This is a genomic window from Paenibacillus sp. P32E (assembly GCF_001909085.1).
GTDB lineage: Bacteria > Bacillota > Bacilli > Paenibacillales > Paenibacillaceae > Paenibacillus_AQ > Paenibacillus_AQ helianthi.
In genome coordinates this window covers 55,209-112,879 of sequence record NZ_LVYY01000012.1, presented here as the reverse complement: position 1 = coordinate 112,879, position 57,671 = coordinate 55,209, and the positions used below count along the sequence as shown (strand labels likewise).

Sequence of the window (57,671 nt, the reverse complement as noted above, 5' to 3'; positions counted from 1 at the left end):
ATAAGTTCGGGGTGGATTGGACAGATCCCAAACAAGTTGCTTTTGCTAGAACTAAGAGAATGGAATACCTACAGAATATGGAGCAAAAGAAAATAAAACTTGAGAATGAAGTTGCTAAACTTCAGAGCGAAGGAATGTCAATTGAAGACATAGCAAAGATGAAGGTTGAACAACGTAATTCTGACAGAATGCAATCATATATTGACTCTAATAACTATGACGGCCTAGCTGCCATGAAAGAGCGGAATACTCAACAATATGGTAGACCAGAAGGGCCTACTCCGGAGCAGCTTTTTGCAAAGTATGGTTCATGGGACGAAGTTATATATAGTAGTGTAAGGACTAGTCCAGCAATGGATGTACTGACAGGACTATACAAACAATAGGAGGTATAAATTTATGTTTGAAGAGAAGCATTATCAAAATACTAAGTGGTTCTTAAGTGGAGATTTAAAATTACGTCAACAAGATTTTGCAGATGGCAGAATGGGTGTTTGGGTTTCGATTCGTAAATTCAACGTTTGTTTCACAATGATCATGTATGATTTTATAGAATGGTGCCGGGAGTTGGATATAGTACTGGAGGTTGATATGACCTGGAATAATCATAGAGGTTTTTTGATTGAGAGTAAGGATCAGACGTTGGTCCGGTCAGAAATAAAAAGATTCGTAAACATAAGCAATATAGAACCTAGCAATGATGATGAGGAATTTTCAGACGATGAGTGGTATTCATAATAAAACGTGAAATGTTTCATTCAATTTCCAGTTTGTTTGAAAATACAACCCTGCGGGTTATGGTTCCTATTAGAAATGTGGCAGAGAAATTGGGTGCAAAAGTTACATGGAATACCACGACCCGTACGGCAGGATTTACACTTGCTGACCATTCTGTGGATATCCAAGTTGGAGCGGACAAGGTTTATGTTAATGGGGCAACAAAAATAATAGACGCCAATGCAGTTGAGAAAAATGGGAGTGTCTACGTTCCTCTCCGCTTTGTTTCTCTTGGACTCGGTGTTCCTTTAGAATAGGGTCAGATAGGGAATTGGGCTTAGATCGGATTTAAGGGGACTTCAGACTGGGTTAATGGAGAGAACATATGGAATACCTCAAGATACAATCTATACCCTTGGGAAGAATTCAAAGTTAATGTCAGCAAAAATTTCACATCTCCCCACAGTACTGCTATTAGTGGGCTAGGCACAGGTACAGTTTCATTTAGCATTAAAGTCGTAGGTGACTTGACAACAAATAAGACAGGAAATATAGGTGAAGACGTGACTTCGCAGGGAGCGCCTGTAGATCCTGGAGTTATCAGCTATCGGTACTATTTACCGAGTATGTTAACTATTGAGCTGGAACCGGAGGGCGGTGAGGCTATAATTAAACATTACACAACTACGGGGCAATTGTTGAACGGAATAAGCGGTTCTACAGACGGAGAGGAAGTATTAATAAAAAACAGCGCTTACTCGTTTACACATACATCCGGAAATAATACTTATGAGTACCATGGTTTCAAAAAAAGCACAGTCTCTGCTCCTACCGGTGGTTCGATTCAAGCGGGTGACCCGTATGGATTTACATATGATGGGAGCTACCCGGTGTATTATTTGTCATTCTACTTCAGAAAATTTATACGCCAATGCCTTGGGTAAAAACTATTTGTTTGAGCATACCTTTGCCAATATGACAGGTCAAATTCGTTATAAATGCAGCGTAAAAGTTACATATGCGACGAAATGGGAGGAAGTACAGCCGGATCTTACGGGACCGAGCGGCACAAAGATTTCCCAACCACCGCAACCTAAGAAGGAAAAATTTTACAAAACATATACCTTTGAATTGACACCAAGGGAATATCGTACTGGCAAATAGATCAGTTATCCGACTATCGAATCGATCATGCACGCATGGAGAACTATGCGCTACCGGGAGAAGCAGTCACACTTTACCCTAATAACTATGATCCTCCAGTGGTCGAGCTTGCCAACAGCACAGAGGTGGAAGATCATGTTGTTCCCCAAGAGACAGGAAGCATATTGAAATGAAACTAACAAAAATCAGGAGGTACATAATGAAAAAATTAATACTTAACAGCCTAGTCGTCGTTTCTCTGGTAGGAATTAGTTTACTCGCGCAGGTCCGTCCAGCGGTGGCAGCACAGCAAACTGGTGTATTTACAGACATTAAAGGGCATTGGGCCAAAGCAGCTATCGAAACGGCGGTGAAAAATGGTTACTTCAAAGGGTATGCCGATGGTACATTCAAACCTAATGGGACGGTAACCCGTGCAGAGTTTGCAGCGTTATTGTCACGTGTATCGAAGGTGCAGGCCGAGACGGAGCAAACGAATGTTTTCCCGGATCTGGCGGGACACTGGAGTGAGGCTGAGGTCAATCGGGCGGTTTCCCTGGGTTACATTAATGCAAGTGATTATCCGAATGGATTTAAGCCGAGTACACCCATCACGCGTATGGAAATTGCCAAATGGATGACCTCTGGACTCGCGGCAACTGACACAGATTATAAGCAAGCCTTACAGGATACAGTCACAACATTGCTTCCGGTTAAAGAGTACTTTAAACAGGGCATTTCTCAGTCCCAAGCTCCGTATATTGCGGTTTCCCTGGGCACGAAGCTGATGAGCGGCTATCCTGATGGGTCATTCGGATTAACCAAGCAGGCAACTCGTGCCGAAGCCTCTGCTATTTTGCTGCGTCTATATAATGTCAGCCAGCAGCAGGCGAGCAGCTTTGTTGGATTAAATGAATTGAGGGAAGTTGGGACCAAGAGAACAAATCTAGATATAATTAGTCCGTTTACAACTGCGATGAACTCTTCCTTCAATGACGTTGCGGGCAAAAAACGGACATTTAGTAACAACGCTGGCGCGTTTGAACTTAATCATTTCATTGTAGTGGATACACAGGATTTTAATAACCCCAAAGGAATTTATGCTCCGCTGTTTGTTGAAGGAAATGAAGACTCTCTTGATAGACCAGGAATATATAGAGCGTACATGGAAGTTACGATTTATCCAAAGACAGAGCACTTTACAGTAGATCATTATTACAATGGTGCTGAATCCATAACGTTCGGAGCAAACACATCAACTTATACTTTGGAGGATAAGTATGGGTATTTGACTATACCATATACTAAATCCGAAAGATTCTTTTCTAGTTATAGAGATGGAAGAGGAGTTACATTATGGACATTAGGTTTCCTTAATATTGATAGAACAAGTTATGGAAGCATGGAGACAGATGATGGATCCTTTGTGAAAATTAAACTAAAAGATGAATAGATGGGGTGATATGAGTAAGTGGGGGATAAGCTTGCTGTTATTAGTGTTATTATTTATCAAATTTCCAAGCTCTTCCTACGCAACCGGATCTCAGAACTATCCGGATGGTGTTGTTACTCCTGACGGCCCCGCACAAATGCAGACTTTTAAAATAAACGTAACAGGATCAAAAGAAGCAAAACCAAAGGTTATATGGGTCCAATCAGATGGCCCGCTTTGGAAAGCTACTTGGGAGGGTGGATCTGCGGAAACTGGTACGGAGCTTAACGAACAGAATGAAGCGGTACCGAAGAAGAAACGTACAGATTTCATTTTGAATATGAAAGTCTATGCACCTGAGTCCATGAAGGATTCTAAAAATACTGCTTATCCCAGTGATGATATCAAGAATTTTGCAATTTCAAAAATGAGATGGGTAAATGTTAACTCTTACGAGCCTGCCGAAGCTTCGAAAGATCCGGAGTTTCAAGTAGGTACGATGATCGCGAACATAATGGTGAATACGGGGTATGAAAAAAAATATAATTCAAGAGATGAATATGCCGGTACAGGTAAATATATGGCAGAATACCATATTCCGATGATGGTGGATTACGAAGGGTATGTGGTTGAAAAGAAACAAATGCGTGTGCTCCAAAACGCTACACTACAAGTTAACGAGATTAAGAATCTGCAAGCCCAAGTTCGAACAATGGCTACTAGTATGTCTGACTTTAATGACAATTGGTTCGATGTAACATCGGCACCAGGGAATACGACATGGAGCTCGGATAATAAAGCAGTAGCTAGCGTGGACCAGTATGGAAAGGTTAAGGCAATCGCAGAAGGAACTGCCCATATTACGGCAGAGTGGGAAAAAAAGCCATACTTTTTATATGGCACAGCTACCATAACTGTAGGGGGAACAGGAGGAGGTTCAGGTGAATGTACCTACACCATTCAGCCGCCTGAAAAAATTGCAACTCCGCAAACGTCATTTATGGAACCAAATGCGAACGGGGTGATTCTTGGGGATGACACTGCGAATGGAATCCATTTTGATGCGCCGACGGGGATTCCCACCTCAGAGAATTTATACGCCAATGCCTTGGGTAAAAACTATTTGTTTGAGCATACCTTTGCCAATATGACAGGTCAAATTCGTTATAAATGCAGCGTAAAAGTTACATATGCGACGAAATGGAAGGAAGCACAGCCGGATCTTACGGGACCAGATGGAAAAAAAACTTCCCAACCACCAAAACCTAAAACGGGGAAATTTGACAAAACCTATAAATTTGAATTGACACCAAGGGAATATGCATACTGGCAAATAGATCAGTTATCCGTCTACCGAATCGATCATGCACGCATGGAGAACTATGCGCTACCGGGAGGAGCGGTCACACTTCCCCCTAATAACTATGTTCCGCCAGGAGTCAAGCTTGCCAACAGCACAAATGTGGAAGATCATGTGATTCCCCAAGAGACAGGAACCATAACATTTACACCGGAAGTGGTAGACGGTGTGGATCACGAGCCAGATGAAAGCGATGTTAATGATGAGGCGGATATTAAGAGTCTTGCGGAAAAGCAAACCAAAGATCCTGAGGTGCAAAATGACCGTCTAGGATTTAACGGGGAAACAATTATGGATGATACCGTCACTACCAAGACCGGACCTCCCCCGGGAAGGATTCCCGATCCGGAAATCATCGGAGACAAGGTGCTTTACGAAGGTCAGTTGCTGATCAACAGCAGTCTACTCAATCGGCCGAATACAATCAGCACTGGCACGATTTATTATACGATGTTGGCGGAGAATGTGCAGGGACACGGGAACAAGGAGTATTCCATATCCCCAATTAATTCCGTAACGGTGCATACACCTGTAGTCAACTATTCGCTATTGCCCGACGATAACCGCCCGTTCGACCAGCGGATGGTTCCGGATATGACACGGACAGTGCTGATTCTGGATCGGCCCTTCACCGTACACTTTACGGAGAGCGGCCAGCATCTCAATATCCCTGGGTATGGCAACCGGGATTATGCCAAATACACGAAGAACAAACGCATCCAGTTTCCGTTTGGCGTATTTCAAGACGGCCAGTATTACCCAGAAAATACCTGGATTTACATTCCTGTCGGGACACCGTCCATGACTTTTACCATGCCGACCTGGGTCAATGAAGGCGATTATACCATCAATACGCAGTCCTGGGCTATTAATGCTCCGTCAGAAGGCACAGATCTTTGCGAGGTGAACCTGAACGGGGACTTAACGAATTACTGCGCATCGGAGAGTTTCAATGTTGGTGTGGTTGGCCGGCTGTTTAATTTTCGGATTTGGGACATCGGGGATTTCCGTTTTGAAAAGGTATTCCGCACCGGAGTTGGGACATTGGAGCATAGCACTGCGATGTATTATACAGGTGGTAATGACGAGAATGGTAATCCAACGGCCATAAGCGGGCAACCACAGTGGCAGTTGCCAATTCGCAAGGGTTCTCATCCTAACGAACAATTGACGGTACCGCATAACGGATACTCTTTCCAGTTTGATTTCCGGACCATGGGGAACCTGTGGCAGCCGGGCGAGGGCATCCGGATTGAACCGAGCTTCTATTTTATCCCAAAGAGTGGGGGATCGCCGACACCCGTTGATCTGTACTATGATATCTCCGGCTCAAACAACAAAATGATTGGCGTTGGCTCCTCCAAGGACAATCTGAGTTATACCCGAACCTATCGCTTGGCGGATGACCTGCGGAATATATCGAGTGGCGAATTATCGACGGCGGCCAGCTATGAGTACAATTATATACTGAATGAGCAGGAGCGGGAGAAGACCCCTTGGCTGAAGTTCTACAAGCAGTATGTAAAGCGCAAAACCAAACTTGCCACGGGCTATGACCTGGAGGTTCTGCCCTATAAATCGCGGACCTTAGTCGGTCCGACTGATATTCCGAACGGAGTAGACCCCATTGCGGCTGTTCGAAGTGTTCAGCACTGGTACGGAGAATACAATCTGCCGATTTCTCCTTACATCCTGCCTAAGGGAACCAATATAGTCACTCTGGCGAATCAGTACGGAGGCGCACTGGATGGACATGAGCAGGAGTTCATTACCGGTGGTTATATTGTGGTGAAATTCGGAATTTATACGGTAAAAAATGGGGATGTAGACACGCGAATTCTAGGTTACAAGGCTCCCATTGCCAACATGTGGGCGATTGAAGGCCAGATGACGGGAGAAACGGATGAACGGGGTCAGACCTTTTCTTTTTCTTCCGGGGACATTATCCTGTTCGAATCGGACTACTCTGTGCGAAATGATTATCAGGGGCAGGGAAGATAGGGGATTTGTAGAAAATTCCTTAGGAGTTTAATTTATCTTTAAAAGGATTTATATATAAACTTATTAGTGCTTTAGACCGATAAATATATAGTGGGAACTGGATCTATAATAATGAACTTAAAAAAACTGATAGGGATGAAAGAATATTTTTTTAAGTTCATTTTTATATAAAAATCAATTACTTAAGGAGAGGTTAATAATGGCACAAACCACCAAAGTTACATTGAATTATGATGGATTAGTTGGACAGGGAAAGATACTTAAAGGGTATGGAGATGAAGTGGATAGATTAATCAAAAAAATAAAGACTACAATGACTAATCTCAACAGTGTATGGGATGACGCGGCAGCACAGGACTTTACGCAGAAGGTTGTAAAATTGGAACCGACGTTTCGACAATTCCAGGAATCACTTGAAAAGCTTGGATTGCACATGGAAAAGGTTTCTGAAAGTTATAAGACACTTTCAGATCAAGTTAAAAATTCGCAACAATTCTAGCATATTTTTAAGTCAAACAAACTTCACGAGCCCCACTACATAAGATTGCCATTAGCTATGCAGAAAGTTGCATAGCTAATTTTAATTAGAAGCAAGCAGGGGGAAGCACATGGCGTCAACGAAGCTAGTATTTAGCGTAGATGAAGTCCAGCGCCTGCAAACAAAGATCGGACAGGTAAGCCAGGACACGAATCTATTGTATTTGCAACTGAAAGGCCAGGCCAACAACTGGAGCGGTATTCCGTTGGGACAAAACCTGGTGCAGGCCCAGGTGCTCATCAATGAACTGATGGTGGAAGCAGAAAAACTGGAGGATCTCATTCGGAGCGCGGTCCAAGGTGTCCAAAGCGTTCAGGAAGAGAACAAGCGGCAAGCCAGCCAACTCACCCAGCCGTTCAGCCTCTTTGCAGGCATGTTGGGAAGTTTTGGGGGGAACGGAAGCCAAGGGAGGTATTCGATTCCAACCTTTGCTCAGAAAGCAGCGACGAAATTGATATCCTCCATTGCTGCCCTAACAGGCCGGGATGAACTGGATAGCGATCCGATGGTAAGGAATCTTCGGGACATCCTTCAAAAGTCCGGTCTAGGGACCGTAGAAGGGATCGCAGCGCAAAGCAAGCTAAATGATATCAACGAAGCACGGAATCTGATCGCGAAGGCGCAGACAGCCTACGAGGTATACGAAGCTTTTGGAAATCAAACACAAATGGATGCGATGCACAAGCTGGCGGAAGACGCACGCAAGAAGCTGGAGTCCCTGGGCGTAGATAAGGCTCAATATGAGGCAGGGAAAGATTTAAGCGTGTATTTCAAGCAATCGGCGTTGAAGGCATGTGACTACGATCCGTCGAGTACGACCAGCAGTGTGCCTCTGTTGGAAACGGAAGAATATTCACTTCTGCTGCAGATGTTGAGGATGGAAGGGACGAAGGGGGATTGGGCGAAACAGCAATTGGCGCTGATGAAGCCGCAGGCCACGATAGGATCGTCTGACCCGACTAAGCAGGTGTCGTATGAAGAGATTTTAAACCGGGACAACCCTGAGGTAATGAAACGGCTGAAAGAGACGTATTGGTCTACCCTGTCGACAGAGGAGCAGGACCGGATCTACGCAGAGACCAAAGCGTATTACGAAAAGCAAGAGAAGGAAGTGGCAGATAAAAACCGTCTGCTGCGAAGTGGTGTTGGAAACCAGATGCTTGCCAATATTCTGGAAGGCGGAAGCAATATCCTGGTGAATGCAATCGATACGGCATCGTATGGGATGGCAGGGACAATTACGGATTGGACCATGGGACCGAAACCGGCAGGCTATGTTGACCCGACGGATAATCCTTACGGGAAAAAGGCCGGGCAGTTCCTGGGAACGGTGGTCAGTATAGGTCTGCCTGTAAAGTATTTAAATGCAATAAAAACCGGGGGAGCGGTGGGTAGATTTTCGCCAACCTTATTAAGATCGATGGTAGCTGGAGCGGTTAGCGGGACCGTGGGTGAAGCGTTTGACGCGTTCAATGATTTCAGGGATGATGGAAAGCAAAGCTTGGGTGAGCGAATAGCGGCTGTGGGATTCAATACCGTTATTGCTGGTGCGGGAGATTTGGCGATTACTGCGGGAAGTAAAGTGGCTGCCAGTACGATGAGATTTGTGCGAGGGAAGCTGCTGGATATCAAGGTGGAAAAGGTTGAGGTGGCAGGAAAAACCAAAGCGGAAATCGAAGCTAAAGCAAAGGAGATAGGGGAGACCCGTATTGAGGGCACGCCTAAAGCTGACTTAAACAAAATTAGGCAAACTGCGCCGGACTACTATAAAGAATTGATAGACAATTATGGGGATAAGGGAAGATACTTCGCTAGGTCTCCAGAAGAGTACGAGAGTTTGGCAAAAGATCCAGCAAAAAACTTTAAAATAAATGAGAAATCAAAAATTGAGAGACTAGCAGGCTTAGAGTTAGAGGCGAGAGGGGACTTACCTGGTCCTATAGTTAGAGATACTAATCCAGCAGGTGCAGAATTTATTGATGCAACAGGTGTAAAGTGGGACGTTAAAGGATGGTATTCAAAATTTGCACCAAAGGGTTATACACTGGAAAAGGCAATTGCTGATATAGAAGAATCCCTTTCAAAAGGTGAGAATGTTATCATCGATTCATCAAAAATGTTCCCAGAACATATAAACGAAGTACGCGAAGCAATAAAAGAATTAGGTTTAAGTGATAAATTGCTTTGGTGGCCATAAAATATGCGAAAGGAAGTATTGCATGGAGGATAGTATGTTTTTACAACATCATAAATGGGCAGAGTCAGATGGTAATATTGGAGAGAAATTAGAAATTGTGAAAGAAGAATTAAAACAACTAAATCTTGCAGGGATGAATCTGAGTTGTTCAGAGATTGTAGAGTCAAATATGAACAATTCGTTTTTGACAAATAATGATATGAGTGATTGCTATTTTTTAAGTACATCATTCGAAGAAACGAATTTCTCGGAATGTATACTGAGTAAAACAGTATTTGATTACGCTTCGTTAAAACATTCAATTATAACAAATTGTGTAGGTATAAAATCGTCTTTTGAAGATGCAGATCTTAGCTTTGCTAACATATCTGGATCTGACTTGAGGCGAGCATCATTTCGAAGAGCAAATCTAAGCTACACAAAGTTCTCTAATGTTGATTTAACAAACGCTCTACTCGATGGGGCGCTTCTTTATGGGGCAAGTTTTGAAGAAATAAAGGGGATTGATCAAGTGTCTGCCAAACATATTTTTGTTGGAACTGAAGAGAAGCCAACAAGGTTGGACGGTTATGATATCCAAAAGTGGTTAATGGAGCAGAGGAGAGGATAATACCTTCATCAGCGAAATGAAAATTTATTAGATTCCTTGCGCAAGAAACAAGATAAATAGGATTTGTTAAGAATTTTATGTAAGCCCATTTACTTTCCCAATAACAAGATCGTACAAAACAACCAACAAACCAAACACTAACTGATTCAAACACTTGATAAACTTTTAAAAGCTCTTTTCCACTTGAACTATGAGTAGGAATGAGCTTTTTTTGCGTGCCCAAAATCAAAGGAGGATGAAACGAATGGCATAGCGTGAGCAGGTAGTAGCGGAAGGAATAGAGGAACAAGTTGTTGAGGGGACGATGCGTTCGATCGCCCAAGCAGAAGCAGATTATGAACAGATTAAGGTTGAGATTCAGAACTATTGCCAATAGGCGAAGGACATGCGGGAGTAGGCAGCAATGTTGATACGGTCGGGGCGGACGGATTTGCAGGCAGGGGCATAAATACGGCAGTTAATTACCCAAGCTGAACGACTTGAAATGCTAGCCAATCGGAAAAACGAACACTCAAGACTAGAAGTACTTCAACGCATAGAAGATTTACAGCGTGAAGCATCTGCATTGAGGAAAAGTGTACAGCACAATCAAACTATATTAACCCGTCAGCATAAGGAGCTGAAGGAAGCAAGAGAATAAGTGGTGACAATGGTTCAACGGGCAGAAGAGCGAGTGCAGGAAACAGAGCAGCTTTTAGCTTACGAGATGGCGAAGCTGGCAGAACTGGAGGGCTAAGTATATGAAACATTCAATTCGTGTACAGGTCAAACAGTGAAAGAGCCCGACAGAAAATAGAGTTCTTAGGTTTATAGGCTCAACCGAAATAGAGGACAGAGAACGGGACGTTATTCGTGCTACTGGCTGGCAGCTAGAAAATTACAAAAAAAACCTTGTGTTCCTCTGGGCGCATGAGTATACGGTTTCCCAATTGGACGGGCGCTAGATGTGCGTGTAGAGAATAAACAACTGGCATTCGACATTGAATTTCTGGTAAAAGGGCTGTACCCCTTAGCGGACACCGTCTATGTGCTATATAAAGGCGGTTTCATGAAAGCGACTTCGGTTGGCTTCCAAGGCAAGGAGCTTGAACCACACGACAAAGCGGCAGTATCCTGTACAAGAAGCAAGAACTGTTAGAGCTGTCTGCTGTTGTCTATTCAATCATCTGTTGGACTTGATAGAAGAGGAACTGGAACCACACGGCATTGCATTCATTAGTGTGACGGAGCGAATGGATATCTCGACTCCGCAAGGGAAGATTTTCTTGAAAATTCTTGGTGGTTTTGCTGAGTTTGAACGTGCAACCATCAATGAACGTACCCGAAACGGACGAATCACTACGGCTCCAAAGAATCAATACGCTGGCGGATTTATTCCTTATGTCTACAGGCTGTGGAACGGAAACATTGAACTGGATAGACAGCAAGGTAGCACCGTTAAATACATCTTTCAGGAATATGTAGAAGGAACGAACCCTTATCGCATAGCCAAGTTGCTAAACAACCCTGGTATCCATACCAAGACAGGAATGCTTGGACAGTCGTACAGGTACAAAGCATTTTGAACAATGAGACGTACATAGGGTTCAAGATGTACAACGGGCAAAAAGAGCAGAATGGCATTATGCAGAAAGATGTGTTCCCTTGTATCATTAGCCGCCAGTTGTGGAACAAGGCAAGGCAGATCAGCTAATCATTACGTAGACATTGGGAGGCTGGACAAATGAGCGAATTCAAAGAGCGAATGATGATGTGTTCAGTAGAGTACGACGAAATGATTGACATGGCTCAAGCCATGAGGGACAAGGAATGGTTGAGGAACTGGTTACGGAGCAAAAGCGGTTACGTGAACTGGAGATTGAAATGCGTCGTGAGTCAGGCATACTCGACTAGGATACGAGCATACTCTACGGCAGACCCACGAGCACAGGGCGAGACGACGTTCTAATGTAGGATTACCACAAATGACACCGATGAAGGGAGATACAAACGAGAGTGAACCTTCTCATAGGATTAAACGTTATTGACTCCAAACTAAGCATGTATCATAATCTTCGTACAGTATTCTTATTCGATTGTGTTCAGAGATACTGCTAATTTGCCCAAACTTTGAATGCTTAGAAATCACACACTTCAAGCACTTGGAAAACACTGTTATTGGTGATTTCAAGTGCTTTTTTGCATTTAACAGGCTGAAGCGGACAGCGTCCGATAATTACTTAATTAGAGTGTTACATTTTACAATCGAATAAAGCAAAAAAGCGTATGAGAACGGGAGTGTAGCATGTGATGAAAGCAAGCATATCTATCGACAAACAAATGGAATTTTTTGGAGAATATAAAGGGACTTCCTCCTCTTGTGTGTTTTGGTTTGGTCACCAAAAAATTTCTCCAAGTTGGGGTGAAATCCTTTTGTATATCCAAAATTCCTTTGTAACAAGGGCTTAGATTATTGCAAAATGCTCATATAAGAAATATTACAAAGCGAAATTTAAAAAATATCCATTTGTTGTAAAATGGTAGATAGAGATATGTATCAAAAGTGGGTTCTAAAAAATGAAGTGGAATTAAGCATCCAGGTGTCGTATGAAGAGATTTTAAACCGGGACAACCCTGAGGTAATGAAACGGCTGAAAGAGACGTATTGGTCTACCCTGTCGACAGAGGAGCAGGACCGGATCTATGCAGAGACCAAAGCGTATTACGAAAAGCAGGAGAAGGAAGTGGCAGACAAAAACCGTCTGCTGCGAAGTGGTGTTGGAAACCAGACGCTTGCCAATATTCTAGAAGGTGGAAGTAATATCCTGGTGAATGCAATCGATACGGCATCGTATGGAATGGCAGGGACAATTACGGATTGGACTATGGGACCGAAACCGGTAGGCTATGTTGACCCGACGGATAATCCGTATGGAAAGAATGCAGGACAATTGGCGGGAAACCTCATCAGCATAGGCCTACCGTTGAAGTATTTGAACAGTGTGAAAACCGGGGGCGCAGTGGGGAAATTCTCCACCACGTTATTGAAGTCGATGGTAGCGGGAGCCATCAGCGGGACCGTGGGCGAAGCGATGGACGCGTTCAATGATTTCAGGGATGATGGAAAGCAAAGCCTGGGTGAGCGCATAGCGGCTGTGGGATTCAATACCGTTATTGCTGGTGCGGGAGATCTAATGATTACTGCGGGCAGCAAAGTAGCTGCCAGTGCGATGAGATTTGTGCGAGGGAAGCTGCCGGATATCAAGGTGGAAAAAACTGAGGGAGCAGGAAAAACCAAAGCGGAAATCGAAACTAAAGCAAAGGAGATAGAGGAGACCCGTATTGAGGGGACGGGTGAATTCAATGATCCAATAAAAACGAAAACGAATAAAGGCGTAGAAGTTGAATTTGATAATCCGTACGGTAGTAAAATAAAGTGGGTTGAACAAAACCCTAAGAATATTCCAAATGCAATCGAAAGTGCAATGAGTAATAGCAATATTGGTAAAGCTATTGAGGGTAAAGTTGGAAATTACGTTCAGCAAAAGGTAGAAGTAACAGGGTTCGGTTTAAAACTAGACAATATATCTACTGGTAAACCAGCAGGAGATATTGATGTCATGACACACAATCAAATTATAGAGATTAAGAAGTCAATGTCTGCTGTTAAAATGGATCAAATCGATAAGTATGTTAATCCAAGTAATTCTCAATTCTTTAATTTTGAGGGTAAAGAGATTGTATTGTATATTGATGAGATTATTGAAATCTCAAATCCTCAAACAGCTAAAATAATTCAAGAACTTAATAGTAAGGGTGTAAAAGTTGTGAATTCGCTCGAAGAGTTAGGAGGAGTTTTGAAGTAATGGGGATGTCATCCTTTTTATTATTTAATCGTGGAGAAAGTACTCCAGCAAATGATTTATTGAGGGACATTAATAAAATTTGTATAGAGGAGAATCTTTTCTTTGATAGCGATGAAGAAACTTACGATAGTGAAGGGACACTAAAATACACGCGAGTATATATAAGTGACTTGCCATTTAGGGAGAATTATTCAAGAACTCTTAGTTTTAGTGTGTATGATGAACCGTATGAATATCAATTAGTTAGTTTTAAATGGGATGATACTAAAAATGAATATTTTAAAGCAGTAGTATCTGACGATTTTGATGATAATGAAGATCTATTATTACGATTTTCCCACGCCATACTTAAGATCTATCCGACAGCAAAAATATGGGTAGAGGAAGAATGGTTTTATACTCTAGAGGACTTAGATAATATTACTAACATGCCGTACGTGAGTGATTGGTGCTATAAAGATCCAAGGGAAATAGCTCGAGATTAGTTGTGGTGGCTGATGATTTGAGATTCAATGGAGTTACCCAGTGTCGAATCCTGTTGAACAAACTGGATATATTTCCTGGCGTAAACCCGCAGGACGTATACTGGACGATTGGTCAATTGGTGACGAGGAGGAATGGCTTGATTAAGGCATTGATCTTGCTTAAACCAAGCTTAAACCAATTACACATGAAACTCAGTTACCACTATCCGAGCTATAAGAGGTTCGAAGATCACGAGGCAGGGAAGAATCGTTAGTTGTTTCATATGCAATATCAGGATAAAGTTGATTTCAATGATACACACCTCATTCAACTTATTTGCGTACGATGTAAAAGAGTCTGACCGTAGCAATAACGCACTAGATTCTTAGTGTATTCTTTCTTGCCTTTGGAACGAAGGTCAGTTGATATGAGATGTGCAGGTAATGCCTACCATCTCTAATTCCAGTAGATGTCCGTAAACTCGACTGCTATGCAAGCCCCCCACTCCCCCACAAGTTCATTAAAATTTTTTATATTTAGTGCGTACAATCACAAACCGTCTTCCCTGCTGGCGTTAAGGTATAGAGGTAAAAGAAACCTAGACCAACAACAACCCAAGGGAGGGCCCAGCATGACGGCCAAACAATTGAACAATACAATGACGGATACATCTGTTCAATTCACCGGTGAAGCAATGGTAAGAGATATCGTCCTTCAATTCCCCAAAGCAGCAGATTACTTCAAGGCACAGCGGATTGACTTTTGCTGCGGAGGCGCGAAGCCTTTGGCAGAGGCGGTAGCCGAAAAAGGGCTTGATACAGAGGCAGTCCTTCAGGATCTGAACAAGCTGTATGCCGACCATCCGGTGCTGGAAGAAGATACGGCCTGGAACGAAGCATCGTCAGAAGAGCTGGTTGATTACATTATCAACAAGCATCACAACTATTTGCGCGAGGAGCTGCCGCTCATCGCCCAGAATGTAACAAAGGTTTTCCGCGTCCATGGTGAGGATTCTCCGCACTTGGCTGAGGTGTACCGCTTGTTCCATACGCTGCGTGAGGAATTGCTGGAGCACACGGCCAAGGAAGAGGAAAGTGAATTCCCGAAAATGCTGGCCTATGATAAAAATCCGAGCGCTGAAGGGTTGGCTGAGCTGCGCGGACTGCTAAGTACGCTGCAGGAGGAGCATGACGGGGCAGGAGATATTTTACGCGAGCTGCGGAGAGTTACAGGGGATTTCACCCCGCCGGAGCATGCTTGCACCACTTACCGTCTGACGTATGCCCGTCTTGAAGAGCTGGAGGGCATGACCTTTGAGCATGTCCATCTGGAGAACAACATCCTTTTCCTGCGTTACCAATAGAAGATTAGCGGTTTTCACTAGTCCCTTAGGGGACTTTTTTTATGCTGGGACAAGGAGTATTTGAGAACGGCACCCGTTTACGTTATTCTTAAAAAAGACAATGTACATAATCAAGACATGTCTGAACAGCAGCGGAAGGCTGGAGTCAGGCGGGAGAAGGCGGTGCCGGGAATGTCCGCGAAGTGGGTGTGGCGTATTTTACTGGGAATAATGATAATTGCAACCTTGAGCGGCTGCTCATCGGTGCTTGGCACTCCAACAGATGGGAACGATGCCGCGGCTGGAAATGCCGGACCGGGCTTTTCAGTTCGGGTCGGTGACAGCGAGCTCGCTGGAAGCGCGGGCAGGCAGCTAAGTGAAGCCTATACAGATGGGGTGACGCTCATCGAGCTGCTCAAGAACAGTGGCGTAGCCACGTTTGCGGATGAGGGGTACAAGATCCTGGCAGTCAACAAAGTATCTTTGAGTCCCGAGTGGAGTTGGGAGATTCAATTGAATGGCAAAAAAAATACGGATTGGAACAGCCGCGTTGACCGCGGGGACACCATCGTGGCTGAAGCCGTACCTGCAGCAAGCGGGGCAGAACTGCAGCCGGTCATTTTCACTGTTAACGGGGGTAGTGAGCAGCCGCAAATGACGCATTCTTACGTACTGCCGTATACCGAGGACCTGTCCGTACGGGGGGTATTGAAGACCAGCGGAATGGTGCAACTCTCCGAGGATAATAAGACGATAATCAGTATAATGGATTACAAGCCGCTCAGTAATGAGGCATGGATGCTGAAGGTCAATGGCAAGCAACTGCTGGACACCGGGATCGATATGAAGCTTAGACCACAGGATACTCTGGAGGTTGTGCTTGTGTTGCTCTAAATGAAGTACTATTTCGCCACATTCCTTAGGCTTACGTCAAGGAATATGGCGTTTTTTTGTGTCCCAAAAGAGTTAAGGAAGCGTGATTAAAATTATGTGAAATGCTTCACAATTGGTGTGACTGCAATCACAAATCCGCTTTAAATTTTAACAGTATAATTTCACTATCAGATCATGTTGTGTTGAAGTTCAGACGCATGAAGGAGGGTCATGACAGTGACAGTGGAGAGAGAAAAGCTAGTACTCATAGGTAACGGAATGGCAGGAGTAGGCACAATTGAGCAGATTTTGAAGCTTGGCGGCGCTTATGATATTACTGTGTTCGGAAGTGAGCCGCATCCTAATTACAATCGCATTATGCTGTCCTACGTTCTGGAAGGCAGCAAAACAATCGAAGACATTATCCTCAATGACCGCCAGTGGTATGCGGATCATCATATTACTTTGCATACAGGAACCACAGTTATCCGTATTGATGAAGCATCTCGGCAGATCATCACAGATAATGGGCTGTCGGTTGCCTATGACAAAGCGATCATTGCTACAGGCTCGAACTCGTTCATTCTGCCAGTACCGGGAAGCGACAAGGAGGGGGTAGTTGGCTTCCGTGATATCGCAGATTGTGATGCCATGCTTGCAGCAGCCAAGCAGTACCGCACGGCAGCAGTTATCGGGGGCGGACTCCTGGGACTGGAAGCGGCCAAAGGACTTGTGAATCTCGGCATGGACGTTACGGTTGTGCATCTGCTGGAAGATCTGATGGAGCGCCAGCTGGATCATACAGCTTCCTCCATGCTTCAGGCAGAACTGGCCCGCCAGGGCGTGAAGTTTGCCATGGGCAAGCAGACCGTTGAGCTGACCGGGGATGAACGTGTGAACGGACTTCGTTTCAGTGACGGATCGGAGCTGGCGGCGGATTTTGTAGTGATGGCTGTGGGAATTAAGCCGAATATACAGCTCGCCAGAGAAAGCGGCATTGCGGTAAACCGCGGGATTGTTGTCGATGACTATCTGCAAACCTCGATGCCAGATGTATATTCCGTAGGTGAATGTACAGAACACAGAGGAACTTGCTATGGTCTGGTTGCACCATTGTTCGAGCAAGGAATGGTGCTTGCCAAACATTTGTGCAACGTGCCGACTCAGCCTTATGAAGGTTCGGTTGTAGCCACCAAGCTAAAAATCTCTGGAGTAGATGTCTTCTCTGCCGGTGAGTTCACAGAAACCTCAGAGCACACCGTCATCTCAGCCAAAGATGAATGGAAGCGGACCTACAAGAAGATTCTGCTTAATAATAATATTATTGTCGGGGCAGTCCTCTTCGGCGATGTCACGGAATCGGCCAGTCTGCAGAAGCTGGTGAAGCAGGGTGCGGAAATGACCGAGGAGATTTATAGCGAAGTTATGGGCACGGGCTGCTGTGGCGGAGGCGGAGCGAAAAAAAGCTTATCGGTGGAAACGATGGCCGATGAAGAAATTGTCTGCGGCTGCAACGGTGTGACCAAGAAAGCCATTGTTGATGCCGTTACGGAGAATGGCTTCACCACCGTAGATGAGATCAAAGCCTGCACCGGGGCTACCCGTTCTTGCGGGGGCTGTAAGCCGGTCGTGGAGCAGATCCTGCAATTTGTCCTTGGGGACAGCTTCCAGCAAAGCGCCAAGCAGGGGATCTGCAGCTGCACCACTCTAAGCAGAGATGAGATCGTAGCGGAAATTACCTCCAAAGGCCTGAAAACGACCAAAGAGGTCATGAATGTCCTGGACTGGAAACAAGCTGAGGGCTGCTCCAAATGTCGTCCGGCGGTGAACTATTATCTCGGTATGATCTATCCGGACACTCATGAGGATGAGAAGGAGTCGCGCTTCGTCAACGAACGGATGAGTGCGAATATTCAGAAGGATGGTACTTTTACGGTTGTACCTCGTATGTATGGCGGAGTCACGACACCGGAGGATTTGAAACGGATCGCCGACGTCTCCTTGAAATATGATGTTAAGGTTGTAAAGGTGACCGGCGGGCAGCGTCTGGACCTGATCGGTATCCGGAAAGAAGATGTGCCTAAGGTGTGGGAGGAGCTGGATATGCCATCCGGCTATGCCTACGCGAAATCACTGCGCACTGTGAAGACCTGTGTAGGTTCGCAGTTCTGCCGTTTTGGCACACAGGACTCCATGGGTATGGGAGCGCTGCTTGAACGCAAATACGAGCGGCTTGATTTTCCGGCCAAGTTCAAAATGGCAGTCAACGGCTGCCCGCGCAACTGTGCGGAATCTTGCACAAAAGATATCGGCATCGTCGGCAATGACGGCGGCTGGGAGATTTTCATTGGCGGTAACGGCGGGATCAAGCCGCGGATCGCGGATGCCTTCTGCAAGGTGAAAACCGATGAAGAACTGATTGAGGTCTGCTCCGCAGTTATGCAGTATTACCGTGAAACAGGGAACTACCTGGAACGGACCTCCGAGTGGGTGGAACGCATGGGACTTGAGCAGATTCAGCAGGTGATTCTGGAGAACGATGAGCAACGCAAGGAGCTTGCTGCACGGATTGATTTTGCCCTGGCACAGGTTTCTGATCCATGGAAAAAAATGCTGGATGACCAAGAGACACGTACCGCACTGTTTGAGCAGGCAAAAGTCTAACCTATACCGACTATGAGAGGAGAGAGCTCAATGCAAACCACTACACAAGAATATGCTGTAGGCACGGTGGAAGAATTCCTGCTGCAGATTGGCCGGGTTGTCACCACCGGTGAGATTGAACTAGCCATTTTCCGTACCTCGGATGGGGCCGTCTATGCCCTGGAGAATCGCAGTCCGCATCCCAAAGGCGGTCCGCTGGCTGAGGGGATTGTCTCCGGCTACTATCTGTACGATCCGCTGTATGACTGGAAAATCGATCTGCGCAGCGGCGAAGTTCAGGCCCCGGACCACGGGAAGGTAAAGGTCTATCCGGTTATACTGGACGGCGGTATGGTAAAGGTCAGCCTGTAGAAAGTCTGGATGAATAAACAATTTTAAGGGAGAATGGCGGGGTGGACGTGTGTTTACGCAAAGTGTAGAGAACATCGTGGAGACAGCAGTGGCCAAACGTGACAAGATGAATGAAAGTCTGCCGAAATACTTTCTTGCCGCACTGCTGGCCGGAGCCTATGTAGGTATTGGTATTATTCTGATCTTTTCACTCGGGGCGCCACTGGCGGCGGTTAAATCTCCTTTTCAGCCGCTGATTATGGGGATGTCCTTCGGGATTGCCCTGACGCTGGTAGTCTTCGCCGGCTCGGAGCTGTTCACCGGGAACAATATGTTTTTTACCGTAAGTACACTTGCGGGAAGAACCAGCGTATGGGATACAGCGAAGAATTGGGTCCTCGTATTTATCGGGAATGTTGCCGGTGCAGTGGTTCTGGCATTGCTGATCCGGGGCACAGGATTATTTACAGCGGCTCCGGCGGAACATCTGATTTTTACCGCAGCCGCCAAAAAAATGAGCCTGCCGTTCTCTGAGCTGTTCTTCCGCGGTATTCTCTGTAACTGGCTGGTCTGCCTGGCACTGTGGATGTCCTCCCGCGCCAAAAGCGAGACTGCCAAGCTGGTGCTGATCTGGTGGTGTCTGTTCGCCTTCATCGCGAGCGGCTATGAGCACAGTGTAGCGAATATGACGCTGCTAAGCGTAGCGGTGCTGCTGCCAAACCATCCTGAGACGGTTACTATAGCCGGATGGCTGCACAACATGATTCCGGTCACCTTAGGCAATATTATCGGCGGTGGCGTGTTTGTTGGCATGGCGTACTGGATGATCTCCCCGGTGCGGGCAGCACGGACTGGTGTTATCAATAAGACGAAAAAGCAAGTCAGCTAGTCCTTGCAGAGCCCTGTGGTCAATTGACTGCAGGGCTTTTTTGCATAATGCGTGCCCAGAGGCACGCATTATTTATATGGTGAAAGTCCAACCAAAGGAGGTGCCAAACCACCTTTGTACGGTTGCCTTGTTGCAAATGGGCAGAATACGCTAATCCTTGAAGGAATATACGCTTAACTTTACGAATAAATCAAAGATAGAAATTTATAGGAGGAATACAATGGGGTTTATTCTTATTTCGCTAATAGCAATAGGTATATGCCTGGCTGGCTTAGTTTTATATTATTTTGTTCTCCCGAGTAAGGACTTCAGTTCAACCAATGCGATTCCGAATTCGTATGTTATCCAATCCTCGAATAGGATGGACATTCAGCATAATTATGAATGCGCTGCATTTTCAAGCGCATACATCATGAGACATTTTGGGATGGAGTCGGATGGCAACAAGCTCTATAAAGATTACCCTAGAAAGTTATATGATGGAACAATTACGCCTAAGGGCATTCTCTTGTTCTTTAAGAAGCTTGGGTATGACGCTTTTTTTTGCTCAGGGAATGTTGATACCTTAAAGAAACAATACGTATATCGTGATACGCAAGAAGTGGATAGATCACTGATGCCGGGTGCAGTCTTATGTTAAGCTGTGAAATTGAAAAGAACCTGGGGGTGAATCCGTGATGAAGAGCTTTAATCATTTTGGGGTATACGGAATTTGTGTGAATGACGGGAAACTGCTGGTCATACGTAAAGGAAGAGGCCCTTATACCGGAAGGTTTGATTTGCCTGGGGGCAGACTGGAGGAGAATGAGTCCCTGCTGGGAGGATTGGTAAGGGAGTTTATGGAGGAGACTGGGCTTACAGTGACGGTGGAACACAATCTGGGGACGTTGGATTGGTTTGTCCGCTATCAGGAGGATACCTATACCCACATGCACCATATAGCCGCTCTCTATACCGTGGGAATTGCCAGTGATGCAGTAGCTTCAGGGATTAAGGAGTTTGCTGAACAGGATTCGCTGGGAACGGAGTGGGTGGAGTTGCCGGCAATTACACTGAATTCGGCTTCGCCAGTGACGGTAGCGGCGGCTGCATGGGTGAGAGAAGGCTGTTTGCCAACGGAGGTTGGATTTTTTGATGACTGGGAGGTGAAAAGTCTGCCTTCAACATGAAAAAAAGACGCCGGACAAGGCGCCTTTGACCACTCTATTAATTGATGCAGCATTTCCGGGTCATATATGTTTCATTGAGGTGAATAGAGGGTATTAGTATTAGGAAATTAAATGCGGCAAATTTCGTTAGGACACAATTCACAGTGGCAGATGTCTTGAAGCATCGTAAGATCCTTGATGACGATCATGCCATTCTCATATTCCACTGCATCTTTTTTACGCAGATCGCTCAGCATCCGGTTGACGCTCTCACGGGTTGCGCCTATCATGTTGGAGAGATCCGTATGCGTAATTTTTTTGTTGATCAGAATGCTGTCCCCGGTCTTCTCACCGTAAGTATTGCCCAGTCGAATCAGCGTGGAGCAGAGAGCACCAGGCTTGCCGTACATCATCAGATCACGGAATTTCGTCTGTGTGAGACGGTGATGGATACCCATCCATTTCATAAAGTCGATGGCAAAATCACAATGCTGGCAGATCAGAATCTCCAGATCCTTCTGCTCGATAACGCCAACTTCACTTTCTTCAATCACTTCGGCGGTGAAGCTGTGCTTGGTGCTGAAGAAGGGGTCTGCCTGACCTACCATATCGCCGGCCTGATACATATACAGAATGAGTTCTTTGCCTTCGTCAGTTGATTTGGTTAGTTTCACACGTCCACGTTTGATATAAAACAATTTATCCGAGAAGTCGCCTTCCCAGAACAAATGAGAGCCCTCAGGTACCATACGCTCTTTCATTGTAACCAGAAGCCGGTTAAAGTTCTGTTCGGAGAAACAGTTTGTATTGCCGTGGGCTTCGATAACATTATAATGTTCCTTTATCATAATCGACATCCCCTTTATTCCCTCAGTTTTTCAGTAAATTTTAAATTAATTATACATTGAAATCCCTCTTTATGGGTGGAAATTTTCGTGAAAAAGTGTCGAATTTTTAACATTGTGATAATTTTCACTTCAAAGGTGTGAGATTTAATATGATTTTAACCTGAACAAGGAATTGAAGTCTTAAATAAGCACTATATTATAGTAGCGGTCCCCTATTATGCACAGATAATGGGAGAAGCTGCTATTTTTCTTTTTTTGTAAGCTTGATTTTTTCAGCTTTTCTGATCATAACGCAATCTGCAGGTTTTTTTCAACTCCGTAATAATGCACATAACTCTGTTATCGGCTGTCATTGGCCTTTCTTCCCCTCAGAGCTACGCTGGATGTGAGGGTCTAGCGGTTTCTTCACGGAACTGGTGGACACAACCCGGAGAAGGAGAATTCAAACAATGGCAAAGGTAGCAGACAAATATCTGAAGGTCGACCCATGGGCCGTCATCGAGGAAGGCTTCGACCCGCAGCGGAACCGGACCTCGGAGTCGATTTTTTCGGTAGGGAACGAGTATATGGGGGTACGCGGTTACGCCGAGGAGGGCTATAGCGGGGATTCCCTGCTGGGCAGTTATTTCAGCGGCCTGCATGAGCAGCAGGAGATTGGTATCCATTACAAGGGAATGATCCGTTCGTTGCGCTATATGGTTAATGCGGTGGACTGGCTGCATACGCGCCTTATGGTAGATGGTGAACAGCTGGATCTGGCCCGCAGCAAAATTACGGACTACAGCCGCAGGCTGGATTTTCGCACAGGTACTTATCGCCGGGAGTTGATCTGGCTGCTGGACAGCGGCAAGAGATTACGGCTTACGTTTATCAGATTGGTTAGTATGACGCATGCTCATCTGGGCCTCCAGCAGGTTAGGTTTGAGCCGCTGAATTTCTCGGGTGATGTGGAGATTTGTACCGGGCTTGATTTTGGTATCATCCATGAGGAACGCGGTCAGAGTATGTGGAGAAGTCTGCGCAGCGGAGTAGAAGGTAATGTGAGTGCAATTATGGCCAGTACCTTGAACACGGGCAATAAGCTGTTTTCCGGCTTTGTCCTGCACTCTTCCCAAGAACTGCACACTGAAAAGGTAGAACGTGACCGCTATATCGGGCAGGCGTTTAAGCTGCAATTAACACAAGGGGGAATGGCTTCTTATACGAAGCTTGCTGTCCATTGTATAGATATTGATGCTTCCCGTAAGGAAGACGAACTCTGGCGCGAAGGGCTCGGGCTGGCAGCGGGTGCCTCGGAACTAAATGAAGCAGAGGTATTTGCTGCTCAATCCGCTTACTGGACTGAAATATGGGAGACCAGTGACATCCTGATTGAAGGTGATCCGGAGAACCAGCAGGGGATCCGCTTCTGTATTTTTCAACTGTATCAGACGTATCATGGCGAACATCCCGGTTATAATATCGGAGCCAAAGGGCTGACAGGCGAAGCCTATCGGGGGCTGGCTTTCTGGGATACGGAGTCGTACTGCCTACCTTTCTATATATTCAACAACCCTAAGGCGGCCAAAAGCCTGCTGGAATTCCGCTACAAAACACTTCCGGAAGCAATGGACCGCGCGCGGGAGGTCGATTGTGAAGGGGCCTGTTATCCGATTGCCACGATCAATGGGACGGAAAGCTGCGACCTGTGGCAGCATTCCAACCTCCAGCTTCATGTTGGTACGGCTGTTTCCTACGGTATTTGGCATTATGTGAAGAATACAGGTGACAGAGCATTTTTGTACAGTAAAGGCGCTGAAATGCTGATTCAGATCAGCCGTTTCTATGCTACGCGCGGACAGTGGGGGCAGCGCAGCGGGGAATATGGCTATTTTGGCGTGATGGGGCCTGATGAATTCCAGCTGATGGTAAATAATAACTGCTACATTAATCTCATGGCGAAGAAATTATTCGAGTTTACGCTGGAGACGATTGCCGAAATGGAGACACTGGTGCCGGACACCTATACTGAACTATTGAAGAAAACGGGACTCATGCTGGAGGAATTAGCCGATTGGGGAAACAAGGCCAGACATATGAGGATACCTCATGACCAAGTCACGGGTGTGTATGAGGAGCATGACGGGTATTTTGATATGCCGCACATCGATATTCATTCGATTCCGGTAACCGATTTTCCGCTGTATTCGAACTGGTCCTATGACCGGTTATACCGCTATGACATGATTAAGCAGCCAGATGTGCTGATGTTTATGTTCTTATATAATGGGGAGTTCTCCCGGGAAGCCAAGCTGGCCAATTACGAATATTATGAGCCGAGATGCATCCATGAATCCTCGCTATCACCTTCGATCCACTCCATTCTGGCCACCGAGATCGGCAAATATGAGGAAGCCTATCATTTCTTTGAGTTCGCAACCCGGCTGGATCTGGACAACTATAACCGGAATACACGGGAAGGTCTGCACACCACTTCCATTGCCGCGGCCTGGATGAATATTGTGTATGGTTTTGGTGGCATGCGGTCGGACGGGGAGTGTCTTTCTTTCCGGCCAACCTTACCGAAGCGCTGGACCTCTTACCACTTCCGGGTAATGTATGCGGGTGTGCTGCTGAGAATTGAAGTGGACAGAAATCATGTATGCTTCACAGCGCTACGCGGTGGAAGTGTAAACATCATGGTTTATGGACAGCAAATCATAGTAGATGCTACAGGAACGAAGCTTCCGCTAGGCGGGGGAATGATGACATGATGAACTGGACGGCTTCCTATTGAGCTTCGGTAAGGGCCGGATCATCCCGGATTTGCTGAATCTGCTGATTTCATCGTGACAGGATTGCATGAACTGTAAGACCTTGATAGACTTGTTGAAGGGAAAGAAAGCGATTTCCTGAATGAATCTATCCTATTGAAAGAAAGCTTGAGGGATGAAGATGGAAACATTATTGTTATGGCCGGAGGGGGCACCCGGAGCACTGGGAACAAGTGATGAGGATTGTCCGGGAATTACACCTTATCTGGTGGAGGGTAAAGAGAATGCCGCTGTGATCGTCTGTCCGGGCGGCGCCTACGCCATGCGGGCGGATCATGAAGGCGGACCGGTTGCAGAATGGCTGAACACCCTGGGAATATCAGCCTTTGTGCTGCGTTACCGGGTAGCGCCTTATGGTTATCCCCATGCACTGCATGATGCTCAGCGTGCGCTCCGCACGATCCGTTACCGTGCAGATGAGTTTGGAATTGATCCCGGCAGATTAGGTATCCTGGGATTTTCGGCAGGCGGACATTTAGCTTCTGCTGCTGGTGTTCTATTCGATGCCGGGGATGAAGCTGCTTCAGAGCCTCTGGAGCGCCAGTCCAGCCGCCCGGATCTGCTAATCCTCTGTTATCCGGTAATATCCATGGCAGAAGGTGTGACCCACCAGGGCTCAAAAGAAAATCAGCTGGGAAGTAATCCGGATCCGGAGCTGGCTGAACGGCTCAGCAGTGAGCTTCAGGTAACGGCAGCAACACCGCCTGCCTTTCTGTGGCATACCTCGGATGATGGGGCTGTGCCGGTGGAGAACAGCCTGCAATTCGCCGCTGCGTTAAGCCGCCATCATATTCCGTTTGATCTTCATGTATACGCACATGGCGAGCATGGACTTGGCCTGGCTGACGATGAGTCTCATACCCGAGGTTGGACAGAGGCATGCGCCTCTTGGCTTGCCTTGAATGGATATTGCAAGTAGCAGGATAAGAAGCCTTTCATGAGCCGTTCGGTTCTATGGGAGGCTTCTTCTGTTTCTACATCTCCCTATTAATTAACAGATATCAACTATACCGCTGGAAGAAGATTCAATATAATGGGAAAAGATAGTTTGCAAATGACGAACGGATTTGACAGGGTTTATTTTGCCTTTTTTGCTGCTGTGTTCTATCCTCATGTATTAATAATGAGATTGTACTACTCCATTAGAAAGGAGAGAATGAATGATTGAAATGCTTGCTGCAAGAATAGCTGGATCGCTAAAACGCTCTGTACCGGATCATCCATCATCTGTTGAAGTTTTTACATTTGCCATTTCCATGATGCTCAATCTGTTTTTTATTGTTGCAGCGACACTGGGTATATCTCTGCATACCGGACGGACTGGAGAGATAGCCACTATTCTGATCTCATTTGCACTTCTTCGCCAGTTGACCGGAGGCTTGCATCTGAAATCCAATCTGCAATGCGTAGTAGTATCCACCATTCTTTTTACAGGCATTTCCCTGATTGCGGTGGGACAGATGTGGAACATTACGGCAACAATGGCAGCGATCCTTATCATCGTTTTTATAGCTCCAGTCGGTATTAGTCAGCAGTCAACAATTCCCTCCAAATATTATCCTTACATGAAACTGGCTGCGATTCTGCTTGTCGCCTCCAACTTTCTATTTTTGTCTCCGGCTCTGTCATTAAGCTTTTTGGCCCAGAGCATTACACTGGTGCTGGGAAAAGTAGTGAGATCATAAATCTGGCTGCAAATGTAGATCCGTCAACGGTTTCGGTAACGGATAACTGCACGATTGCCTATCATCGTTACAGACTTGTTGAACAAGAACTGACCCGAATGAATCCAAACAACATCGTTGCCATATGATCATGCTAGGGGACTGTCTGATGACAGTTCCCCTTTTTTGTTCCCTGCCGCGCCCAACCCCACAATTTTTTCGGTTTTCTGGGTTTGAGAAATGTGGTGATGTAGACGCGGAGTGGAGGTTTGGAGCTGGAGAAACGCCAGTGGTCGCCTTTATCCCCGGATTTCTACAACCAGTGGTGTAGTTTCAATCAGGGAATCGGGGGATAACAGCGACCGTAAGCCCAAACGCTCCGCGCAGCTTCGCCCCTATCACCACTGCTTCCCCCTGCAAACCGGGAAAATTGCATATAAATGAACATCATTTCCTTTGAAATAAACCTGTGTAAGCGCTTATCTGTTTGATATATTATTGAAACTGGAGGTGTATCCAGATGTTGTCTGCTTTTATCAAGCCAATCGTTAGGCTTAACGTCAAGCAGCAGCTGATCCTGCTGTTTCTAATTATGATCTCGCCCATCCTGATCCTTAACAGCTACGGTAATTACAAGGCTGAGGAAATCCTGAAGCGTCATGTGACGAATGCTTATGTGGAACTGAACAAACAGAATTTTGCGATTATTAACAGAGATATAGATACGGTGAACAAAATCACCACCACGATCATCCAGAATCCGATTCTGCAGCAGCTGCATGTGAGCGGCGACGAACCTGTACTGGACCGGGTGGAGCGCTATGAAACGATAGAAAAGCTGCTCGGCAGCTATTCGCAGGGAGCTGAGCGCGGCGATGGAATTTATTACTCGCTGTACGTGTATGACCCCGATAATTATTATTTTTTTGCCCCTAATTTTCCACAGGTGAAGAAGGCAGGGGTCTATTTTTTCTCCAAGGGAGAGAAGCCATACTGGTTTGACCAGGTGGTTCAGCAGAAGGGTCAGGGCTATTTAATGTTCACGGAGAAGCTGAGTCCGCAGGCAGAGAATCTGAAGACGCTGACTTACGTCCGTGCGGTCAATAACATTTACAGGGGGGCGGGTACCGTCGGCGTGCTGGTTGTCACTAAGATGGAATCCAAAATCGGCGAGTCCCTGAAATCCATTTCGTTGCCCGAAGGTGAAATCTATTTAACCGATATGAACAACCGTGTGCTGGCTTCTACCACCAATGCCACAGGGGAAGTTATCGGCCTGCCGGAGGGGGCTGATCCCGGTGATCCCGAAGGAACGGAGGACATGATCACGGATGACTTTATCTATGTGGTGAACAACAATCATGCCTTCGCCCAGAAGCTGATCTACAAGGTTCCGGTACAAGCGCTGCTCCAGCAGCAGAAGGAAATGAAGCGGGTGATTCAATACATAACGGTTGCCTACGCGCTCTTTGGATTGATTATCATCACTTATTTCTGGCGCTCTCTAATGACTCCTCTTCAGAAGCTGGCTTTTTTTGTTCGCAAATACGAGCCGGGCAACCGTGTGCCGGAGACGCCGCAAAGAGGGACGAATGATGAAGTCAGTGTGCTCATTGCTTCCACCTATGATATGGCCCGCAGGCTGAACAGTCTTATTATGTACAAATACCAGATGGAGCTGAAGCAGAAGGAATCACAGCTGCAGCTGCTTTATCAGCAGATCAATCCGCATTTGCTGTATAACACTCTGGAGAGCATCTATTGGAAAAGCTCGCTGGAAGGCAATGTGGAATCTGCGGAAATGATCAAGGAGCTGTCCAAGCTGATGAAGATCAGCTTAAGCCGGGGCCGGGAACTGATTACGCTGGAGGAGGAGCTGGAGCATGCCAGCGCCTACATCAAGCTGCAGCAGCACCGGTATGATTATGTGTTCACCGTCATCTGGAACATTGCCCCGGAGACCAAGGTCAATCTCATTCCCAAAATCACCCTTCAGCCCCTCATCGAAAATGCGATCATCCACGGAGTCAAAAATATGGATGAGGACGGAGAGATCATCATCACCTCGATTCTACAAGAGGATACCATTCTAATTACTATAGAAGATAATGGTTACAAACAGGTGGATTACAAGGCCATTGAGCAGGTGCTGAATGATGAGAGCCCCCATCCGGTCAGCGGATATGGCATCCGTAACATCAATCAGCGTGTGCATCTGCATTTTGGCCCGCATTATGGGATCAGCTATGCGCCTCGCAAGTGTGGAGGGACCGTCGTAACGGTTAAACTTCCGAAATCGGAGAATCAGGAATGAAAGGTGGACTCCTATATGTTCAATATTTTGGTTGTAGACGATGAACCGCTAATTTGCAAAGGGCTCAGCAGTCTGCTGGCCTCCTCGGGGCTGGAGATCGATCGTATTTATACCGCGAACAGCGGTTTTGAAGCGCTGGACTGTATCCGCATGGAGGAGGTGGATCTGCTGGTGACCGATATCCAGATGGGAGCAATGAGCGGGATTGAGCTGATGCAGCATGCGAAGCTGGCCAAACCGTGGGTGCAGACGATCATCATTTCTGCGCATGAGACGTTTCAATATGCTCAGATGGCTGTCCGCCTGGGGGCGAAGGATTATTTGATCAAGCCGCTGAACAGCGAGCATTTTCTGGATTCCGTTCGGAGTGTGCTACTCAAAATGGATAAGCCTTCGCCGGAGCTTGCGACCTTCATGGCTGGAATCGGGGAGAGTTTTCGTCTGGAGGAGCCGCTGCCCGAATACAGCAAGCTGCTGAATACGCTGATTCAAGAGCCAAGCTCAGTACTAGGCGATGAGGAGACGCTTCGGAAGCTGGATGAACTGAAGCTGCGGGGTCCTTTTTTCTCCGTAATCAAGGTTAAGCTGCCACTGCCAGAGGAGAATAAAATGCAGCAGTACACCTCCCGCGACCGGGAGCTACTGCGTTATGCCGCACTTAATATTGCCAAGGAGCTGCTTGATCAGGAATGGAGCACCGTAGCCTTTTATTCTCCTGAGGAAGAGATCACCGTCGTTATCCAGTGGGATGAGAGAAATTATGAGGAGTCGGCAACAGGCCAGATCAACCGGCTGGATGTGCTTGGGCGCAGTCTGCATTTGAATATCCACAAGTATCTGCACCTGAACGCCGTGATCGGCATCAGCCAGATCCTCAAAGGGCTGTCATTTATGGATGTGCTGAACCGTCAGGCCGCAAAGGCTATTCAGTGGAACAAGGAACACTCGGATCATTTTGTATTTTATTATGGAGATTTCAACTGGAGCAGCTATGCCGCCGACCCGTCACCCGAGGACATCTATACGCACAGTAACCTGATTGTGCAGAAGGCCAAGGCGTATATCGACGAGAATTATGCCCAGAAAGGCTTAACGATCCATGAGGTAGCCAAAAAAAACCACGTAAGCCCCAACTACCTAAGCTATCTTTTCAAAAAAAACACAGGCCATAACCTATGGGAATACGTGATCAAGCTGCGGATGGAGGAGAGCCGGGAGATGATTCTGAGTACGGATTTGCGTCGTTACGAGATCGCGGAGCGGGTCGGGTATGAATCGCCGGAGCATTTCAGCAAGATATTTAAAAAATATTATGGTATCAGTCCCAGCGAACTGAAGAAGTAAGAACGCTTACGATTGCGGTAGATATAGACATGTTCAGTCTCCGGCTCCTTTTTTACAATTAATGCAGACAGTACTTGATGAAGTACTGACAGACGAAAGGAATGAGGGAGCCAGATGAACCACACTGCTGCAATCCGCGAGACGATACCGGTGAAGCCTGAGCGTAAACCGTACAAACAGAACCGGTGGAAAAAAAACTTTTGGGGATATATGTTTCTTGTGCCCGCCATCGTTATTTTTATTTTGTTCATGTGGGTTCCCATATTTAAAGGCTTTATGTACAGCTTCTATTCCGTGGACTTCGTGAAGGGCAATACCTTTGTTGGCTTCGACAATTATTCCAGAGCGCTTACGGACCCGGATGTGCTGATTGCCTTGAAGAACACCCTCTATTACATGGTGCTCTGTCTCGTGATCGGTTTTTGGGTACCGATTGCCTTTGCGGTCGCTATTTCCGAGCTGCGGAAGTTCGGAGGCTTGGTGCGTGTGGCGGCCTATCTGCCATTTGTGCTGCCGGCTGTAGTGTTGTACGGCTTGTGGAGATGGCTGTATGATCCGGTCGGACCGATTAACGCTTTACTGGGCACCATGGGAGCGGACCAAATCCCGTTTCTGACGGACAGCAGGTGGTCCATGATCTCACTTGTCTTTATGGAAACCTGGCAGCAGTTCGGGTCGGGGATGCTGATCTATCTGGCCGCTGTGCTTAGTATTCCTCGTGACTGGTATGAAGCCGCTGAAATTGACGGTGCTGGCGTGTGGGCACGTATCCGTCATATTACATTGCCGTCTTTGCGTAACCTCATTATCCTAATGCTGATCCTGCAGATTATTGCCACCTCGCAAGGATACCAGTCTCAGCTTGCTTTGCTTGATGGAGGGCCGAACAATACGACACTAACCTATGCGCTGCTGATTGTGAAGTATGCTTTTACCCGGCTCGATTATGGAACGGCGACGGCGCTCGGCATGCTGATGTTTGTGGTCCTGGGCGGTTTGGGCATTCTGCAGTTCAGGCTGAACAAGGAGGACAACTAGCATGAAGAGCGCGGACAGAGGCATCCTCTCCGAACATGATTTGAAAAAAACAAGCAATAAATTCGTTTACGGAATTATGGTCTTCTTCATCCTGGTCATGGTCTTCACCATGCTCTATCCGATCCTGATGACGATGTTCAATGGGCTCAAATCCAACGCTGAGGTCAATTCATTCCCGCCGCATTTTTTTCCGCAGGAGTGGCATTTCAGCAATTTGAAGGATGCGTTGAATTATATTGATCTGCTGATGTTCCTCAGGAACACATTGTATATTTTCGTGGGGAATATGGTCGTGACGCTGATTGTGCTGGGCTTGGCGTCCTTCAGCATTTCACGGATGAACGTGCCGTACCGCAAGGTCTTCTACTTCTTCTTCCTGATGACTTTGTTTATCCCGGCGACCAGCTACATGATTCCGAACTTTGTGAATCTCAAGGAGCTTGGACTGCTGAACCAATATGCGGCGTTCTGGTTGCCAGCGGGGGCTAACACGTTCTACTTTCTGCTCCTGAAGAACTTTTTTGACGGAATTCATCCGGAGATTTTTGAAGCTGCGCGGATAGACGGGGCCTCGGAGCCCCGCAGCTTTTTTTCGATTGCGGTCCCGCTGTCCATTCCCATATTTGCCACACTGGCGATCTTCATCTTCTCTACCGCCTGGAATGACTGGTTCTGGCCGTCCCTTGTCATGCACTCTGAGGATAAATACACACTCGCCACAGCGATTTATAAATATGTTATCGCCGTTAAGGCGCTCAATACCAATATCAAGTTCGCAATTCTTTTTCTGGTCTCTCTGCCGCCGATTCTGGTGTTCCTGGTGTTCCAGAAATTCATTATGCGCGGTGTGTCTTTGTCGGCAGTCAAGGGGTAGGAGAGGACGGGGCCTAGCTGCTTAGATCGTATACCTGCACCTGAAAGGAATATAAATACACCTCGTTTGGTAACGAATTCTCTCTTAAGATGAATCTGTAAGCTAACTATGAATGGAAAAGGGGAGTTTCAATGCGTAAATTTTCCAGCGTCCTGGCCTGTCTGCTTGTGACAGGATCGTTGTTATCTGCCTGCGGCGGCAATAATAACAACAATAGCGCCAAGGGAACCAATGGTGGAGAAGCATCACCGGCGGCAACAGACAAAGCCGCAGACAACAGCAGCGCAGCTACCAACGCACCGGCAGATGATATTACCCAGCGAAAAGTCACCATTAAGATCCACTATCCTACACCGGACCTGACAGAGGTACGGGCCCAGGAGGATGACAAGATCAAGAGGTTCCAGGCGGAATATCCGAATGTAGAGATCGTCAAGGACGACTGGCAGTACAACGTAAGCGAAATCGGGGTGAAAATGGCAGCGAACGAAGCTCCGACCTTCTTCAATACGTATGCAACAGAAGCCAAATTTCTGGTTGAAAAGGGCTGGGTTGCAGACATAACCGATCTCTGGAATAAATACGAGTACAAAGATCAGATCAATCCCGTGCTGCAGAACCAGTTCATTATTGACGGCAAGGTCTACGGCATCACCCAGAAAGGCTATGTCACCACTACGATGATCAATAAGAAGATGCTCGACGGCAAGGGCGTGGCTGTTCCGGCCATGGACTGGACCTGGGATGACATGCTGAATACCGCCAAAGGAGTGGCTGACCCTAAAAAAGGCATCTCTGGTATTGCTCCAATGGGCAAAGGTAATGAAGCAGGCTGGAACTGGACCAACTTCCTGTTCGAAGCCGGCGGAGAAATCCAGAAGATTGACGGTGGCAAGGTTGTGGCTACCTTTAACTCTGATGCGGGTGTGAAGGCGCTGGACTTCTATAAGAAACTGAGATGGGAAGCAAACGCTATTCCTCAGGACTGGGCACTGGGCTGGGGTGACGCTGTTGGCGCATTTCAGCAGGGGCGAACAGCGATGGTTATGGCCGGTTCGGACGGTGTGATTGAGCAAGCCCTGAACCAGGGAGGGTTGAAACCGGAGGATGTGCTTACTTATCCAATGCCTGCTGCGGAAAAGGGCGGTAAGCATACGGGCGTGCTCGGCGGCGACTATCTGGTCATCAACCCGAACGCTACCAAAGATGAGCAGGAGATGGCTTTCCGCTACATTACTTTCGATTACTTCTCTGACAAAGGTCTTGAGGCACTGGATGCCATTCTGCAGCAACGCAAAGCTGACGGCAAATACTTTATCCCGCCGCTTCTGGACTACTATGCCGCTGATTCTGATTTTGGCAAAAAAACCAAAGCAGTCTATGACAAGTACGATATTGTCTATCAATATAACCCGGATATTATGGCATTGCTGGATGGAAAGCCTGAAGCACAATATAATACGCAGGACTATTATGCAACCATGTCCAATGTGATCCAGGAGCTCTTCTCCAAAAAAGGCACAGATTCCAAAACCCAGCTTGACGCTGCAGCCAAGACCGTACAGGAGAAATTCTTTGATACGATTAAGGTAGAGTAGCGCAGGGGGAATAAGGGGATATATGTAAATAGTACTATCACTAAAAGGCCGGGAGACTTCCTGGTCTTTTTTGTTATTCTAATAGAGGCAAAGTATCAGAAAAGTTTTTTATAGTGAAGCATGTCAAGTGAAAAAATTCACGTTCTCATAAACGACAAAAATTAAGCAGAATTTAAACATAAAATGGGATATATACCGGAATATGATCGAATGAAAGCGCTTTGAAAACAAATCAAAAAAAACTTTATACTTTGTGAAAGATTTCACTATACAACCCGTGGCAGAATGTGATAAGATAAGTGTGTAGAGAAAAACAACCTAAAAATTGACAGGAGGACGAGGGAGATGGCAGTTAAGAACGAAGTCGCCGCCCAAGTGAAACAAACCACCGCTGAAGAGTATATTCAGACTTTGGTGGATAAAGCAAAGAAAGCTCAAGAAGCTTACATGGAGCTGGATCAAGAGCAGGTTAACACAATCGTTCATGCAATGGCGTTGGCAGGACTCGACAAGCATATGTACTTGGCAAAGCTGGCTGTAGAAGAAACAGGCCGCGGCGTATATGAAGACAAAATCACGAAGAACATCTTCGCAACAGAATATATCTGGCACGGCATTAAGTATGACAAAACAGTAGGTGTAGTAGAAGACAATCAATACGAAAGTTTCCAGAAGATTGCTGAACCAGTCGGGATCGTTATGGGGATCACACCGGTAACCAACCCAACATCCACTACGATGTTTAAAGCATTGATCGCCGCTAAGACACGTAACCCTATTATATTCGGTTTCCATCCATCTGCGCAAGAGTGTAGCGCCGCAGCAGCCAAAATTCTCCATGACGCAGCTGTAAAAGCTGGTGCTCCTGAAAACTGCATTCAGTGGATTGAGCTTCCTACGATGGACAAAACAAACGCACTGATGAACAATCCGGACGTTGCACTGATCCTGGCAACAGGCGGTTCAGCAATGGTAAAAGCAGCTTACAGCTGCGGTAAACCAGCTCTTGGCGTAGGTCCTGGTAACGTGCCTGCCTTCATTGAAAAGAGTGCTGATATCGATCAGGCAGTAACCGACCTTATCCTTTCCAAAACATTCGACAATGGTATGATCTGCGCTTCCGAACAAGCAGTTATCATTGAAGAAGCAATCTTTGACCAAGTGAAGAAGAAAATGATCGCTAACGGTTGCTACTTTGTAAATAAAGAAGAAGCTGCCAAGCTGACAAGCGGCGCAATGAACGTAGAAAAGTGCGCAGTAAACCCTGCAATTGTAGGTCAATCCGCAGTGAAAATTGCTGAAATGTGCGGAATTCAAGTTCCTGCCGGCACGAAGATTCTGGTAGCTGAGCTTGAAGGCGTAGGCACCAAATATCCGCTGTCCGCTGAAAAATTGAGCCCGGTTCTTGCTTGCTACAAAGTTAAAAACGCAGACCAGGGTATCGAACGCGCAGCACAGATTGTTGAATTTGGCGGTATGGGCCACAGCTCGGCCATCCACTCCAACAACGAAGAAGTGATCATGAAGTTCTCGCACCGTCTGAAAACAGGACGTATTCTTGTCAATTCGCCTTCCACACATGGCGCAATCGGCGATATCTACAATACGAATATCCCTTCACTGACTCTGGGCTGCGGATCTTATGGCCGCAACTCTGTATCGCAGAACGTAACTGCCATCAATCTGATCAACGTGAAAAGGGTGAACCGTCGTACCGTGAATATGCAATGGTTTAAAGTACCTGACAAAATTTACTTCGAAAAGGGATCCACTCAATACCTGGCTAAAATGCCTGACATCACACGGGTAGCTATCATCACTGACCCAATGATGGTTAAACTGGGCTATGTAGAAAGAGTTGAGCACTACCTGCGTCAACGCCAGACTCCAGTAGCGATCGAAGTGTTCTCTGAAGTTGAACCAGATCCATCGACTACTACTGTAGAAAAAGGTACTGCAATGATGAACAGATTCCAACCGGACTGCATCATCGCACTCGGTGGCGGTTCCCCTATGGATGCTGCCAAAGGCATGTGGTTGTTCTACGAACACCCAGACGCTGACTTTAACGGCCTGAAACAGAAATTCATGGATATCCGGAAACGCGTATACAAATTCCCTAAGCTTGGAAACAAAGCGAAATTCGTAGCGATTCCAACTACATCGGGTACAGGTTCGGAAGTAACTTCTTTCGCGGTTATTACTGACAAAACAACTGCCAACAACACTAAATACCCATTGGCTGATTATGAGCTGACTCCAGACGTAGCTATCATCGATCCTGAGTTTGTATACAGCTTGCCAAAAACAGCTGTAGCTGATACAGGTATGGACGTATTGACTCATGCCATCGAAGCTTACGTTTCCGTAATGGCAAGTGACTACTCGGACGGTCTGGCTATCAAAGCTATCCAATTGGTATTCCAATACCTTGAAAAATCGGCATTGCAAGGCGACAAGCTTGCCCGCGAAAAAATGCACAACGCATCTACGCTGGCTGGTATGGCATTTGCCAACGCATTCTTGGGTATCAACCACAGCTTGGCGCACAAATGGGGCGGACAGTATCACACCGCTCACGGCCGCACCAATGCAATTCTGATGCCACACGTTATCCGCTACAACGCTAAAAAACCTACAAAGTTCGCTTCGTTCCCTAAATATTCGCACTTTGTAGCTGACGAACGTTATGCCGAAATCGCACGTATTCTGGGATTGCCAGCACGCACTACTGAAGAAGGCGTAACAAGCCTGATCAACGCGATCCGCGACATGAACAAAAAACTCGGTATTGAAGAATCGTTCCAAGCGCTTGGCTTCGATCCTAAGGATTTCGAATCCCGTGTAGATTACTTGGCTGACCGTGCATTTGAAGACCAATGCACAACTGCCAATCCTAAGCTGCCACTGGTTTCTGAACTTGCTGATGTATATCGGAATGCTTTCTATGGCAGATTCGATAACTAATTAACGGTTGTTTAGCAAAAAATGAGTTTATAGGTTAATATGGGACTGGATGGAAGTGACAAATATCACCGAAAGAGTGATATTTGTCACAGTCCTTTTTCAGAAAATAAACTAAAATGTTTATATAGACAACGGTCCCGTTTATGAAGATGCAATTGTGAATTTTATAACAACTAGATCTTTTTTGGGATCACGAGACACGGGATTAACCTTCAAGCCCGCGATCTCTACAAATATACTAAATATAAATGGAGGGATTTAGCATGTCGGTGATTGAAAAAGATGTACAAGAGGTTAAGTCTGGATGGCGCGGTTTTGCAAAAGGCAAATGGTCCAGAAAAGTAAACGTTAATGATTTTATTGAAAAGAACATCAAACCTTATCTTGGCAAGGAAGATTTCCTTGCAGGCCCTACTTACAATACTACTGAACTTTGGAAAATTGTATCTGAAATGACCAAGCAGGAAATTGCTAATGGCGGTGTGCTGGATGTGGACGTTAATACTGTATCCACTATCGTATCTCACAACCCTGGTTATATTGACAAAGACAAAGAACAAATTGTCGGCGTTCAAACAGATGCACCTTTCAAACGTTCCATTCAACCTTTCGGCGGAATCAAGATGATGATCGATGCTACCAAGGCTTACGGCTTCGAACTTCCGCAAAACATTGTTGAAATGTTCACGAACATCCGCAAAACGCATAACCAAGGCGTATTTGATGCATATACCTCTGAAATGAGAGCTGTTCGTAAAGCAGGTATTATCACTGGTCTTCCTGATGCTTACGGCCGTGGCCGTATTATCGGTGACTACCGTCGTGTAGCTCTTTACGGCATTGATTTCCTGATTAAAGAAAAGAAACAAGACCTTAACAACCTTGAAGTTGATTCCATGACCGAAAATGTTATTCGTCTCCGTGAAGAAATTTCCGAGCAGATTCGTGCACTTGGCGAATTGAAGAAAATGGCTGAAATGCATGGAATGGATATCTCCAAACCTGCAAATAATGCTAAAGAAGCTTTCCAATGGGTGTACTTCGGTTACCTGGCTGCTATCAAAGAACAGAACGGTGCTGCTATGTCCCTGGGACGCGTATCCTCTTTCCTTGATATCTATGTAGAACGTGACCTTGCAGAAGGAACACTGACCGAAGAACAAGCACAGGAACTGACAGATCATTTCATCATGAAACTGCGTATCGTTAAGTTCTTGCGTACTCCTGATTACAATGAACTGTTCAGTGGAGACCCAACTTGGGTTACTGAATCCATTGGCGGTATGTCTGTAGACGGAACTACACGCGTAACCAAGAATAGCTTCCGTTTCCTGCACACCCTTTACAATCTGGGACCAGCTCCAGAGCCGAACCTGACTGTACTGTGGTCTGAAAAATTGCCAGAAGGCTTCAAGAAATTCTGTGCTAAGGTTTCCATCGAAACCAGCTCGATTCAATATGAAAATGACGATTTGATGCGTCCAATCTACGGTGATGACTACGGTATTGCTTGCTGCGTATCCGCAATGCGTATCGGTAAGCAAATGCAGTTCTTTGGAGCTCGTGCCAACCTGGCAAAAGCTTTGCTGTATGCTATCAACGGTGGTGTGGATGAAAAGTCCGGCGTACAGGTAGGACCTGAACTGCCTCGCATCACTTCCGATGTATTGGATTATCAAGAAGTAATGAAACGCTTCAAACCAATGATGGAGTGGTTGGCTAAGACTTACATGAACACACTGAATGTCATCCACTACATGCATGATAAATATTCTTATGAACGTATTGAAATGGCTCTGCATGACCGCGATATCCTGCGGACTATGGCTTGTGGTATTGCTGGTCTGTCCGTTGCGACTGACTCCCTGAGCGCCATTAAATATGCTAAAGTTAAACCTATCCGCAATGAAGAAGGTATTGCCATCGACTTTGAAATCGAAGGTGAATTCCCTTGCTACGGTAACAACGACGATTCCGTTGATAACATTGCTGTAGAACTGGTTGAATCATTCATGACGATGATCCGCAAACACCACGCTTACCGTGATGCTCTGCCAACTCAATCGATCCTGACGATTACTTCCAACGTTGTGTATGGTAAGAAAACTGGTACTACTCCTGATGGACGTAAAAAAGGCGAACCATTCGCTCCAGGTGCCAACCCAATGCACGGACGTGATAAGAAAGGCGCTTTGGCTTCCCTGAGCTCCGTAGCTAAACTGCCGTACGAAGATAGCTTGGATGGTATCTCCAACACCTTCTCCATCGTGCCAAAAGCACTGGGTAAAGAAGAAGAAGGACGTAAATCCAATCTGGTATCGATGCTTGATGGATATTTCGCAAGCAAGGGTCATCACCTGAATGTTAACGTGTTTGCCCGCGAACAATTGCTGGATGCTATGGAGCACCCAGAGAACTACCCACAATTGACTATCCGCGTATCCGGCTATGCTGTTAACTTCATCAAGTTGACTCGCGAACAACAAATGGATGTTATCAACCGCACATTCCATGGTGCAATGTAATATACAATCATTTGCTTGAGTTTTAGGTATACAGTGAAATAGTTGCAAGGTGTACCGCCCTTGTCTCAAGGGCGGTACTATCTTGTTTAAGATTGATTAAAATTTTAAATTTTCGAAAGGATGACATCATATGGCTAATGGACATATACACTCCTTAGAAACCTTTGGAACCGTTGACGGGCCAGGTATTCGTTTTGTCTTGTTCATGCAGGGCTGCCTCTTGAAATGCCAATACTGCCATAATCCCGACACATGGGGTTTAAATGAAGGCAGAGAAATGAGTATTGATGAGGTACTGGCTGAAATTGAGCCTTACCTGAATTATTACCGCTCCTCCGGCGGCGGTTTGACCGTCTCGGGTGGCGAACCGACTTTACAGGCGCATTTTGTGAAACAGCTGTTCACCGAAGTGAAGAAGCGCTGGAATTTGCATACTACACTTGATACTAACGGTTACAATGAAGGTGATAAGATTAATGATCTGCTTGAACAAACGGATCTTGTCTTGCTTGATCTGAAGCACATTGATGATGAAGCACATATCAAACTTACCGGTAAGTCGAATGAACGTACCCTGAAGCTGGCTCGTTGGCTGTCTGACCATGACCGTAAGATGTGGATCCGCCATGTGTATGTGCCGGGTATTCATGACCGTGAAGAAGACTTAATCAATTTGGGACGCTTCATTGGAACATTGAATGGTGTCGAAAAATTCGAAATTCTCCCCTATCATCAAATGGGTATCTATAAATGGGAAGTACTTGGAAGACCTTATGAGCTTGAGGGAGTGCCTTCACCAACGGAAGAAGAAGTTCAGCGTGCCTACCGGTTAATTGAAGAAGGCCGCAAGCAAACCGCATTAGTATAATCATTCGCCACACCAAAGCCGATCCAATAGTGTAATTACTGTTGGGTGGCTTTTTTGTGTAGAATGGACTTGGGAATGTTCACTCGAAAAGTCAGTTTACATAACGTTGTTTGATAGATAATAAAAATGGTTTCGCTTACATAAGAGAATTTTATCCCTGGAGTGGATGAATCTTAACCTTACGGTTCCAAACCTTGTTTTCTATAATAAGAAATGTAAGGGAAATCAACATAGGGAGGGTCACCCATAATGAAGAAAAGTGTAACATTGCTATTGTCTCTGCTGTTTGTAAGCTCTGCCATCATGGCGGGCTGCGGTAACAACAACAATTCCGCTGGTAACCAAGGTGAGGCGGCAGCAACGAATGCTGCGAATGCTACGGAGTCACCTGCTACCAAGGAACCGGCCAGCAGCGAACCTTTTGAAATGACCATTCGTCATACGCAAGTAGGTGCCGACAAACAGAAACGCTTGGCTATCTTGGAGGATGTTGTAGGAAAAGTACAGGCAGAAGTGCCGGGTCTCACTTTTAAGCTGGATGGTGTGGACTCTGATGTGAACCGCAAGGAGAAGCTGCGGGGTGAAATGGCGGCGGGGAATCCGCCTGAGATTTTTGATCTCTTCGGCAGTCCTGACTCTAAAATATATGCCAAAGAAGGTAAATTGCTCGATCTCACACCGATTCTAGAAGAACTGGGCATCAAAGATAAATTCTCGAATCTCGATCCATTTACGTACGAAGGTAAGATATACGGGCTGCCGATCGGCGGCTCCGGTGAAGGTTTCTTCTATAATAAAGAATACTATGCGAGTAAGGGCTGGAAGGCTCCTACAACTTTCGCTGAACTAGAACAGCATCTGGCTGCCATCAAAGCCGACGGCAAAGTGCCGCTGGCGGGTGCTTCCAAAGCGGGTTGGGTTCCCCTAATGCTTGCGAACCATCTCTGGTCGCGGTATGCAGGACCGGATGTTACGGCTAAGTTCGCCACCGGTGAAGCCAAATGGAGTGATCCCAATGTAGTTAAGGGTTTTGCCAAGTATAAGGAATGGGAAGATAAAGGCTATTTCAAAAAAGGCGAGCTTGGTTTCGAATATGCTGAATATACTACCCAGTTCACCAGTGGTGAAGCGATTCTGATGTACGATGGTACATGGAAATCCTCCGTATTCAAGGCAGGGCAATCCGGTGAAGGCTTGATTGGTAAGGTTGGCTTCTTCAATATTCCAGCTGTGGAAGGTGGAGTTGGCGATCAGACAGCATTGATGCGTGATGTGAATAACGGTTATGGCTTTTCTGCTTCTGCGGCTAAGGACGAACGGCAGCTGGCAGCAGTGAAGTCTTTCATCAAAAATATGTACAATGAGGAAATGCAGCTGCGTGGATTGGTTGAAGACGGTGTACTGCCGGCCATGAAGATTGATCAGGCAGTGTTAACTAAAAATATCACGGATGATCTAATGAGTGAAATTGTAGCTGTTCTGAATAACTCCGAGTCCTCATTCCCGGCCTTCGACTCTCTGGTACAGGCAGATGTCACTACGGAAATCAGCAATATTCAAATTCAAAAGCTGATCGGCGGTCAGACAACACCTGAGAAAATGGGCGAGGCTCTACAAAAAATTCAAGAGGAAGCCAATGCAGCAGTCGAATAAGGTTCGGTGAACAGGATGTGCCCTGGTGCTTGCTCCAGGGTGCATTTTTATAAAAGTATAAGGCACAGTGCTCCTTGATTCTCATGCAATCGGAGGAAAATCATGAATAAATCACTCAAAAATCCGCTGGTGTTCACCTTGTTTATTTTACCTGCGTTAATTTTGTTTTTAATGTTCTTCATTTATCCGATATTCAGCTCACTTTACTACAGCCTTACCAGCTGGAACGGCGTTTCAGACACCGTAAAGTACACAGGAATGAGTAATTTTGAAAAAGCCCTGGGCGATGAGCGCTTCTGGGTATCTGTCAAAAACAACGGCTGGTTCATTTTGTTTTCTGTATTCATTCAGGTTCCTCTCATTATTCTGTTCTCCCTGCTAATTGCCAATGTCAAAAAGCTGAAGGGACTCTACAAGACGGCAGTGTTTATGCCTTCCATTATGTCTACGGCGGTTATTGGTATCCTGTGGGGGTTCATCTATGAGCCCAATATCGGGCTGTTCAACAAATTGCTGGGGGTTATCGGAATTGAACCATTATACTGGCTGTCGGATGAACGGTTCGCCATGCTGTCCATACTGATCACCAATGCTTGGCAGTGGACCGGATTCTACATTGTAATGGTGCTGGCAGCGATTCTATCCATTCCGGGAGAACTGGATGAGGCCGCGGCGATAGACGGTGCAACGGGCTTCCAGCGGGCTACACGCATAACCTTGCCGTTAATCGTTCCGATCATTTCCGTTGTTATCATGCTATCGATTGCGGGGGCCATGAAGGCAGCGGATATCGTCATCGTTATGACGAAAGGCGGACCGGCAGGTTCAACCGAGGTAATGGCTACCTACATGATCAAATATGCCATCACTAACTTCAAATATGGGTACGGGAACGCCATAGCCGTTCTGATCTTTATGTTCACGCTTGTGGTTACAGCACTTTATCAGCTGCTGTTCGCCCGGCGTAATGAAAGGATTGAATACTAATGGCGCGAACCTTGAAAAAGAGCATACCTCATATCGCATTGCTGGGTTATCTTGTAGTTGTTTTGTTTCCGTTTCTGTTTGTATTATTCTCTTCGGTGAAGAAGGATAATAATGCCATAGCGCTGAATCCTTTTGGAATTCCAAAGGAGTTTGTTTTTAACAATTATGTCGAGGCTTGGGTAAATGCCAAGATCAGCACGTATTTTTTTAACAGCTTATACATTTCTATATTGTCATCTGTAGTATCTATTCTGCTGGCTTCCATGTTCGCCTTTGCGGTTACGCGGATGCGCCAGGGCAAGTGGAACCAAATCCTGTTCTCGCTGGTGCTGATAGGGATGCTGATTCCGAATAATGCGCTGATGCTGCCGATTTATACGATTGTACGCAAGCTCCATATTCTGAACACCCACTGGGCACTGATTATTCCCTATATCGCCAACGCGATTCCATTCACGATTATTATTTTGGCGGCATTTATGCGCTCTTTGCCCAGTGAAATTGAGGAAGCTGCTGTTATGGACGGCTTGAAGGCCCCGGGTATCTTTGCTAGAATTATTGTACCTTTGACGGTTCCCGCCATGGTTACAGTATTCATTGTTAATTTCCTGGGAAATTGGAATGAGTTTTTGCTGGCCAACTATTTTCTTTCGAATGACGAGCTGCGCACACTTCCGGTGGGGATGGTCCAATTCCGTGATCAGTATCAGATGAACTATGCGCAGATGTCCGCAGGCATTGTCTATAGTGTGCTGCCGGTCGTAATTATTTACGCCATTTTGCAGGAGAAGATTATTGAAGGGGTTACAGCGGGCAGCGTAAAAGGATAATCCTATTCACAGTCAGGGGCACTAGCCGATGAATTTGCGCTACAAGTTGTTTACGGCGTTTTTGGGCCTGATTATCATTCCTCTGTTTATTCTTGGCATGATTATGTTTTTTGTGACTTATAATTCAATTGAGAAGAAGTACAGCCAGCAATCCGAGTATTCGCTCAAAGCCATCAGCTACAGCATATCCAGTGTCTTCAAGGACATGGACAACGTCACTGATAACGGAATTGCCACCTCGGTATTTCATATGGCACTTAGTGCAGAGGACCCGTCCACACAGGATTTGACCGATGCCGAGCAGCTTAGTCTGAATGCCAGCCAGCGCAACTTCCGCAGTCTTTTGTACAATCATCCATCGATCAGCTATGCTTTTCTCTACAATTTTAACGGGAAAGGCAGCTCGGAGATTGTCTCGATCTTCAACAAGGAGAATTTCCGTACACTCCCCTATGACAAGTTCAAGGGAAGTGAGCTGTATCAGGAGGTCATGAAGCTGAACGGAGTGCCCAAATGGATTGCACCTCACGAATATCCGGAACTGACCGGAACGGAGCCTGTATTTACGCAGATCCGGCTGGTGAAGGAACTAAGCTTTTTTCAGAATATTGGTATTCTGGTGGTGCAGATCAAGAATTGGGAGTTCGAATCGATCTTCCGCAATCTCAAAATCGGGGATAGTGACCAGAAAGTTTCCTTTATGCTTGTGAACGATGATGGCATGATTCTGTTTGATCCGGACCGCAAGCTGGATGGCCAGGATTTCCATTCCTTTACAGCGAAGAACTTCGCTTTTCAAAAAGGCTTTCAAAGCTTCAGAACAGAGTTCGATGGGGAGAAAAGCATACTCTCGGTCTATCATCTTAAGGATTATCCCTGGAGTCTTGTCTCCATTACCTCCTGGGATTCTCTGTCCCGAGAAGTAACAGTGTTCGCCCGATGGTTTGTGGTTGTAATCTTCTTGTGCCTGCTGGGTGCAGTCATTTTTAATCTGTTTTTCATGAACCGGATTACGGGCGGTATTGCTGTTATAGTCCGGTTTATGCGGCGGGTAGAGGATGGAGATCTCACTACACGTGTGGAGGAGAAGGGCAGCGATGAAATGACACTGCTTGCGCGTGGCTTCAATGATCTGATGGATAAAATTAATAGTTTATTCAATAGGGTGCATGTGGAGCAGCATCGGAAAAATCAGGCTGAAATGCGGGTACTTCAGGCACAGATCAAGCCACATTTTCTGTTCAATACGCTGGAATCCATCAATGTGCTCGCTGTTCAGAATGAAGGCCGGAAGGTCAGCGAGATGGTCTACAGGCTGGCCAGTATCCTTCGCATCAGCATTCAGGACAGGGATGAAATTACACTGGATGAGGAAGTCACGCACCTGCGCAATTATTTGGATATTCAGAAATTCCGCTTTGAGGATATCTTCGATTATGAAATTGATATTCCCCAGGAGCTGTTAGGCTGTGGCGTCCTCAAGCTTACCCTGCAGCCGCTTGTCGAGAACAGCATCCAGCACGGGTTCGAAGGGATCGAATACAAGGGGATGGTTAGTGTAAAAGGCTGGGAAGAGCGGGGGAATCTGATTCTGCAGATTAAGGATAACGGAATTGGGATGAGTTCAGCCCAGCTCTCCATGTTCCAGTATATGGTGAGTGAATCAGGAGAGGCTGCCGAATCCATCACCGGGAACAAGCCGGAGCATGGCATTCATCTGGAGCGGCGCGGGCTTGGTGTACGCAGTGTAGCTGACCGTATTCGTATTGAATATGGAGACAGATATGGGATATTTATCTGCGCAAGTCCGGGAGAAGGTACCATCATCCAATGCGTCATCCCAAAATACGGGCAGGGAGAAGATCATTATGCTAAAGGTATTATTGGTTGACGATGAAGCCCCTATACTTGGCAATCTGCGTCGTGTGCTGCCATGGCAGGAAATGGGGATGGAGATCACCGGCATGGCCCGCAGTGGAATGGAGGCGCTCCGCATTGCTGAGGAACAAGCCCCAGACCTTGTACTCTGCGACATCCGTATGCCCGTCATGGATGGATTAACGTTCATCGGCAAGCTGCGCGAGATGGGACTGGACAGCGAGGTTCTGCTGCTAAGCGGTTATCAGGAATTTGATTATGCGCGGGAAGCCATCCGGCTTGGGGTGAAGGAGTATATCTGCAAGCCGATTCATTATGAAGAGCTGGGCAACAAGGTGCGGGAAATGGGCACGCGAATCCGCAGCAAACAATACAAGGATAAGCTGTACAACAGTATTCCGCTGTTTCAGGAGCAACCTCCGGCAGAGGATTCTGCCAAAAAAACACCGGAACAGCTGATGAATCTAGCTGCCCAATATATTTCGGAGCGGCTGAATTATGATCTGGGTATTGAGGAAGTGGCGAATAAAATTGGCATCAGCAGCAGCTATTTTTGTCTTCTGTTCAAGAACCGCTTTGCCATGACCTTTGTGGAGTATGTAACGCAACAGCGTATGGAAGCAGCGAAGTTCATGCTGGCAAGCAGTGACAAGAGCATTACTGCGATCAGCGCAGGGGTAGGTTATCAGGAGCGCCGTTATTTTACAAAAGTGTTCCAGAAACAGACAGGAATGACCCCCAAGGAATACCGGGACCAGCATCGAATGCCGGAGACTCGGTAAGCATAGGATTGATACACCTGAAGAGGCGACGACCTTGTCCACAAGGTTAGCGTCTCTTTTTTGTAGTGCAAAGTGAAGCCTGTTAGAATGACAATGGGGTTCTGGTGATAATAAATGGTAATAATTTTTAATCTTTTCTTTACATTTAATGAAACTTTTTAAGGACTCCTGCGTCTAATACTATGTTTTGTAAATGAACGTGGCAAAAATCACAGTCTCGTCCCTTACGGACGATTGCGTTTTTGCAGGGATTATAAGGATTGCAGAGAGAGATTTACTTTCCTTATATACTACTAATAGGAGCAGAAGGAGTCATACCATGAATTTGAAAAAAATTTCGTTAGTTGCAGTCCTGGCTATATCTCAGGTTGCAGCGGCAGTGCCGGCGTTTGCCGTCCCTGTAAGCACCACCACCACAACTGGAACAGTAGTTCAAGCAGCCGAGGCTACCCCTACTCCTGTGATGGCGCCAGAGCCTGCTGCTACTGATCCGCTGCCTCCGCTGGTTTCACCGGGGACAGCAACACCAACAGCGACACCAACACCAACACCAACACCAATATCGACACCATCAGCGATGCCTTCTGCATCAGCCATTCCTGCTGCAACGGTAGTGCCTTTAGCCACACCCGTACCCGCACAATCAGCAATACCTACAGCTACACCTGGCACGATCACACCAAGTGGGACCACAGGGGGACAAATTATTCCGACTGCTGGAGCGAACCAACTCATTCTTATGATGAACAGTAATAAAATGTATAAGAATGGCACCCCGTATTTGGCCAATCAGCCAATGGCAGTTAAGTATGGCGTATCCTATGTATCGATTCGTGCCATGGTGGAAATGGTTGGCGTGAAATATACCTATGATACAAAAACAAAGGAAGTTATTGTAACCAAAGGCGACAGCATCATGCGTTTTAAAACAGACAGCAAGATCTATACGGTAAATGGCAACAAGGTGCCCATGAAAGGGCCTGCCTACCAGTTCAAGGGAACATTCATGATTCCTTTGACCTCGATTACAGGTGCTCTATCCATCCCTTATAGTGTTGATAACGTGGGGAAACGTGTCATTCTATCACTGAACATGAAGCCTACGGCTTCTTTTACTGTACAGCCGACTGTAATTTACGCCGGACAAACGACTGTAAATTATGTAACCAAGAATTCATCGCCCAATGGCACTGCAATTGTAACTGAACAGTGGGGCGGCAACAAAATGGATATTTATGATCAGCCGGGATTTTATACGGTAACCTATTCGGTAACGGACGCTTCCGGACAGACAAGTGATCCTTATTCAGTGACCTTTCAAGTCCTCCAGCCGAACCAGCCGCCTGTTGCCAATTTCTCTTCCGATAAAGAGGAATACAAAATGGGTGAGCCGGTGACCCTTACCGACCTGAGTTATGATCCTGAAGGTGAAGAACTGACGGTTGAGTGGACGAACCGCGCACTGGCCTTTTTTAATCCGGGACCTGTTTCGATCCAGCTCAAAGTAACTGACAAACACGGACTGAGCAGTACGTTCGAGAAAACCATTAATATTACAAGTGAGCAGTTGTATACCCAGGATGAAGTAGCCAAATTGTTCACAGTTCCTGGTGATATTATCTCGATGGACGGCGGTTCGATTCCAGGATTGCCAAACCTGCAGTACAATTTGTCTTCCGAGGGATATAAGCTGATTCGCAGCAACAGCCCGGAAACGGTCAATTCGGAGGGTGTGCTGTACCGCGAAACATCGGTTGGATTAACCCGTTTCCTGGTTCACCACATGAACAATATGTCCACTAGACAGAAGCTGTATGTAATCGCAACGAACAACAACTTGTACCCAACTACAATTACTACCCAATATTTGGGAATTGCGGGTCCGGCCACATCACCGGAATACACAGGTAAAATTTCGATCCAAAAGTATTACCAATCCATGCTTAACAACTCAAGTTATGGAACGATTACTCTTCAACCGGGGCAAAGTATGCCTATCATGACGGATATCAGTAAAGTCGCCATGAAACCTGGTGAAGTGCTCTCACTAAGTGCTGACCTGTCCAGTGATTTGGCAGTGCAGTATAACGTTGTAATGGTTGAGCAGACTAAAGATCCGGTAGCATTGTTGCCAACTCTGCCCCTTCTGGACCGTGATGGTGTACACAACCGGGGAACCTACGATGAGTCTACACGTATAATCAGTGTCTTTGATGAGGTTGGAGCCACACAGTCGAAGCTTGTGCTTGGTGATAACAGCAAAGACCTGAATCTGGTCGGTGTTGATCCGATGAGCGGAACAGCCGCTTCGAACTCAGGCAACTTCGGGGTTCTATACAAAATCAGACTCGAGAGTGTCGCCAAGAATACACTGATTACATTCAATCCGCGCGGAGGCAATTATCTGGGGTCTATAATGGTCAACGGATCGATTATTAATCTGCCGAACAAAGGGAACTTATCCAGCTCCGACATGAACGCTGTGCTCTATCGATCCGGCGAATATACAGGTCCGGTGGATATCGTATTCTCGGTGGCTTCCGGCAGCAATCTTCCGGTAAACCTGGTCTTTACACCCATTCTGGCCAAAAAATAAATCGGGCAGTTTCGTCAAAAGGCCTGTCAGCATTCCCATATGGGAACGGCTGACAGGCCTTTTGCTGCAGGAGCCGCGAGGCTTTATTGACGGGGCTTTTGTTTTGGGGCATTATTAAGAGAGTGCAAAACAAAGAACATGTTATGGGAGATGAGCAAATGCTGTCGACAGATCAAATACTGGAAGCCATGTCGGGGCAGGGACTGCGAATCACCGATCAGCGTAAAACGCTTGCCAAGCTATTCGGCGAGAATACGGGGTATTTATCTGCGAAGGATGTATATGAGCATATGGGCCGTAAATACAGCGGGCTCAGCTTCGATACGGTGTACCGCAATCTGCGGATCATGGAGGAGCTTGGGGTACTGGAGCAGGTGGTGTTTGAGGAGGGTGTCAAGTTCAAGGGCAGCTGCAATCAGGATCATCACCATCACCATATGATTTGCCTTCAATGCATGAAGACTTACCCGATCAATTTCTGCCCGATGAATCTAACGGATACACCTGACCAATTCCGGGTGGTCAAGCATAAATTTGAGGTGTTCGGATACTGCAAGGATTGTGAACAGAACCGTGAAGAAGAGACTGCCCTTGCGGCTCATGGCAAAGAAGGCCGCTGACATGGATATAGGACGCAAGACGATCCAGGCACCAATCCGTGTGTACCGCAAGTTCATCTCACCGATCAAACCGGCAACCTGCCGCTTCTATCCTACCTGCTCAGCCTATGCATTGGAAGCTATTGAAGTCCATGGTCCGGTGAAGGGATCGTGGCTGGCAGCTAAGCGGATTGCCAGATGTCATCCCTTCCATCCGGGAGGACTTGATCCTGTGCCTCCACGGGAAGAACGCCCCAACGGGGGGAGAATCGGCAAAGGCAACTTGACATAGTGGCCCGGCATGGGTATATTTTGGATAATACGATGAATTCCAAGGAACGGATAAGTAAATCGGGACAACCATGACAGAGAGCCGGGAATGTGCTGAAAGCCGGTATGGTGAGAAGGTTGAAGATGGTCCGGGAGGAACTGTGGGCGAGCGGCAGGCCGTGTTAGAAGGCTGCGTTAGGTCACGGCGTGTTCCAGCGTTAATGGACAGTTCCCACTTCGGGAACTGGCGAAGCCTGTGCTCTGCAAGGAGCCGGGGAATTTTGGGTGGTATCGCGTGAGTAATCCTCTCGCCCCATATTGGGGCGGGAGTTTTTTGTGTTTGAAATATAAGAATTTTCCACTTGCCAAGACGAAAGGATGACAAGAAATGAGCGACAAGAAAACATTTTATCTGACAACCCCGATCTATTATCCGAGTGACAAGCTGCATATCGGTCATGCATATTCGACAGTGGCCGGAGATGCAATGGCGCGCTACAAGCGGCTGCGCGGCTATGCGGTACGTTATCTGACCGGTACGGATGAGCATGGACAGAAGATTGAAGAGAAGGCTGCAAAGGCCGGTAAGACACCTCAGGAGTTCGTTGACGGGATCGTTGCTGGCATCAAAGACCTGTGGCGCAAGCTAGACATCTCGAATGATGATTTCATCCGTACAACTGAAGAGCGCCATAAAAAAGTGGTGGCGGATATTTTTGACCGGCTGCTGAAGCAAGGCGATATTTACAAAGGGGAATATGAGGGCTGGTACTGTATCTCGGATGAGACTTTTTACACCGAGACTCAACTGGTGGATATCGAACGTGATGCGGATGGCAATATAACGGGTGGCAAAAGCCCGGACAGCGGACATCCCGTTGAACTGGTCAAGGAAGAAAGTTATTTCTTCCGGATGAGTAAATATGTGGACCGGTTGTTGCAGTATTACGAGGAAAACCCGGATTTTATTCAGCCAGAATCGCGCAAGAATGAGATGATCAACAATTTTATCAAGCCTGGTCTGGAGGATCTTGCCGTATCACGTACCACTTTTGATTGGGGCGTTAAGGTCAAAGGCGACGAAAAGCATGTGGTCTATGTATGGATAGATGCGCTTACGAATTATATAACAGCTCTGGGATATGGCTCCGAGGACCGCAGTTTGTATGATCAATTCTGGCCGGCGGATGTTCATATCATGAGTAAGGAAATTGTGCGTTTCCATACGATCTATTGGCCAATCATTCTGATGGCGCTCGGCGAGCCGCTGCCGAAAAAGGTATTTGCGCATGGCTGGCTGCTGATGAAGGACGGTAAAATGTCCAAATCCAAGGGCAATGTAGTGGACCCTGTGACGCTGATTGACCGTTACGGTCTGGACGCGCTGCGCTACTATCTCCTGCGCGAGGTTCCTTTTGGCTCGGATGGGACCTTCACTCCAGAAAGCTTTGTGGACCGTATCAACTATGACCTGGCCAATGACCTCGGCAATCTGCTGAACCGTACGGGGGCAATGGTAGAAAAGTATTTTGCGGGTGTGCTTCCAGCCTATGCAGGCAATGTGACGGCGTTTGACAGTGAGCTTGAGACTGCAGCCCGGAACACTTATGCCAAAGTGGAAGAAGCAATGGAGAAAATGGAATTCTCTGTTGCACTCACCGCAATCGGAGCCTTCATCAGCCGGACGAATAAATACATTGACGAGACCCAGCCTTGGGTGCTCGCGAAGGATGAGAGCCGAAATGGTGAGCTGGCTTCCGTGATGAGACATCTTGTGGAAGGACTGCGGACAGCTTCAATCCTGTTGCAGCCGTTCCTGACAGAAGCACCAGCCAAGATCTGGCAGCAGCTAGGCATTGATAAGGGCGAGCTGACGACCTGGGACAGCGGCAAATCCTTTGGACTTATTCCAGCCGGAACCAAGCTGGCCAAGGGTGATCCCATTTTCCCGCGTCTGGATGTGGCACAGGAAGTGGCCTACATCGCCGAGGCGATGGGCTCAGGCAAACCGGCAGAAGCAGAAGCTGCCCCTGTTGCTGATGCGGGAGCTGTTTCAGCTGTAGCGGATGAGCCGGAAGAGGAGCACAAGGAAGAAATCGGTATTGATGATTTCGCCAAAGCTGAACTGCGTGTGGCGCAGGTTATTGCCGCTGAGCCGGTTAAGAAGGCGGACAAACTTCTGAAGCTGCAACTCGATCTAGGGTATGAGCAGCGCCAGGTCGTCTCCGGCATTGCCAAGTTCTATACACCGGAGGAACTGGTGGGATGCAAGGTAATCTGTATCGTTAACCTGAAGCCGGTGAAACTGCGGGGTGAGCTGTCTCAAGGCATGATCCTGGCAGCCTCCAAGGGCGACCAGCTGACCATTGCTACTGTGCCGGACAGCATGCCGAACGGCGCGATTGTGAAATAGGCTGGCTAATCCAGCCTGAATTTATGGTTTGAATCAAGGAATACCTGCCGCGGGTACCGGCAGGTGTTCCTTTTTTATAGATGTGTTTATGGATATGATCGTAGTGAACTTATTGACTTATCGTAACGATTACTATTATAATTCAAATAGCAAAATTTACGATTTGAGGAGTCGATCAATCAAATGTTATTCAAGAGCCTGCACAGGGGCGTGCTGCTTACGCTGACTTTGCTGGTATTTTTGCTGCTTGCAGCTTGTGGTCCGAAGAGCAGCGGAAGTATCGTCAAAGGTAAAGTGAATGTGATTACTACTTTTTATCCCATATATGAATTTGCCAGTGAGATTGGCGGGGATGATATTAATGCCATCAACCTGCTGCCAGTGGGCGTAGAGCCGCATGATTGGACACCGCGCAGCCAGGATATTATCAATACCTCCAAAGCTCAGCTCTTCCTGTATAATGGTGCCGGGCTGGAAGGCTGGGTGCCGAATTTCCTCAAGAGTCTGGACAGTGACAGCGAGGTCAAAGCAACCCAGGTCAGCAAGGGCGTTGATTATATTATGTCTGATGAGGAAGACGGGCATGATCATGGAGGAGAAGGTGAAGCAGAGGCAGAAGTAAGTGCGGATACACTGCATACGGACCCTCATACTTGGGTAAGTCCGAAGTCAGCGCTGATCATGGCAAAGAATATAAAAGAAAGTCTTCAGTCCGTGGACCCCTCACATAAGGATGGTTATGAAGAACGTTATAACAAGCTTGCCGAACGTTTAGAGACGCTGGATCGTAAATTCACCTTGGAGCTGACGAAGCTGCCCAATCATGAGATTGTGGTTTCCCATCAGGCCTTTGCTTATCTGGCCCGCGACTATGGTTTGAAGCAGCATGCCATTATGGGGCTGTCGGCTGATGCGGAGCCGCGAAGTCAGGACTTGCTTAAGCTTGCTGATTTGGTGAAGAAGAAGGGTATCCGCTACATTTTTTTCGAGGAGCTGGTGTCTGACAAACTGGCGAAAACCCTCGCAGGGGAAGCCGGGGTATCCACGATGGTGCTCAATCCGGTTGAGGGACTGACAGAGGCGCAAGAGAAGAATGGGGACAACTACTTTACATTGATGGAGAAAAATTTGCAAAATCTCATTCTGGCCTTACAATAAAAAGGAAAGTATAAGTGAAAGGCGGTACTCACATGCAATCGGTATCCCTGGACTGCCATCAGCATATGATCGAAATACAGGATTTATCCTTTTCCTATGGAGAGCAGAAGGTAATTACAGACCTCAATTATACCGTGAAGGAACGGGATTTCCTGGGCATTATTGGTTCGAACGGCGCCGGTAAAACCACGCTTCTGAAAATGATTGTCGGCCTGCTCCCTGCAACAAGCGGTGAAATTAAGTTGTTCGGACAGACGGTCAGAAAATTCAAGGATTGGGAACGGATCGGCTATGTGCCGCAGAAGAATGTATTCAATCCTCTGTTCCCTGCGACGGTGCGGGAGGTAGTGTTGTCCGGACTATATAATAACAAAAACCTGATCCGCAGAATATCCAAGGCGCAGCAGCAGAAATGCGACGATGCGCTGGAAGTGATGCGGATCCAGGACATCGCGGAGAAAAGAGTCGGTCAGTTGTCCGGCGGCCAGCAGCAGCGCGTCTTTTTAGCCCGGGCGCTGATTAATCATCCCGATCTGCTGATTCTGGACGAACCTACGGTCGGCATTGACGCCGAAACTCAGGCCGGATTCTTCGAATTGATTATGCATATGCATGCGCATCACCACATGACATTCCTGATGGTGTCGCATGACATAGACATGATCAAGAATTATCTGGGTAAGGACCCTGTGCAAAAAAACGGCAAAATCAATTTCTACTGCCGTCACTCTCATGACGCACAGGATTGCGCAGTAGATAACCTGCAGCATACACTTTCCTAGACTACTGCTTAGCTCAGGTCGTCCATAGTACAACATAGGACGACCTGGTCTTTGCTCTAGTCTTTTGGATTTACGTTCTTAATCTTTAATTCAAATCTTGAAGCTCTATCTTGAAGCTCTATCTTGAAGCTCTTAGTCTTTACTCGGACCTAGATCCCGTATGGGTATAGCGTGTCCCGTTCAGGGACGAAAAGCGATCCTTCCTCTCACGTCTCCAATCACAATCTAACTGTTCACTTACGCCTGTTGCACTTAGCCGGGTGTCCAGAGGGCAGAGCCCTTGGGGCCCTCCCTTGGAAGGGAGGGTTTGGGAGGGATCGAAAAGATTTTGAAATCGCTTTTTGAAATAAAGATTCGCTAAGTATTTGATACTCAGAGGAGATACTTATCTTGGACATTCTATTCAGTGATTTTTTTCAGCGGGCGCTTGCAGGCGGGCTCATGATTGGCATTACCGCCCCGCTCATTGGTGTGTTTCTGGTGCTGCGCCGCTTGTCCATGATCGGTGATACACTGGCACATGTGACGATCGCAGGGGTTGCGCTCGGGTTCTTGACAGGTTTCTACCCGCTGGGGGCGGGGCTGATCTTTGCGGTAATGGCGGCATTCGCCATCGAGAAGCTGCGCAAAGCATACAAAAGCTACGCCGAGCTATCGATCGCCATCATTATGTCAGGCGGTGTAGCGTTGGCTTCGCTTTTTTTCACCTTGGGCAAAGGGTATAATGCGGATGTGATGAGCTACTTGTTCGGCAGCATTTATACACTCGATAATACCGATCTCATAGTAGTGGGTATTGTGACCGTTGCGGTTGTGGTTGTGGTGACCCTGTTCTTCAAAGAATTTTTCCTGCTTAGCTTTGAAGAGGATGCGGCCAGCGTAAGCGGCCTGCCTGTAAAGCTGCTTAATATGCTGATTACAGTTCTAACAGCTCTTGTCATCAGTACGGCCATCAAAATTGTCGGCTCACTGCTGGTGTCCGCCTTGCTGACCATTCCCGTGGCAATCAGCCTATTGCTCTCGCGGAGCTTCAAGTCCTCGGTCATGCTGTCGGTTATCATTGCTGAAATTGCGGTTGTGGGAGGGCTGGTGGTTGCGGGAATTTGGAATCTTGCACCTGGTGCGACGATTGTCCTGCTGCTGATTGCGCTGCTGACCCTGACCCTGATCGGTAAAAAAGGGCTGCCAGCGTAAAACAGCCTGTGGGAGTATCCGTTCATACGAAGTGACCCCTAACCCGGAAGGAGAGAAGCCACTTTGTCCAACCTGAATGCCGGAATTGCTTTTGCCGCGGGGGTTGCGTCGTTTATATCTCCATGCTGTCTGCCGCTATACCCGTCATATCTGTCCTATATCACCGGTTTGTCCGTTCAGGAATTAAAAGCAGGCAGCAATACCCGAAAGGCCCGGTTTCGCACCTTAAGCCATACGTTGGCTTTTATTCTTGGATTGTCTGCGGTTTTCTATACGATCGGTTTTGGAGCCGGTTTGTTTGGAGAAGTATTCCAGGAACAGCGCGACCTGATCCGTCAATTATCGGCTATTCTTGTGATATTGATGGGGCTGTTCCTATTAGGCATCTTTCAGCCGAAGTTTCTCCTAAGGGAACATAAACTCAATATGAAGTGGAAACCTGCAGGATATTTAGGTTCATTCATTCTGGGAATTGGCTTCTCGGCAGGCTGGTCTCCGTGCATTGGGCCGATCCTGACGCCGATCATTGCGCTTTCAGCCAGCGATCAGGGGGCCTGGTTTACGCTGATTACTGCCTATTGCATCGGGTTTGCGCTTCCTTTCTTTGTACTGGCCTTCTTCCTCGGGGGAGCCCGGCGGATTCTTAAATATTCCAATCTGCTTATGAAGGCAGGCGGTGGACTCATGATTTTCATGGGACTATTGCTGTTCACAGATCAGATGTTCCGCATCACCATATGGCTGCAAGGAATCACACCTGACTGGTTAAAATTTTAGGTGAAATAATCGATCCCCGCTTCCGGAAAATGTTCGAAAATCCGCTCTGTGATAAATTCCCGCAGGGCGGTTTGCTGTTCATCGGGATAAACGTATTTATACTGGCCCCAGCGGCCCCATTTCTTTTTGCGTTTCTCGATGTCCATTTCCAGTTTCGATTTCGGATAACGCTTCTCGATGACGGTCTTAGCCGTCTTGGTGAACCGGTGCTGAATCATCTCAAAAGTGAGGCCTTTGCCCGTCTCCGGCGGCAGCGTCTTAGCCAGCTTCTCAAGCAGTTCGGCATAGCCTTCCTGCCAGCCCTCATGCCAAATGATCGGAGCGATGATGAAGCCAAGCGGATACCCTGCACGGGCGATTTTTCCGGCAGCTTCAATCCGTTCCTCGAAGCGTGAGGTCGCCGGCTCAAAATTTTTAATTACATAATCGGCGTTTACGCTGAAACGGACCCGGGTATGTCCGTTATGCTTCAAATGGAGCAGCGGCTCGACATGCTGGTATTTGGTAACAAAACGCAATCTTCCCAGCGGCTCTTCTGCCATGAAGTTGATTAGTTCTGCAAGAGAACCTGTGATATGCTCAAGCCCCAGTGGGTCAGAGGTACATGCTGCTTCAAAAGAAGTAATCTCTGGAGCGCGCTCCTCAATATACTTTTTGGCAGCGCCGATGATATCCTCTGTATTTACATAGACACGGATATACGGCTTGGCACCCAGCGTTGTCTGCAGGTAGCAGTAATGACAATGCCCCATACAACCGGTGGCAATAGGAATTGCATAGTCGGCAGAGGGCTTGGACTGGTCGAAGGTTAAGGTTTTGCGGATGCCCACTACGAGGGTCCGTTTGGCAATTTTATATTGCTCGACCTCCGTTTCTCCCGGAAGATTCGTGATCCGGTTGTGTGAGGTAGTCATGCGGTATGGGATATTCTGTGATTTGACCCATTCCATAATCCGCGCGCCTTTGGGGAACTTTAGTGCCTCCGGCTCAAAAAAAACAAGTTCTGGAATAAACAGTCCGGTGGGCTTTCTTGGTTTCTTGGCGGAAGGGCGTTCAGGCACTGCTAAAGTCATGAATTCACGCTCCTTATGAATGAGGATATGGTTATTGTGCCGAACAAAGGCCTGCGGAAACCGTGGTAAACATCGCTAATGGATGCGGGAACTGTGTCGCAGGACTTGCCAAGGAGCGGCAGAAACATGTATCATTGTTAGAGCAAGGTTGGCCCCCGCGCCACGCTCATTATAGAAAAGAGGTAAAGTTTAATGCCAACACCCAGCATGGAGGATTATTTGGAGCGCATATACAAGCTCATCGACGAGAAGGGTTATGCGCGGGTCTCGGA

At 46.8% G+C, this 57,671-nt stretch carries 48 protein-coding genes and 1 pseudogene (2 of these 49 cut by a window edge); 47 read left to right on the top strand and 2 right to left on the bottom strand.

Annotated features, from left to right (window positions below):
* The 22 genes and pseudogenes from A3848_RS32935 to A3848_RS12800 form a co-directional block, all read left to right on the top strand.
* A protein-coding gene (locus A3848_RS32935) for a hypothetical protein (protein ID WP_256702348.1) crosses the window boundary here: on the top strand, positions 1-386 show its 3' portion. It extends 1,762 nt beyond the left edge of the window; 386 of the gene's 2,148 nt are visible here — the last part of the coding sequence; the start codon falls outside the window, past its left edge; its stop codon occupies positions 384-386.
* Between the two features lie 13 nt (positions 387-399).
* Positions 400-738, top strand: coding sequence for a hypothetical protein (locus A3848_RS12905; protein WP_074085343.1), 339 nt, complete (start codon positions 400-402; stop codon positions 736-738).
* Between the two features lie 32 nt (positions 739-770).
* Positions 771-1,034: a copper amine oxidase N-terminal domain-containing protein gene (locus A3848_RS12900; protein WP_178381994.1), complete on the top strand. Its 264-nt coding sequence runs from the start codon at positions 771-773 to the stop codon at positions 1,032-1,034.
* Between the two features lie 472 nt (positions 1,035-1,506).
* Positions 1,507-2,054, top strand: a pseudogene (locus A3848_RS12895) (DUF5704 domain-containing protein).
* Between the two features lie 26 nt (positions 2,055-2,080).
* On the top strand, positions 2,081-3,313 hold the full coding sequence (locus tag A3848_RS12890) for an S-layer homology domain-containing protein (protein ID WP_143192396.1): 1,233 nt from the start codon (positions 2,081-2,083) through the stop codon (positions 3,311-3,313).
* Between the two features lie 319 nt (positions 3,314-3,632).
* A complete protein-coding gene (locus A3848_RS12885; RefSeq protein ID WP_218619001.1) occupies positions 3,633-6,653 on the top strand; it encodes a DUF5704 domain-containing protein in 3,021 nt (1,006 codons plus the stop codon).
* A gap of 199 nt (positions 6,654-6,852) precedes the next feature.
* Positions 6,853-7,152: a WXG100 family type VII secretion target gene (locus tag A3848_RS12880; RefSeq protein WP_074085339.1), complete on the top strand. Its 300-nt coding sequence runs from the start codon at positions 6,853-6,855 to the stop codon at positions 7,150-7,152.
* Positions 7,153-7,261: 109 nt separating this feature from the next.
* Positions 7,262-9,388, top strand: coding sequence for a hypothetical protein (locus A3848_RS32930; protein WP_256702347.1), 2,127 nt, complete (start codon positions 7,262-7,264; stop codon positions 9,386-9,388).
* A gap of 22 nt (positions 9,389-9,410) precedes the next feature.
* Positions 9,411-9,998 carry a pentapeptide repeat-containing protein gene (locus A3848_RS12870; RefSeq protein WP_074085338.1) on the top strand — a complete coding sequence of 196 codons (588 nt, stop codon included), beginning with the start codon at positions 9,411-9,413 and terminating at the stop codon, positions 9,996-9,998.
* Positions 9,999-10,944: 946 nt separating this feature from the next.
* On the top strand, positions 10,945-11,136 hold the full coding sequence (locus A3848_RS32305; protein WP_178381993.1) for a hypothetical protein: 192 nt from the start codon (positions 10,945-10,947) through the stop codon (positions 11,134-11,136).
* 37 nt (positions 11,137-11,173) lie between these two features.
* Positions 11,174-11,563 carry a recombinase family protein gene (locus tag A3848_RS12860; RefSeq protein WP_178381992.1) on the top strand — a complete coding sequence of 130 codons (390 nt, stop codon included), beginning with the start codon at positions 11,174-11,176 and terminating at the stop codon, positions 11,561-11,563.
* Positions 11,560-11,691: a recombinase family protein gene (locus A3848_RS32925; RefSeq protein ID WP_256702346.1), complete on the top strand. Its 132-nt coding sequence runs from the start codon at positions 11,560-11,562 to the stop codon at positions 11,689-11,691. The genes A3848_RS12860 and A3848_RS32925 overlap by 4 nt, the downstream gene beginning before the upstream one ends.
* A 596-nt stretch (positions 11,692-12,287) precedes the next feature.
* Entirely contained in the window at positions 12,288-12,446 is a 159-nt protein-coding gene (locus A3848_RS32300) for a hypothetical protein (protein ID WP_178381991.1), read from the top strand.
* 83 nt (positions 12,447-12,529) lie between these two features.
* Positions 12,530-13,843, top strand: coding sequence for a hypothetical protein (locus A3848_RS31320; protein ID WP_083612121.1), 1,314 nt, complete (start codon positions 12,530-12,532; stop codon positions 13,841-13,843).
* Positions 13,843-14,328 (top strand): hypothetical protein, encoded by a 486-nt coding sequence (locus A3848_RS12840; protein WP_074085335.1) that lies wholly within the window; start codon positions 13,843-13,845, stop codon positions 14,326-14,328. The genes A3848_RS31320 and A3848_RS12840 overlap by 1 nt, the downstream gene beginning before the upstream one ends.
* 626 nt (positions 14,329-14,954) lie before the next feature.
* A complete protein-coding gene (ric, locus tag A3848_RS12830) occupies positions 14,955-15,671 on the top strand; it encodes an iron-sulfur cluster repair di-iron protein (RefSeq protein WP_074085411.1) in 717 nt (238 codons plus the stop codon).
* A gap of 117 nt (positions 15,672-15,788) precedes the next feature.
* Entirely contained in the window at positions 15,789-16,544 is a 756-nt protein-coding gene (locus A3848_RS12825; RefSeq protein WP_178381990.1) for a hypothetical protein, read from the top strand.
* Positions 16,545-16,754: 210 nt separating this feature from the next.
* Entirely contained in the window at positions 16,755-19,187 is a 2,433-nt protein-coding gene (nirB, locus tag A3848_RS12820; RefSeq protein ID WP_074085332.1) for a nitrite reductase large subunit NirB, read from the top strand.
* Positions 19,188-19,217: 30 nt separating this feature from the next.
* Positions 19,218-19,538: a nitrite reductase small subunit NirD gene (gene nirD, locus A3848_RS12815; protein ID WP_074085331.1), complete on the top strand. Its 321-nt coding sequence runs from the start codon at positions 19,218-19,220 to the stop codon at positions 19,536-19,538.
* Between the two features lie 49 nt (positions 19,539-19,587).
* A complete protein-coding gene (locus A3848_RS12810) occupies positions 19,588-20,406 on the top strand; it encodes a formate/nitrite transporter family protein (protein WP_074085330.1) in 819 nt (272 codons plus the stop codon).
* Positions 20,407-20,626: 220 nt separating this feature from the next.
* Positions 20,627-21,046 carry a hypothetical protein gene (locus A3848_RS12805; protein WP_074085329.1) on the top strand — a complete coding sequence of 140 codons (420 nt, stop codon included), beginning with the start codon at positions 20,627-20,629 and terminating at the stop codon, positions 21,044-21,046.
* Positions 21,047-21,083: 37 nt separating this feature from the next.
* Positions 21,084-21,575 (top strand): NUDIX hydrolase, encoded by a 492-nt coding sequence (locus tag A3848_RS12800; RefSeq protein WP_074085328.1) that lies wholly within the window; start codon positions 21,084-21,086, stop codon positions 21,573-21,575.
* Between the two features lie 107 nt (positions 21,576-21,682).
* Here A3848_RS12800 and A3848_RS12795 read toward each other — a convergent pair whose 3' ends face one another.
* Positions 21,683-22,402 (bottom strand): Crp/Fnr family transcriptional regulator, encoded by a 720-nt coding sequence (locus tag A3848_RS12795; RefSeq protein ID WP_371915990.1) that lies wholly within the window; start codon positions 22,400-22,402, stop codon positions 21,683-21,685.
* Between the two features lie 449 nt (positions 22,403-22,851).
* Here A3848_RS12795 and A3848_RS12790 point away from each other — a divergent pair, with 449 nt between their 5' ends.
* From A3848_RS12790 to A3848_RS12675, 24 genes are all read left to right on the top strand, one after another.
* Positions 22,852-25,155 (top strand): glycoside hydrolase family 65 protein, encoded by a 2,304-nt coding sequence (locus tag A3848_RS12790; RefSeq protein ID WP_074085327.1) that lies wholly within the window; start codon positions 22,852-22,854, stop codon positions 25,153-25,155.
* A 181-nt stretch (positions 25,156-25,336) separates the two neighbouring features.
* A complete protein-coding gene (locus A3848_RS12785; protein ID WP_074085409.1) occupies positions 25,337-26,134 on the top strand; it encodes an alpha/beta hydrolase in 798 nt (265 codons plus the stop codon).
* Positions 26,135-26,375: 241 nt separating this feature from the next.
* Positions 26,376-26,900: an accessory gene regulator B family protein gene (locus A3848_RS12780; RefSeq protein WP_074085326.1), complete on the top strand. Its 525-nt coding sequence runs from the start codon at positions 26,376-26,378 to the stop codon at positions 26,898-26,900.
* Positions 26,901-27,399: 499 nt separating this feature from the next.
* Positions 27,400-29,193, top strand: coding sequence for a cache domain-containing sensor histidine kinase (locus A3848_RS12775; protein ID WP_074085325.1), 1,794 nt, complete (start codon positions 27,400-27,402; stop codon positions 29,191-29,193).
* 15 nt (positions 29,194-29,208) lie between these two features.
* Positions 29,209-30,537, top strand: coding sequence for a response regulator (locus tag A3848_RS12770; protein WP_074085324.1), 1,329 nt, complete (start codon positions 29,209-29,211; stop codon positions 30,535-30,537).
* A gap of 114 nt (positions 30,538-30,651) precedes the next feature.
* Positions 30,652-31,575, top strand: a complete 924-nt coding sequence (locus A3848_RS12765; RefSeq protein WP_074085323.1) for a carbohydrate ABC transporter permease — start codon at positions 30,652-30,654, stop codon at positions 31,573-31,575.
* Between the two features lies 1 nt (position 31,576).
* Entirely contained in the window at positions 31,577-32,449 is an 873-nt protein-coding gene (locus tag A3848_RS12760) for a carbohydrate ABC transporter permease (RefSeq protein WP_074085322.1), read from the top strand.
* Positions 32,450-32,580: 131 nt separating this feature from the next.
* On the top strand, positions 32,581-34,047 hold the full coding sequence (locus A3848_RS12755) for an ABC transporter substrate-binding protein (protein ID WP_074085321.1): 1,467 nt from the start codon (positions 32,581-32,583) through the stop codon (positions 34,045-34,047).
* 345 nt (positions 34,048-34,392) lie between these two features.
* Positions 34,393-37,014 carry a bifunctional acetaldehyde-CoA/alcohol dehydrogenase gene (gene adhE, locus A3848_RS12750; RefSeq protein ID WP_074085320.1) on the top strand — a complete coding sequence of 874 codons (2,622 nt, stop codon included), beginning with the start codon at positions 34,393-34,395 and terminating at the stop codon, positions 37,012-37,014.
* Positions 37,015-37,277: 263 nt separating this feature from the next.
* Positions 37,278-39,539, top strand: coding sequence for a formate C-acetyltransferase (gene pflB, locus A3848_RS12745; protein ID WP_074085319.1), 2,262 nt, complete (start codon positions 37,278-37,280; stop codon positions 39,537-39,539).
* Between the two features lie 130 nt (positions 39,540-39,669).
* Positions 39,670-40,407: a pyruvate formate-lyase-activating protein gene (gene pflA, locus A3848_RS12740; RefSeq protein WP_074085318.1), complete on the top strand. Its 738-nt coding sequence runs from the start codon at positions 39,670-39,672 to the stop codon at positions 40,405-40,407.
* A gap of 249 nt (positions 40,408-40,656) precedes the next feature.
* The gene (locus tag A3848_RS12735) at positions 40,657-42,060 is read left to right on the top strand and encodes an extracellular solute-binding protein (RefSeq protein ID WP_178381989.1); all 1,404 of its coding nucleotides are present in this window, start codon (positions 40,657-40,659) and stop codon (positions 42,058-42,060) included.
* 102 nt (positions 42,061-42,162) lie between these two features.
* Positions 42,163-43,047: a carbohydrate ABC transporter permease gene (locus tag A3848_RS12730; RefSeq protein ID WP_074085316.1), complete on the top strand. Its 885-nt coding sequence runs from the start codon at positions 42,163-42,165 to the stop codon at positions 43,045-43,047.
* Positions 43,047-43,877, top strand: a complete 831-nt coding sequence (locus tag A3848_RS12725) for a carbohydrate ABC transporter permease (RefSeq protein WP_074085315.1) — start codon at positions 43,047-43,049, stop codon at positions 43,875-43,877. The genes A3848_RS12730 and A3848_RS12725 overlap by 1 nt, the downstream gene beginning before the upstream one ends.
* Positions 43,878-43,905: 28 nt before the next feature.
* Complete coding sequence (locus tag A3848_RS12720) at positions 43,906-45,768, top strand: cache domain-containing sensor histidine kinase (protein ID WP_074085314.1); 1,863 nt, start codon at positions 43,906-43,908, stop codon at positions 45,766-45,768.
* Positions 45,746-46,537, top strand: coding sequence for a response regulator transcription factor (locus tag A3848_RS12715; protein WP_074085313.1), 792 nt, complete (start codon positions 45,746-45,748; stop codon positions 46,535-46,537). Before A3848_RS12720 ends, A3848_RS12715 begins: the two co-directional genes overlap by 23 nt.
* Positions 46,538-46,856: 319 nt before the next feature.
* Positions 46,857-49,133, top strand: coding sequence for a stalk domain-containing protein (locus tag A3848_RS12710; RefSeq protein WP_074085312.1), 2,277 nt, complete (start codon positions 46,857-46,859; stop codon positions 49,131-49,133).
* A 158-nt stretch (positions 49,134-49,291) separates the two neighbouring features.
* On the top strand, positions 49,292-49,753 hold the full coding sequence (locus tag A3848_RS12705) for a Fur family transcriptional regulator (RefSeq protein ID WP_074085408.1): 462 nt from the start codon (positions 49,292-49,294) through the stop codon (positions 49,751-49,753).
* Position 49,754: 1 nt separating this feature from the next.
* Complete coding sequence (gene yidD / locus A3848_RS12700) at positions 49,755-50,024, top strand: membrane protein insertion efficiency factor YidD (protein WP_074085311.1); 270 nt, start codon at positions 49,755-49,757, stop codon at positions 50,022-50,024.
* Positions 50,025-50,390: 366 nt separating this feature from the next.
* Positions 50,391-52,415 (top strand): methionine--tRNA ligase, encoded by a 2,025-nt coding sequence (gene metG, locus A3848_RS12695; protein WP_074085310.1) that lies wholly within the window; start codon positions 50,391-50,393, stop codon positions 52,413-52,415.
* A gap of 183 nt (positions 52,416-52,598) precedes the next feature.
* On the top strand, positions 52,599-53,573 hold the full coding sequence (locus A3848_RS12690; protein ID WP_074085309.1) for a metal ABC transporter solute-binding protein, Zn/Mn family: 975 nt from the start codon (positions 52,599-52,601) through the stop codon (positions 53,571-53,573).
* A gap of 32 nt (positions 53,574-53,605) precedes the next feature.
* Entirely contained in the window at positions 53,606-54,355 is a 750-nt protein-coding gene (locus A3848_RS12685; protein ID WP_074085308.1) for a metal ABC transporter ATP-binding protein, read from the top strand.
* 390 nt (positions 54,356-54,745) lie between these two features.
* Positions 54,746-55,549 (top strand): metal ABC transporter permease, encoded by an 804-nt coding sequence (locus A3848_RS12680; RefSeq protein ID WP_074085307.1) that lies wholly within the window; start codon positions 54,746-54,748, stop codon positions 55,547-55,549.
* Positions 55,550-55,612: 63 nt separating this feature from the next.
* Positions 55,613-56,326 (top strand): cytochrome c biogenesis CcdA family protein, encoded by a 714-nt coding sequence (locus tag A3848_RS12675; RefSeq protein ID WP_074085306.1) that lies wholly within the window; start codon positions 55,613-55,615, stop codon positions 56,324-56,326.
* On the opposite strand, the gene splB is transcribed toward A3848_RS12675, so the two are convergent.
* Positions 56,323-57,399, bottom strand: a complete 1,077-nt coding sequence (gene splB / locus A3848_RS12670) for a spore photoproduct lyase (RefSeq protein WP_074085305.1) — start codon at positions 57,397-57,399, stop codon at positions 56,323-56,325. The genes A3848_RS12675 and splB overlap by 4 nt on opposite strands.
* Before the next feature lie 192 nt (positions 57,400-57,591).
* Here splB and mntR point away from each other — a divergent pair, with 192 nt between their 5' ends.
* Positions 57,592-57,671, top strand: partial view of a transcriptional regulator MntR gene (gene mntR / locus A3848_RS12665; RefSeq protein WP_019909637.1) — the 5' portion only. Its footprint extends 346 nt past the window's final position; 80 of the gene's 426 nt are visible here — the first part of the coding sequence; its start codon is at positions 57,592-57,594; the stop codon falls past the right edge of the window.

Bases quoted from the DNA above. Each gene is read 5' to 3' on its own strand.
- splB (WP_074085305.1), bottom strand. From the start codon at position 57,399: ATGACTTTAGCAGTGCCTGAACGCCCTTCCGCCAAGAAACCAAGAAAG.
- A3848_RS12905 (WP_074085343.1), top strand. From the start codon at position 400: ATGTTTGAAGAGAAGCATTATCAAAATACTAAGTGGTTCTTAAGTGGA.
- A3848_RS12760 (WP_074085322.1), top strand. From the start codon at position 31,577: ATGAAGAGCGCGGACAGAGGCATCCTCTCCGAACATGATTTGAAAAAA.
- A3848_RS12880 (WP_074085339.1), top strand. From the start codon at position 6,853: ATGGCACAAACCACCAAAGTTACATTGAATTATGATGGATTAGTTGGA.
- pflA (WP_074085318.1), top strand. From the start codon at position 39,670: ATGGCTAATGGACATATACACTCCTTAGAAACCTTTGGAACCGTTGAC.
- nirB (WP_074085332.1), top strand. From the start codon at position 16,755: ATGACAGTGACAGTGGAGAGAGAAAAGCTAGTACTCATAGGTAACGGA.
- A3848_RS12890 (WP_143192396.1), top strand. From the start codon at position 2,081: ATGAAAAAATTAATACTTAACAGCCTAGTCGTCGTTTCTCTGGTAGGA.
- A3848_RS12685 (WP_074085308.1), top strand. From the start codon at position 53,606: ATGCAATCGGTATCCCTGGACTGCCATCAGCATATGATCGAAATACAG.
- nirD (WP_074085331.1), top strand. From the start codon at position 19,218: ATGCAAACCACTACACAAGAATATGCTGTAGGCACGGTGGAAGAATTC.
- A3848_RS12795 (WP_371915990.1), bottom strand. From the start codon at position 22,402: ATGATAAAGGAACATTATAATGTTATCGAAGCCCACGGCAATACAAAC.
- A3848_RS12785 (WP_074085409.1), top strand. From the start codon at position 25,337: ATGGAAACATTATTGTTATGGCCGGAGGGGGCACCCGGAGCACTGGGA.
- A3848_RS31320 (WP_083612121.1), top strand. From the start codon at position 12,530: ATGTATCAAAAGTGGGTTCTAAAAAATGAAGTGGAATTAAGCATCCAG.
- A3848_RS12770 (WP_074085324.1), top strand. From the start codon at position 29,209: ATGTTCAATATTTTGGTTGTAGACGATGAACCGCTAATTTGCAAAGGG.
- yidD (WP_074085311.1), top strand. From the start codon at position 49,755: ATGGATATAGGACGCAAGACGATCCAGGCACCAATCCGTGTGTACCGC.
- A3848_RS12735 (WP_178381989.1), top strand. From the start codon at position 40,657: ATGAAGAAAAGTGTAACATTGCTATTGTCTCTGCTGTTTGTAAGCTCT.
- A3848_RS32930 (WP_256702347.1), top strand. From the start codon at position 7,262: ATGGCGTCAACGAAGCTAGTATTTAGCGTAGATGAAGTCCAGCGCCTG.
- A3848_RS12755 (WP_074085321.1), top strand. From the start codon at position 32,581: ATGCGTAAATTTTCCAGCGTCCTGGCCTGTCTGCTTGTGACAGGATCG.
- A3848_RS12720 (WP_074085314.1), top strand. From the start codon at position 43,906: ATGAATTTGCGCTACAAGTTGTTTACGGCGTTTTTGGGCCTGATTATC.
- A3848_RS12780 (WP_074085326.1), top strand. From the start codon at position 26,376: ATGATTGAAATGCTTGCTGCAAGAATAGCTGGATCGCTAAAACGCTCT.
- A3848_RS12870 (WP_074085338.1), top strand. From the start codon at position 9,411: ATGGAGGATAGTATGTTTTTACAACATCATAAATGGGCAGAGTCAGAT.
- A3848_RS12730 (WP_074085316.1), top strand. From the start codon at position 42,163: ATGAATAAATCACTCAAAAATCCGCTGGTGTTCACCTTGTTTATTTTA.
- adhE (WP_074085320.1), top strand. From the start codon at position 34,393: ATGGCAGTTAAGAACGAAGTCGCCGCCCAAGTGAAACAAACCACCGCT.
- pflB (WP_074085319.1), top strand. From the start codon at position 37,278: ATGTCGGTGATTGAAAAAGATGTACAAGAGGTTAAGTCTGGATGGCGC.
- A3848_RS12775 (WP_074085325.1), top strand. From the start codon at position 27,400: ATGTTGTCTGCTTTTATCAAGCCAATCGTTAGGCTTAACGTCAAGCAG.
- A3848_RS12825 (WP_178381990.1), top strand. From the start codon at position 15,789: ATGTCTGAACAGCAGCGGAAGGCTGGAGTCAGGCGGGAGAAGGCGGTG.
- A3848_RS12840 (WP_074085335.1), top strand. From the start codon at position 13,843: ATGGGGATGTCATCCTTTTTATTATTTAATCGTGGAGAAAGTACTCCA.
- A3848_RS12690 (WP_074085309.1), top strand. From the start codon at position 52,599: ATGTTATTCAAGAGCCTGCACAGGGGCGTGCTGCTTACGCTGACTTTG.
- A3848_RS12705 (WP_074085408.1), top strand. From the start codon at position 49,292: ATGCTGTCGACAGATCAAATACTGGAAGCCATGTCGGGGCAGGGACTG.
- A3848_RS32300 (WP_178381991.1), top strand. From the start codon at position 12,288: ATGAAAGCAAGCATATCTATCGACAAACAAATGGAATTTTTTGGAGAA.
- A3848_RS12805 (WP_074085329.1), top strand. From the start codon at position 20,627: ATGGGGTTTATTCTTATTTCGCTAATAGCAATAGGTATATGCCTGGCT.
- A3848_RS12715 (WP_074085313.1), top strand. From the start codon at position 45,746: ATGCTAAAGGTATTATTGGTTGACGATGAAGCCCCTATACTTGGCAAT.
- A3848_RS12765 (WP_074085323.1), top strand. From the start codon at position 30,652: ATGAACCACACTGCTGCAATCCGCGAGACGATACCGGTGAAGCCTGAG.
- A3848_RS12885 (WP_218619001.1), top strand. From the start codon at position 3,633: ATGAAAGTCTATGCACCTGAGTCCATGAAGGATTCTAAAAATACTGCT.
- A3848_RS12800 (WP_074085328.1), top strand. From the start codon at position 21,084: ATGAAGAGCTTTAATCATTTTGGGGTATACGGAATTTGTGTGAATGAC.
- A3848_RS12790 (WP_074085327.1), top strand. From the start codon at position 22,852: ATGGCAAAGGTAGCAGACAAATATCTGAAGGTCGACCCATGGGCCGTC.
- metG (WP_074085310.1), top strand. From the start codon at position 50,391: ATGAGCGACAAGAAAACATTTTATCTGACAACCCCGATCTATTATCCG.
- A3848_RS12725 (WP_074085315.1), top strand. From the start codon at position 43,047: ATGGCGCGAACCTTGAAAAAGAGCATACCTCATATCGCATTGCTGGGT.
- A3848_RS12710 (WP_074085312.1), top strand. From the start codon at position 46,857: ATGAATTTGAAAAAAATTTCGTTAGTTGCAGTCCTGGCTATATCTCAG.